At 65.6% G+C, this 53,852-nt stretch carries 56 protein-coding genes (2 of these 56 cut by a window edge); 23 read left to right on the top strand and 33 right to left on the bottom strand.

Annotated features, from left to right (window positions below; translation table 11 throughout):
* Together ACO06X_RS11650 and ACO06X_RS11655 are read left to right on the top strand one after the other, a co-directional pair.
* Positions 1–1,041, top strand: the 3' portion of a protein-coding gene (locus tag ACO06X_RS11650; RefSeq protein WP_421836439.1) for an amidohydrolase family protein. The gene continues 294 nt to the left of window position 1, outside the view; the window shows 1,041 of its 1,335 coding nt (coding positions 295–1,335); its start codon lies off the left edge, out of view; it ends in the stop codon at positions 1,039–1,041.
* A 74-nt stretch (positions 1,042–1,115) separates the two neighbouring features.
* Entirely contained in the window at positions 1,116–1,784 is a 669-nt protein-coding gene (locus ACO06X_RS11655) for an NnrU family protein (protein WP_421839894.1), read from the top strand.
* Between the two features lie 22 nt (positions 1,785–1,806).
* Here ACO06X_RS11655 and dxs read toward each other — a convergent pair whose 3' ends face one another.
* The 4 genes from dxs to ACO06X_RS11675 all read right to left on the bottom strand — a co-directional run bounded on the left by dxs (position 1,807) and on the right by ACO06X_RS11675 (position 5,151).
* Positions 1,807–3,726 carry a 1-deoxy-D-xylulose-5-phosphate synthase gene (gene dxs, locus ACO06X_RS11660; RefSeq protein ID WP_421836440.1) on the bottom strand — a complete coding sequence of 640 codons (1,920 nt, stop codon included), beginning with the start codon at positions 3,724–3,726 and terminating at the stop codon, positions 1,807–1,809.
* A gap of 68 nt (positions 3,727–3,794) precedes the next feature.
* Positions 3,795–4,274, bottom strand: coding sequence for a Fur family transcriptional regulator (locus tag ACO06X_RS11665; RefSeq protein ID WP_421836441.1), 480 nt, complete (start codon positions 4,272–4,274; stop codon positions 3,795–3,797).
* Positions 4,275–4,327: 53 nt separating this feature from the next.
* Positions 4,328–5,017 carry a peptide-methionine (S)-S-oxide reductase MsrA gene (gene msrA / locus ACO06X_RS11670; RefSeq protein WP_421836442.1) on the bottom strand — a complete coding sequence of 230 codons (690 nt, stop codon included), beginning with the start codon at positions 5,015–5,017 and terminating at the stop codon, positions 4,328–4,330.
* Entirely contained in the window at positions 5,014–5,151 is a 138-nt protein-coding gene (locus ACO06X_RS11675; protein WP_421836443.1) for a hypothetical protein, read from the bottom strand. The genes msrA and ACO06X_RS11675 overlap by 4 nt, the downstream gene beginning before the upstream one ends.
* Positions 5,152–5,421: 270 nt before the next feature.
* Between ACO06X_RS11675 and ACO06X_RS11680 the strand changes: the two genes are divergently transcribed.
* Positions 5,422–5,961, top strand: a complete 540-nt coding sequence (locus tag ACO06X_RS11680) for a hypothetical protein (RefSeq protein WP_421836444.1) — start codon at positions 5,422–5,424, stop codon at positions 5,959–5,961.
* A 38-nt stretch (positions 5,962–5,999) separates the two neighbouring features.
* Here ACO06X_RS11680 and ACO06X_RS11685 read toward each other — a convergent pair whose 3' ends face one another.
* Complete coding sequence (locus ACO06X_RS11685) at positions 6,000–6,314, bottom strand: hypothetical protein (protein ID WP_298174330.1); 315 nt, start codon at positions 6,312–6,314, stop codon at positions 6,000–6,002.
* Between the two features lie 76 nt (positions 6,315–6,390).
* On the bottom strand, positions 6,391–7,566 hold the full coding sequence (locus ACO06X_RS11690) for an aspartyl/asparaginyl beta-hydroxylase domain-containing protein (RefSeq protein ID WP_421836445.1): 1,176 nt from the start codon (positions 7,564–7,566) through the stop codon (positions 6,391–6,393).
* Positions 7,567–7,645: 79 nt separating this feature from the next.
* Here ACO06X_RS11690 and ACO06X_RS11695 point away from each other — a divergent pair, with 79 nt between their 5' ends.
* Positions 7,646–8,680, top strand: a complete 1,035-nt coding sequence (locus ACO06X_RS11695; protein WP_421836446.1) for a hypothetical protein — start codon at positions 7,646–7,648, stop codon at positions 8,678–8,680.
* Positions 8,681–8,691: 11 nt separating this feature from the next.
* On the opposite strand, the gene ACO06X_RS11700 is transcribed toward ACO06X_RS11695, so the two are convergent.
* The 5 genes from ACO06X_RS11700 to xseA form a co-directional block, all read right to left on the bottom strand.
* Positions 8,692–10,263, bottom strand: coding sequence for a tetratricopeptide repeat-containing sulfotransferase family protein (locus ACO06X_RS11700; RefSeq protein WP_421836447.1), 1,572 nt, complete (start codon positions 10,261–10,263; stop codon positions 8,692–8,694).
* Between the two features lie 111 nt (positions 10,264–10,374).
* Positions 10,375–13,320 (bottom strand): TonB-dependent receptor domain-containing protein, encoded by a 2,946-nt coding sequence (locus ACO06X_RS11705; protein WP_421836448.1) that lies wholly within the window; start codon positions 13,318–13,320, stop codon positions 10,375–10,377.
* A 368-nt stretch (positions 13,321–13,688) separates the two neighbouring features.
* On the bottom strand, positions 13,689–14,375 hold the full coding sequence (locus ACO06X_RS11710; RefSeq protein ID WP_421836449.1) for a M23 family metallopeptidase: 687 nt from the start codon (positions 14,373–14,375) through the stop codon (positions 13,689–13,691).
* A 257-nt stretch (positions 14,376–14,632) separates the two neighbouring features.
* The gene (locus tag ACO06X_RS11715) at positions 14,633–14,836 is read right to left on the bottom strand and encodes a DUF2093 domain-containing protein (protein WP_298174342.1); all 204 of its coding nucleotides are present in this window, start codon (positions 14,834–14,836) and stop codon (positions 14,633–14,635) included.
* 43 nt (positions 14,837–14,879) lie between these two features.
* On the bottom strand, positions 14,880–16,349 hold the full coding sequence (xseA, locus tag ACO06X_RS11720) for an exodeoxyribonuclease VII large subunit (protein ID WP_421839895.1): 1,470 nt from the start codon (positions 16,347–16,349) through the stop codon (positions 14,880–14,882).
* Between xseA and purD the strand changes: the two genes are divergently transcribed.
* Positions 16,348–17,646, top strand: coding sequence for a phosphoribosylamine--glycine ligase (gene purD, locus ACO06X_RS11725; RefSeq protein WP_421836450.1), 1,299 nt, complete (start codon positions 16,348–16,350; stop codon positions 17,644–17,646). The genes xseA and purD overlap by 2 nt on opposite strands.
* Before the next feature lie 3 nt (positions 17,647–17,649).
* On the opposite strand, the gene ACO06X_RS11730 is transcribed toward purD, so the two are convergent.
* Complete coding sequence (locus ACO06X_RS11730; protein WP_421836451.1) at positions 17,650–18,651, bottom strand: adenosine kinase; 1,002 nt, start codon at positions 18,649–18,651, stop codon at positions 17,650–17,652.
* A 151-nt stretch (positions 18,652–18,802) separates the two neighbouring features.
* On the opposite strand from ACO06X_RS11730, the gene ACO06X_RS11735 reads away from it, so the two are divergent.
* Complete coding sequence (locus ACO06X_RS11735; RefSeq protein WP_421836452.1) at positions 18,803–19,228, top strand: hypothetical protein; 426 nt, start codon at positions 18,803–18,805, stop codon at positions 19,226–19,228.
* On the opposite strand, the gene ACO06X_RS11740 is transcribed toward ACO06X_RS11735, so the two are convergent.
* Entirely contained in the window at positions 19,212–19,664 is a 453-nt protein-coding gene (locus ACO06X_RS11740; RefSeq protein ID WP_421836453.1) for an RrF2 family transcriptional regulator, read from the bottom strand. The genes ACO06X_RS11735 and ACO06X_RS11740 overlap by 17 nt on opposite strands.
* 84 nt (positions 19,665–19,748) lie before the next feature.
* On the opposite strand from ACO06X_RS11740, the gene ACO06X_RS11745 reads away from it, so the two are divergent.
* Positions 19,749–20,192, top strand: a complete 444-nt coding sequence (locus ACO06X_RS11745; protein ID WP_421836454.1) for a globin domain-containing protein — start codon at positions 19,749–19,751, stop codon at positions 20,190–20,192.
* Between the two features lie 75 nt (positions 20,193–20,267).
* On the opposite strand, the gene ACO06X_RS11750 is transcribed toward ACO06X_RS11745, so the two are convergent.
* Genes ACO06X_RS11750 through ACO06X_RS11770 form a run of 5 tightly spaced genes read right to left on the bottom strand, consistent with a single transcriptional unit; the run spans position 20,268 to position 23,718 of the window.
* Entirely contained in the window at positions 20,268–21,443 is a 1,176-nt protein-coding gene (locus ACO06X_RS11750) for a saccharopine dehydrogenase family protein (RefSeq protein WP_421836455.1), read from the bottom strand.
* Between the two features lie 26 nt (positions 21,444–21,469).
* Entirely contained in the window at positions 21,470–22,024 is a 555-nt protein-coding gene (gene dcd, locus ACO06X_RS11755; protein WP_421836456.1) for a dCTP deaminase, read from the bottom strand.
* 38 nt (positions 22,025–22,062) lie between these two features.
* The gene (locus tag ACO06X_RS11760; protein ID WP_421836457.1) at positions 22,063–22,503 is read right to left on the bottom strand and encodes a cytidine deaminase; all 441 of its coding nucleotides are present in this window, start codon (positions 22,501–22,503) and stop codon (positions 22,063–22,065) included.
* Positions 22,500–23,198: a glycoside hydrolase family 25 protein gene (locus ACO06X_RS11765; protein ID WP_421836458.1), complete on the bottom strand. Its 699-nt coding sequence runs from the start codon at positions 23,196–23,198 to the stop codon at positions 22,500–22,502. The genes ACO06X_RS11760 and ACO06X_RS11765 overlap by 4 nt, the downstream gene beginning before the upstream one ends.
* A gap of 37 nt (positions 23,199–23,235) precedes the next feature.
* The gene (locus ACO06X_RS11770; RefSeq protein ID WP_421836459.1) at positions 23,236–23,718 is read right to left on the bottom strand and encodes a UPF0262 family protein; all 483 of its coding nucleotides are present in this window, start codon (positions 23,716–23,718) and stop codon (positions 23,236–23,238) included.
* Between the two features lie 148 nt (positions 23,719–23,866).
* Between ACO06X_RS11770 and ACO06X_RS11775 the strand changes: the two genes are divergently transcribed.
* The 8 genes from ACO06X_RS11775 to ACO06X_RS11810 all read left to right on the top strand — a co-directional run bounded on the left by ACO06X_RS11775 (position 23,867) and on the right by ACO06X_RS11810 (position 31,335).
* The gene (locus ACO06X_RS11775) at positions 23,867–25,390 is read left to right on the top strand and encodes a replicative DNA helicase (protein ID WP_421836460.1); all 1,524 of its coding nucleotides are present in this window, start codon (positions 23,867–23,869) and stop codon (positions 25,388–25,390) included.
* 90 nt (positions 25,391–25,480) lie between these two features.
* Positions 25,481–25,825 (top strand): DNA-directed RNA polymerase subunit omega, encoded by a 345-nt coding sequence (gene rpoZ / locus ACO06X_RS11780; RefSeq protein ID WP_298174367.1) that lies wholly within the window; start codon positions 25,481–25,483, stop codon positions 25,823–25,825.
* Between the two features lie 126 nt (positions 25,826–25,951).
* Positions 25,952–28,501: a helicase-related protein gene (locus ACO06X_RS11785; RefSeq protein ID WP_421836461.1), complete on the top strand. Its 2,550-nt coding sequence runs from the start codon at positions 25,952–25,954 to the stop codon at positions 28,499–28,501.
* Positions 28,501–28,824, top strand: coding sequence for an RNA-binding S4 domain-containing protein (locus tag ACO06X_RS11790; protein WP_421836462.1), 324 nt, complete (start codon positions 28,501–28,503; stop codon positions 28,822–28,824). Before ACO06X_RS11785 ends, ACO06X_RS11790 begins: the two co-directional genes overlap by 1 nt.
* A gap of 21 nt (positions 28,825–28,845) precedes the next feature.
* Positions 28,846–29,184 carry a ferredoxin FdxA gene (fdxA, locus tag ACO06X_RS11795; protein WP_147159436.1) on the top strand — a complete coding sequence of 113 codons (339 nt, stop codon included), beginning with the start codon at positions 28,846–28,848 and terminating at the stop codon, positions 29,182–29,184.
* 307 nt (positions 29,185–29,491) lie between these two features.
* The gene (locus tag ACO06X_RS11800) at positions 29,492–30,016 is read left to right on the top strand and encodes a CarD family transcriptional regulator (protein WP_067906430.1); all 525 of its coding nucleotides are present in this window, start codon (positions 29,492–29,494) and stop codon (positions 30,014–30,016) included.
* 205 nt (positions 30,017–30,221) lie between these two features.
* Positions 30,222–30,962 (top strand): head GIN domain-containing protein, encoded by a 741-nt coding sequence (locus tag ACO06X_RS11805; RefSeq protein WP_421836463.1) that lies wholly within the window; start codon positions 30,222–30,224, stop codon positions 30,960–30,962.
* A gap of 109 nt (positions 30,963–31,071) precedes the next feature.
* Complete coding sequence (locus tag ACO06X_RS11810) at positions 31,072–31,335, top strand: hypothetical protein (RefSeq protein ID WP_421836464.1); 264 nt, start codon at positions 31,072–31,074, stop codon at positions 31,333–31,335.
* On the opposite strand, the gene ACO06X_RS11815 is transcribed toward ACO06X_RS11810, so the two are convergent.
* Positions 31,332–32,285, bottom strand: coding sequence for an L-threonylcarbamoyladenylate synthase (locus ACO06X_RS11815; RefSeq protein WP_421836465.1), 954 nt, complete (start codon positions 32,283–32,285; stop codon positions 31,332–31,334). The two genes, ACO06X_RS11810 and ACO06X_RS11815, sit on opposite strands and share 4 nt — an antisense overlap.
* A 47-nt stretch (positions 32,286–32,332) precedes the next feature.
* Between ACO06X_RS11815 and ACO06X_RS11820 the strand changes: the two genes are divergently transcribed.
* Positions 32,333–34,054, top strand: coding sequence for an acyl-CoA dehydrogenase (locus ACO06X_RS11820; RefSeq protein WP_421836466.1), 1,722 nt, complete (start codon positions 32,333–32,335; stop codon positions 34,052–34,054).
* Complete coding sequence (locus tag ACO06X_RS11825; protein ID WP_421836467.1) at positions 34,051–34,887, top strand: ATP-binding protein; 837 nt, start codon at positions 34,051–34,053, stop codon at positions 34,885–34,887. The genes ACO06X_RS11820 and ACO06X_RS11825 overlap by 4 nt, the downstream gene beginning before the upstream one ends.
* Here ACO06X_RS11825 and ACO06X_RS11830 read toward each other — a convergent pair.
* Positions 34,884–36,347, bottom strand: coding sequence for a PQQ-dependent sugar dehydrogenase (locus tag ACO06X_RS11830; protein ID WP_421836468.1), 1,464 nt, complete (start codon positions 36,345–36,347; stop codon positions 34,884–34,886). The genes ACO06X_RS11825 and ACO06X_RS11830 overlap by 4 nt on opposite strands.
* Before the next feature lie 77 nt (positions 36,348–36,424).
* Here ACO06X_RS11830 and ACO06X_RS11835 point away from each other — a divergent pair, with 77 nt between their 5' ends.
* Positions 36,425–36,907 carry a GAF domain-containing protein gene (locus tag ACO06X_RS11835; RefSeq protein WP_421836469.1) on the top strand — a complete coding sequence of 161 codons (483 nt, stop codon included), beginning with the start codon at positions 36,425–36,427 and terminating at the stop codon, positions 36,905–36,907.
* Between the two features lie 144 nt (positions 36,908–37,051).
* On the top strand, positions 37,052–37,891 hold the full coding sequence (locus ACO06X_RS11840) for a glycine zipper 2TM domain-containing protein (RefSeq protein WP_421836470.1): 840 nt from the start codon (positions 37,052–37,054) through the stop codon (positions 37,889–37,891).
* Between the two features lie 74 nt (positions 37,892–37,965).
* Here the strand turns inward: ACO06X_RS11840 and ACO06X_RS11845 are convergent, their stop codons facing one another.
* A complete protein-coding gene (locus tag ACO06X_RS11845; RefSeq protein ID WP_421836471.1) occupies positions 37,966–38,985 on the bottom strand; it encodes a hypothetical protein in 1,020 nt (339 codons plus the stop codon).
* Here ACO06X_RS11845 and ACO06X_RS11850 point away from each other — a divergent pair.
* On the top strand, positions 38,984–39,175 hold the full coding sequence (locus ACO06X_RS11850) for a hypothetical protein (RefSeq protein WP_421836472.1): 192 nt from the start codon (positions 38,984–38,986) through the stop codon (positions 39,173–39,175). The genes ACO06X_RS11845 and ACO06X_RS11850 overlap by 2 nt on opposite strands.
* Before the next feature lie 78 nt (positions 39,176–39,253).
* Here the strand turns inward: ACO06X_RS11850 and ACO06X_RS11855 are convergent, their stop codons facing one another.
* From ACO06X_RS11855 to ACO06X_RS11890, 8 genes are all read right to left on the bottom strand, one after another.
* Positions 39,254–40,312: a CAP domain-containing protein gene (locus tag ACO06X_RS11855; RefSeq protein ID WP_421836473.1), complete on the bottom strand. Its 1,059-nt coding sequence runs from the start codon at positions 40,310–40,312 to the stop codon at positions 39,254–39,256.
* Positions 40,313–40,355: 43 nt separating this feature from the next.
* The gene (locus ACO06X_RS11860) at positions 40,356–41,510 is read right to left on the bottom strand and encodes an acyl-CoA dehydrogenase family protein (RefSeq protein ID WP_421836474.1); all 1,155 of its coding nucleotides are present in this window, start codon (positions 41,508–41,510) and stop codon (positions 40,356–40,358) included.
* Between the two features lie 118 nt (positions 41,511–41,628).
* Positions 41,629–42,573, bottom strand: a complete 945-nt coding sequence (locus ACO06X_RS11865; RefSeq protein ID WP_421836475.1) for a ParB/RepB/Spo0J family partition protein — start codon at positions 42,571–42,573, stop codon at positions 41,629–41,631.
* Positions 42,570–43,346: a ParA family protein gene (locus ACO06X_RS11870; protein WP_421836476.1), complete on the bottom strand. Its 777-nt coding sequence runs from the start codon at positions 43,344–43,346 to the stop codon at positions 42,570–42,572. Before ACO06X_RS11870 ends, ACO06X_RS11865 begins: the two co-directional genes overlap by 4 nt.
* Entirely contained in the window at positions 43,343–44,032 is a 690-nt protein-coding gene (rsmG, locus tag ACO06X_RS11875; RefSeq protein ID WP_421836477.1) for a 16S rRNA (guanine(527)-N(7))-methyltransferase RsmG, read from the bottom strand. Before rsmG ends, ACO06X_RS11870 begins: the two co-directional genes overlap by 4 nt.
* Complete coding sequence (mnmG, locus tag ACO06X_RS11880) at positions 44,029–45,876, bottom strand: tRNA uridine-5-carboxymethylaminomethyl(34) synthesis enzyme MnmG (RefSeq protein ID WP_421836478.1); 1,848 nt, start codon at positions 45,874–45,876, stop codon at positions 44,029–44,031. Before mnmG ends, rsmG begins: the two co-directional genes overlap by 4 nt.
* 76 nt (positions 45,877–45,952) lie before the next feature.
* Positions 45,953–47,248, bottom strand: a complete 1,296-nt coding sequence (mnmE, locus tag ACO06X_RS11885) for a tRNA uridine-5-carboxymethylaminomethyl(34) synthesis GTPase MnmE (RefSeq protein ID WP_421836479.1) — start codon at positions 47,246–47,248, stop codon at positions 45,953–45,955.
* A 13-nt stretch (positions 47,249–47,261) separates the two neighbouring features.
* A complete protein-coding gene (locus ACO06X_RS11890; RefSeq protein ID WP_421836480.1) occupies positions 47,262–47,537 on the bottom strand; it encodes a DUF6489 family protein in 276 nt (91 codons plus the stop codon).
* Between the two features lie 123 nt (positions 47,538–47,660).
* Here ACO06X_RS11890 and ACO06X_RS11895 point away from each other — a divergent pair, with 123 nt between their 5' ends.
* Complete coding sequence (locus ACO06X_RS11895) at positions 47,661–48,359, top strand: dienelactone hydrolase family protein (RefSeq protein ID WP_421836481.1); 699 nt, start codon at positions 47,661–47,663, stop codon at positions 48,357–48,359.
* 7 nt (positions 48,360–48,366) lie between these two features.
* Here ACO06X_RS11895 and ACO06X_RS11900 read toward each other — a convergent pair whose 3' ends face one another.
* Positions 48,367–49,509, bottom strand: coding sequence for an aspartyl/asparaginyl beta-hydroxylase domain-containing protein (locus ACO06X_RS11900; RefSeq protein ID WP_421836482.1), 1,143 nt, complete (start codon positions 49,507–49,509; stop codon positions 48,367–48,369).
* A 101-nt stretch (positions 49,510–49,610) separates the two neighbouring features.
* On the opposite strand from ACO06X_RS11900, the gene ACO06X_RS11905 reads away from it, so the two are divergent.
* Positions 49,611–49,994, top strand: a complete 384-nt coding sequence (locus tag ACO06X_RS11905; RefSeq protein WP_421836483.1) for a nuclear transport factor 2 family protein — start codon at positions 49,611–49,613, stop codon at positions 49,992–49,994.
* 16 nt (positions 49,995–50,010) lie between these two features.
* Here ACO06X_RS11905 and rho read toward each other — a convergent pair whose 3' ends face one another.
* The 3 genes from rho to hemE form a co-directional block, all read right to left on the bottom strand.
* A complete protein-coding gene (gene rho / locus ACO06X_RS11910; protein WP_292939583.1) occupies positions 50,011–51,267 on the bottom strand; it encodes a transcription termination factor Rho in 1,257 nt (418 codons plus the stop codon).
* 174 nt (positions 51,268–51,441) lie between these two features.
* Positions 51,442–51,885: a CopD family protein gene (locus ACO06X_RS11915; protein WP_421836484.1), complete on the bottom strand. Its 444-nt coding sequence runs from the start codon at positions 51,883–51,885 to the stop codon at positions 51,442–51,444.
* A 75-nt stretch (positions 51,886–51,960) separates the two neighbouring features.
* The gene (gene hemE / locus ACO06X_RS11920; RefSeq protein ID WP_421836485.1) at positions 51,961–52,998 is read right to left on the bottom strand and encodes a uroporphyrinogen decarboxylase; all 1,038 of its coding nucleotides are present in this window, start codon (positions 52,996–52,998) and stop codon (positions 51,961–51,963) included.
* A gap of 335 nt (positions 52,999–53,333) precedes the next feature.
* Between hemE and ACO06X_RS11925 the strand changes: the two genes are divergently transcribed.
* Positions 53,334–53,852, top strand: partial view of a pyruvate, water dikinase regulatory protein gene (locus ACO06X_RS11925; protein WP_421836486.1) — the 5' portion only. The gene runs 324 nt beyond the window's last position; 519 of the gene's 843 nt are visible here — the first part of the coding sequence; it begins with the start codon at positions 53,334–53,336; its stop codon lies off the right edge, out of view.

Raw genomic sequence — 53,852 nt, forward strand, 5'->3', positions numbered from 1 at the left:
GTCGATGTCGGCGCGGTCGATGAAAGCAACGACAGCTATGCCGGCACGGCGCGCTTTTCGGCCGGGCTCGATGTTTCGGTCGCGATCGATCCCGATGCGCCGCCGGTCGCCATCAGCCGTGCCAGCGGGATTACCCGCGCGGGCGTGGCTCCGGTGGCCGCAAACGCAATCTTTGCAGGGCAGGGCGCGGTGATCGATCTGGCGCAGAACGGCCCGGGCGCGGTCGAGCCACGGGTGTTCCAGCTCGTCGAACTGGGCGAGCGCGGTGCCGACCTTGCCGGCGGCAGCCGGGTCGCGGCGCAAGCGCTGCTGCGCAATGCGCTGCGTGAAGCACGCGATCTTGCGCAGGCCAAGCCGGGCAAGGATTCTGCTGCGCAACCGGCCGACGCGCTGCTGACCCGCGTGGATGCGGCCGCGCTGATCCCGGTGGTGACTGGCAAGCAACCGCTTTTCGTCCATGTCGAGCGGGCAGCGGACATTCGCAGCGTAATCGCGCTGGGCCGCGAGTTCCCCGCGCTCCGGCTGGTGATTGTCGGTGCTGGCGAGGGGTGGCGGGTTGCCAGCGAGCTCGCTGCAGCCAAGGTGCCGGTGCTGGCCAGCGCGCTGGCGGACCTGCCGAACACGTTCGAAACGCTTGCCGCCACCCAGTCCAATGTCGGCAGGATGACTGCTGCGGGCGTGAAAGTAGCGCTGGGCGGCTTCTATGACAACGACCAGCCGCGCTATGCGCCGCAGTTTGCGGGCAATCTTGTCGGCCTTTCGCGTGTGCCCGGAGCGACCGGGCTGAGCTGGGGGCAAGCGCTTGCGGCGATTACCTCGATCCCCGCCGACATCCTTGGCGAAAGTACCGCGTTCGGCAGCCTGAAGCCCGGCCTGGCGGCAGATGTCGTAATTTGGGACGGTGATCCGCTTGAGGTATCATCCATTCCGGTTACAATATACATAAGTGGCAGGCCGCAGCCACTGGTCAACCACCAGTCAAGGTTGCGTGAGAGATACCGCCACTCCAGTGAAGGGGCGTTGCCCAAGGCATACGAATGACCATGCGAAGCTCTCGCATGGTTTGATAATAACAATAAGCACGGAAGGACCGAACCGTGGATACAGCAACCGTGATGCTCGCTGTAGGCATGTCCGCATTTGTCGGGACACACCTCCTTATGTCTCATCCCTTGCGCGCCGGAATGGTTCGCCAGTTTGGACAGGGCGGTTTTCTGGGGATCTATTCCCTCATTTCACTGGTCGCGTTCAGCGGCGCAGTCATTGCTTTCGGCAAGGCATCATCCTCTCCGCAATTGTGGGACGGACAAGCCGTGGTGCCATGGGTCCTTGCCTCGGTGCTCACCCTGGTGGCCTCCGCTCTGTTCCTTGCCTCGCTTGCCGGCAATCCGGCTCTGGCCGGAACCGATGTGGCGGGCCTCTCGACCAGACTGCCGCATGGCGCCTTCAAGGTCACCCGCCATCCGATGATGTCGGCCTTCACGCTCTGGGGGGTGGCCCATATCCTGGTGGCCCCCAATGCGCGCACCCTGATCCTTGCCGGGGGCATGATCGCTCTCGCGGTGATCGGCTCGCGAGGGCAGGATGCCAAGAAAGTGGCGCTGCACGGGCAGGATTGGCGCGTCTGGATGAAGCGCACGACTTTCCTGCCAAACCCGGCTGCCCTTGGCCATCTCGGGCTCTACTGGTTGGGCGCAGTTCCGGTCTGGCTGCTGCTAACGTGGCTGCACCTCAAGATGGCGCTGATCCCCGCTGGCATCTGGGTGTGGTTCGAACCGTACTGAAGACGTAGAGCGCGCGCGCCGATCAGGCGCGCGCTTCCTGCACCCCGGCACTGTTGTGGCGCAGCGCCTTGAGCACCGTATCGACAATCTGCGGGGCATTCAGCCCGGCCGTGTCATACTGCTTCTCCGGCGAATCCTGATCCTGGAACACGTCGGGCAGACGCATGGTGCGAATGCGCAGACCGGCATCGGTCAGCCCTTCGTCGCTCGCCATGGTCAGCACATGAGCGCCGAGGCCGCCGATCGAGCCTTCTTCCACTGTCACGATGACCTCGTGCGAGGCCATCAGTCGGCGGATCAGCGCCTCGTCGAGCGGCTTGGCAAAGCGCATATCAGCCACCGTGGTCGGCAGGCCCTTGGCATCGAGCAAGTCCGCAGCCTTGAGCGCTTCGGCCAGACGTGTGCCGAGCGAGAGGATCGCGACCTTGCTGCCCTCGCGCACCAAACGGCCCTTGCCGATTTCGAGCCGCTCGGGAACTTCCGGCAACGCAATGCCCACGCCGTTGCCGCGCGGATAGCGGAACGCGATCGGCCCGCTGTCATGCAGGGCGGCGGTGTGGACCATGTGAACCAGCTCGACCTCGTCGGCCGCCGCCATCACCACCATGTTGGGCAGCGTGGCGAGATAGGTTACGTCGAACGAACCGGCATGGGTTGCGCCATCGGCGCCCACGAGGCCCGCGCGGTCGATTGCGAAGCGCACCGGCAGATTCTGGATCGCCACATCGTGCACGACCTGATCGTAGGCGCGCTGCAGGAAGGTCGAATAGATCGCGCAGAACGGGCGCATGCCCTGTGCGGCGAGGCCTGCGGCAAAGGTCACCGCGTGCTGCTCGGCAATGCCGACATCGAACAGACGGTCGGGGTAGGCCTTGGCGAACTTGTCGAGCCCGGTGCCCGAGGGCATCGCCGCAGTGATCGCACAGACAGTGCTGTCGCGCGCGGCCTCCGCCAGCAGGGCCTGGGCGAAAACGTTGGTATAGCTCGGCGGGCCAGCAGCGCTCTTGGCCTGCTCGCCGGTGATCACATCGAACTTCTGCACGCCGTGATACTTGTCGGCCGCGTTCTCGGCTGGGGCATAGCCCTTGCCCTTCTGCGTGACGACATGGACGAGGCACGGGCCCTCCGCCGCATCGCGGACGTTTTCGAGCACGGGGATCAGCTGATCGAGATTGTGCCCGTCGATCGGGCCGACGTAATAGAAGCCCAGCTCCTCGAACAAGGTGCCGCCCATCGCCATGCCGCGCGCGAACTCGTCGGTCTTGCGCGCCGCCTTGTGCAGCGGTTCAGGCAGGCGGCGCGAGATCGCCTTGAACATTTCGCGCAGTTCGAGAAACGGCCGCGAGGAAACGAGCCGCGCGAGATAGGCCGAAAGCCCACCGACCGGCGGCGCAATCGACATGTCGTTGTCGTTGAGGATGACGACGAGGCGGTTGCCCGCTGCGGCCGCGTTGTTCATCGCCTCATAGGCCATGCCCGCGCTCATCGCGCCGTCGCCGATCACCGCAATCGCCTTGCCCGGCTGGTTCGCCAGCTTGTTGGCCACGGCAAAGCCCAGCGCCGCCGAAATCGACGTGGACGAATGCGCTGTGCCGAACGGATCGTATTCGCTCTCGCTGCGCTTGGTGAAGCCCGAAAGCCCGCCGCCCTGGCGCAAGGTGCGCATGCGGCTGCGGCGGCCGGTGAGTATCTTGTGCGGATAGGCCTGGTGACCAACGTCCCAGATCAGCCGGTCGCGCGGTGTCTCAAACACATAGTGGATCGCGGTGGTCAGTTCGACCACCCCGAGGCCAGAGCCGAGATGCCCCCCGGTCTGGCCGACCGTGGCGATCATCTCATCGCGCAATTCATCGGCGAGTTGGCGCAATTGCGAAGGTTGAAGCTTGCGAAGGTCGTCAGGCGTATCGACCGTATCGAGCAGCGGCGTAACCGGATTAGACATTAAGGTGTCTTACACCCTTGCATCGGCTCTGTCGAACCCGTCTTGCAGGTAAACTGACTGATTGCCGATCAGCCCTCGCCCGCATCCGCACCGCATGCCCCGCAGCGGCCGCGGATCTCGACGACCGGGCGTACAGCAGCAAAACCGGCGCGGTGTGCCGCATCACGCAATGCCCCCGTCAGCCTGTCATCATCGATGTGCGTCGCTTCGCCGCAGGCATCGCAGATCAGGAAGATGCAATCGTGGTGGCAGCCGGGGTGGCTGTTCGCCACATAGGCATTCGCGCTTTCCACCCGGCGCGCGAGATTGGTGCGAACAAACAGGTCGAGAATGCGATAGACGCTGTTCGCCGCGACCCGCTTGCCGCGCCGCGTGCCGACGCTTTCGGCAATATCGTAAGCCGATGCCGGCTTTTCGTGGGCCGCCAGCGCCTCGAACACGTCGTTGCGCATATCCGTCCACTGCTCGCCAGCCGCCTGTAGCGTTCCGCGCGCTGCATCGACCAGCTTGTCACCGGCAAAATCGTGATGGTTGTGTTGGCCCGCCATGACAGGGAAATAAACCGCCTTGCGGCTAAGCGCAAATCCGGCGTGCTGCCGGTTCAGCCGCGCGTGAAATCGGGCTTCCACAACCCGGGGAAAGCGCGCTTGAGGGCGGCGACCTTGGGCACGTCCCACATGCGGATATAGCCGTGATCCGGGTTCTTCAGCGCGAAGTCCTGATGATAGTCCTCAGCGGCGAAAAAGCCGCGATTGGGCTCGATTGCCGTCACGATCGGCCGCTTCCACAGGCCCGCCTTCCTGAGCTGAGCAAGGTAGGCGGCGGTGACCCGCGCCTGTTCGGGATTCTGCGGCACGACCGCGTTGCGATACTGGGTGCCGGTATCAGGGTACTGGCGGTTGAGCTGGGTGGGATCGCTCGCCACCGAGAAGAACACCTGCAGCAGCTGATCGTAGCGCACCACTGCCGGATCATAAGTGATCCGCACGGCTTCGGCATGACCGGTCGTGCCGGAACTGACGATCTCGTAATGCGCGTCGGTGCGCTTGCCGCCCTCGAAGCCGGACACCACGCTGCTTACGCCCTTCACATGGCTGAACACCGCTTCCATGCCCCAGAAGCAACCGCCGGCGAACACGGCGGTCTTGAGGCCCTTGGCCTCCTTCGCCTGAGCCACCGATGCCGGCGCGGAAACCCCCGCCTCGGCCTGCGCGGGCTGGAGACAGGCAGCCGCCAGCGAAGCGGCGAGCGCGCCGCCAAGGATGCGGAGCGGCAATCGCATGCGGCTCATCGCGGCACCTGCATTGTAGCAGCGGGTGTCGCGGCCTGCGCCTGCGGCACGCCGAAAGTAAACACCATCGCGACCGAGCCAAGCGCGAAGCCCAGTACCAGAGAGCGAACGAGATCCTTGCTGAAAAGCGTCATTCCATTTCATCCAACCTGGCATGCGCGGATGGCCGCACCGCTCTGGCACAGGCTCTGCCGCATTGGTCCCGGCCCGGGTGTGAACCGGGACACAGTGGTGCCGCAGTACCATTCGCTTGTTCCGGCCAGATGGTTACGGGCTCGCCGATTACAAGGTGCGCCGTGCCGCGAAACGGCCTGCACCTTACCGGGCCGCGAGGGTTCGATTGACCTTCGCTGCGACGCGCGCGAAGAAGGCGTCCCGCAAGCCCCCCGTGGAAAGGAAAGACCATGCTTCGCCCTATGCCGAGCTGCATTGCCCTTGGGGCGATCGCGCTTGCCGCCGCACCGCTTGTCGCGAGGGACAAGCCCGCGCTGCCGAAGGAGCTGCCGCAGGTGTTCGAAGCGGTGGTCAACTGCCGGGCGCTGACGACCGACAGCGAACGCCTCGCGTGCTATGACCGGAGCGTCGCCGCGCTCGCCGCAGCGCGCGACAAGGAAGACATCGTCGTCGCTGACCGTGCCACGATCCGCGAGACCAAGAAGGGTCTGTTCGGCTTCACCTTGCCCAAGCTCAAGCTGTTCGGCGGGGCCGAAAAGGACGGCGACGAGGTCAAGGAAATCGAGAGCACAATCTCGGCGGTGCGCGATACCGGCGATGGCCTCGCGATCTTCACGCTGGCCGATGGCGCGCGCTGGAAGCAGACCGACGGCGGCAATGCCTTCGCACGGCCAGGCGTGGGCATCCGCATCAGGCGCGGCACGCTGGGCAGCTACCTCGCCTCCATCGACAAGGGCGCCTATGTGCGCGTGGTGCGCCTTGCGCAGTAGTGCTGGCCCTGCCGGTTAGCCGGGCCAGCACTACGCCGTCAGTTCGCCTGATTGATCGACTTGCTGGTCATCGCCTCATAAGTATCGCGCGCGGTCTGGTTGCCCTGCCGTTCCATGGCCGCCCACTGCGACATGGTGTGGCACGTGAAGGTCTTGTGGACGAGCGAGCCGGTTTCCTCACTGCGGCGGCAACGGATGAAATCGGGATCGTTGACCGAACGGCCCTTGTTGAAGGCGCGGATTTCCGATTGCGACATCGCAGTCGGGTCCTTCTCGAGCGCCGGAAGCTCTGTGGCGGAAACCGCCGTGGTCGCCGCAGCAGCGGCAAGAGCGAACAGAAATGACGCAGGCATGCGTGATGGTCCTCTGAATTCGGGGAATGCGCATTTGTACCGTGACGCCGCGGCGCGGGCAAGGCAGCGCGCGGTGTTAACCTAGCGCCGCATCATTCGCCGCGAAGTATGCGGTTATTGCAGCACACTCCCGTTCGGAGAGATGCGGATTCCATGCATCGATGATCAGCACAGCGCGCCGTGCATCGCTGTCGTTCCATGCTTCATGCTCGATGGTGTCGTCGAAGGCGAAGGCCTGGCCTTCGACCCATTGGCGCGTTTCACCGCCAACCCGGAAACCACAGCCCGGCGGGACATCGAGCGCGAGATGGACGATCGCCCGCGTGTTGGTGACGCCGGTGTGTGCGGGAATACGGCTGCGCGGGCGCAGCATCGAGAAGAAGGCATTCGGAGCGCGCCCGGGAATCCGCGCCAGTGGCAAGCTATCCAGTACCCGCGCCGTGTGGGGGCAACGCTCGATCGCGGCCGCATTCGGAACCCCGTATTCCCACAGGAAGCAGGCGGACCAATCGAGCGAGCCATCGAGAGCGGTCCACTTGTTCTCGGGGCTGCCCGGCTCCATGCGAACATAAGGCCGGATGGCTTCGCCCGGTTCCGCCAGCAAGGCGTCCAGTTCGGCTCGGATCGCGCCGGCCTCGGCTTCCAGCACCGCGAACCAAGGAAAATGGCGCCGATCGAAGAACTCGTCGGCAGGCAGGAACGGGTAGTGGAGCCCGGCGCATTCATTGACATAGATACGCCGCTGGCCGAGCGCGGCTGCTGCAAAGGCGTCGATCCGCCGGCGTTCGGTTTCATCGCGTGCTTCGGCATCGAAGGACAGCGCGGCATTCGTGGCTTCCGCGATGCGAGAGCGCAGATTGGCGCAGAAAACCTCACCCGCTGCCAGCTCGGCGCGCACCGGTTCCGGCAGGCCCGGGAAGTGCTGGGCCAGCTGCTGCACGCCGTCCCACGCGATCAGCGCCTTGGTCTCTTCACCTTCGCGCTGGAGAAGTTGCGCCATGCGGAGCTGCGCAGTGAAATCGAGCCGATCAAGGTCGAGCGCGCGTTCCAGCGCGAACCGCTCGCCGGCAAGATCGCTACCCATGCGGCAGGCCAGCGCCAGATTGATCCACAACGAAAGCGCCCCGGGATCAGCCTCGGCAGCTTCGCGCGCGGCAAGGATCGCGCCCGGTGCATCACCGGCGCGCAGCGCGGCCATGGCGCGGGCGTTGGCGGCCTGAGCCCTGGCCCGATCGATAGTTTGCGATTTCATCGGCGAAAGTGTCTACAGCCCCGCGCCTGTCAGGCAAGCGGCGTTGCAGCAGCGCGCCGTGCGCCGTAAGGCTTGGCGCATGGCATCCGCTCCGTTCGATCCTTCCGATGCCGAATGGCTCGCGCACCGGTTGGTCGAAGGGACCGATGCGGTCCGTTTTGCCCGCGTGCCGCGCGCGGCCCATGCCGCCATGGCCTTTCTGACCGACGATGGCTTTACCGCGCATTTCGGCGCAATGCCGCCGCAGGTCGATGTGCCCGCCACCCAGCTTCTGGCGCGCTTTCCCGGCAAGCCCCGGCTTGGCCTGCTGTTCCACTCCGCCTTCTGCGGCTCGACTCTCCTTGCGCGGGCCCTTGCCGAACCCGGCGTGGCGATGGGCCTTTCCGAACCGGTGATTCTCAACGATGTGGTTGGCATGCGCAGGCGCGGAGCGCCGCCCGCTGCGGTTGCCAGGAGCGCAGATCTCGCCCTGCGTCTGCTCGCACGGCCATTCGCAGCGGGGGAGAGCGTGGTGGTCAAACCATCGAACCTGCTCAATCCCTTTGCCGAACTGCTGCTGGCGCTGGCGCCGGATGCGCGCGCCCTGTTCCTTCATGCCCCGCTCGAAACCTTCCTTGTTTCGGTAGTGCGCAAAGGCCTGCCTTGCCGCCTCTGGGTTCGCGAGCTGATGGAGGGTTACCTGCAGGCCGGCATCGTCGCCCCGCTCGGCATCACGCCGGAAGACGTGTTCCGGCAGAGCGACCTGCAGGTTGCCGCCACGGGCTGGCTCGCGCAGCACCGGCTGTTCGCCGCGCTGGCGGCAAGGATTGGTCCGGCGCGGCTGCGCACCTTGACCTCGGAACAGCTGACCGGCGATCCGGCGCGCGCGATTGCCGCAGCCGCCGCGCACTATGGTCTGGCGCTGGACGCAGCGGCGATCGCGCGGATCGCGGCGGGGCCTGCATTTACCCGGCATTCCAAATCCGGCGCGGCCTTCACGCCCGATCAGCGTCGCGGCGAATATGCTGCTGCCCGCGCAGCGCATGCGGACGAAATCGATATGGTGCATGGCTGGGCGGTCGAGGTCGCGCGCGGGGCCGGCATCGCAATGGATGCGCCCCTGCCATTGCTATAAGTCCCGCTTCTTCACGTCGCGTAACCCAGCTTCTCGATCCACGGCTGCAGGATCGGCATGACCGGCGCGAGGTACTCGCCATAGGGTTCCCACTGCCGCGTGCCATCGAACAGGCCGCGCCGGACCTGCCGCGCGCTGGCGGTGGAAACGCCGCGCGCGCGGGCGGTGCGATCGAAGCGCCTGAGATCGTCGGTCCATGCGAGGCCGACGAACTGGCAAATCTCGCGCGTCATCACGTCAAAGTCCTGCACCATGCGGTGATAAGGCACCTCGAGAACGGAGAGCGGTAATCGGGCGAGGGCCAGTTCAGTCAGCCGCATCAGGGCATCATAATGCCGCGCCGCCCCTTCCAGCGTGGTGAAATCCATCGCCGCATTGCTGAGCGCGAAACTGGTGCGGAAGCAGCTCCACACCACATCGCGCGGATCGCGGCGAACGAGCAGCACTTTTGCGGCAGGAAACAGCCGCGCAATCAGCGGCAGGCGGATCGATTTGAGCGGGTCCATGTCGACGAGCGTGGTGCCCGCCGGATCGCGGCCGAGCGCTTGCCCCGCACGCTGCCAATAGGCGGAGCGATAAGGGGCAAGTGCCGCCTCATCCAGTGCAGCGAATCGGGGCAGGCCGTCGGGTTCGGCAAGGAAAGCCAGGTCCGCCTCCCGCAGCGTCGGCATTTCCTCGATCGCCGCCGTACCGGGTAGCGAGGCCAGCACGTTTTCGAGCAGCGTGTTGCCGCTGCGCGGGTAACCGAGCACGAAGATATGCGGATTTGGCGGGGGCGGCGCCCCTACAGGCCTGCCCGAGAGATCCATCGCGGCCAGCCCCGCAGCAACACCCTCGATGAATTCGCGGTGGGGCGGCCGCCCAGCGAACGTGGCAGCATGGATGACCGCGAAGTCCTGCTTGGCGCGGGCATAGGCGGCAAACGCGGCGGCAGGATCGCGCAGGCGATTGCAGGCATCGCCCAGCGCGTGGAGCAATTCCATCCGCTCTGGCGAAGGCTCCGGCATCCGCGCCAGCGCAGGTTCGACGAGGCGGCGCGCAGCCTGCGCCTCGCCTGCTTCGAGTTCGATCGTGGCCAGCGCGGTAATCGCGGCTGTATTGGCGGGATCGTCCGTCAGCGCCGCGCGGGCATGGTGGCGGCCCGCCTCGGCCTCACCGTCGCGCGCGGCGATCGCGGCGAGCCCGGCATGCGCCGCCGCGCGCTGCCCGGCGTGGGTGGGCGCAAGGGCAATTACCTCGACATAGCAGCGCTTGGCCTCATCCATCACCCCGCCAGCGGCCATCACAAAAGCGCGTTCCAGCCAGGCCTCGGCATAGCCCGGCGCGATGGCGAGGGCAGCATCGCAGCGGAGCGCGGCGTCACGCAGGCGGCCGGCGGCGCGGTGAAGCCCGGCAAGGCCGACCATGGCTTCCACTTCGCGCGGGTTCATCTGCAGCGCGCGTTCGAACAGCGCCAAGGCGCCGGCCTGATCGCCCGAGACCGCGCGATACCACCCGAGCGTGGTGCAATCCGCCGCCGTACCTCGGCCTGCGCCCAGCGCAGCGGCAGCGGCCCGTGCGGCGGTTTCCAGATCTTCGGACATCGCCCAGCCATCAACCGTGCCCGGCGGAAGGTCAACTCCTGCTGCCGGCGCACACAAAAAAGGGGCGGGCATTGCTGCCCGCCCCCTGTTTGGCATTCTGATCGGTGAGGATCAGAACTTGACGCGAGCGCCGACCGCGAAGCGGCGACCCAGAGCGTCGTACGACGACGGATAGGTGTTGCCGCTGTTGTACGAGGTCGAACCGATCGTGTTGCCGACGATCGGCGGCTTCGTGTTGAACAGGTTCTGCACCGTGAAGGTGAAGGTGAACTGCTCGACATTGAAGCGCGTCGTCACGTCGAGGTAGTCGAACGCGTCGATCTTGTTGAAGTCGACCTTCTGACCGCTGAGCGCACCGCTGTCAGCCGGGATCGTCCCGTTGAAAGCGTTGCCATCTTCATAGCGCGCGCTCGACTGGTGACGCCACAGCAGCGACAGGTCCATGCCACGGAGGCTGAACGTGTTCTGGACGGACCAGGTGTGGCGCGGCTGGATCGAACCGGTGAACGAGCAGTTCACCGAGTAGAGGCCAACGCATTCACGATCGATGCTCGTCGGGGTCGCCTTGAACTTCGAGTGGAAGGTCACGTTCGCCACGGCGTTGAGCGTCCACTTCACCGCACCGATCGGGCGCGAGTAGTTGAGGATCACGTCAAGACCGTCGGTGAACAGCTTGCCCTGGTTGGTGAGACCACCGAACAGGCCCTTCGTCGTCGCCGGGCTGCCGTCGAGACCGCCGGTCGCCGGATCGCGGCGAATGATGGTGCAAGCCGGGTCCGTCGCGCTGGAGGCGGTAACGTTGCCGAAGCAGGCAGAGACAAGGTCACCCGGAAGCGGCGTACCGATCTGATCGGTGACCTTGATGTTGTAGTAGTCGACCGAAACCGAGAAGCCCGGCAGGAACGACAGGTTCTGAAGCACGGCGCCGAGCGTGTAGGTCGTGGCCTTTTCCGGCTTCAGGTTGATGTTGCCGCCCGAAGTGATGTTGGCCTGTGCCGCAGTCGGGTTGAGGATCTGACCGATCGAGTTTGCCGGAGCGCCCTGCGCAAGGCAGATCGACCGGAGGTTCGCATTGGTCAGCGGAGCCGCACCGGCGCAAGGATCAGCCGCGAGGTTGGTCAGGCCAACGGTGTTCGGCGTGAACAGTTCGGCGATGTTCGGCGCACGAACGGCGCGCGAGTAGTTACCGCGGAACTTGAGCTGCTCAACCGGTTCCCAGCTGCCGCCGAACTTGTAGGTCCAGGCTTCGGTCTTCCCGCCGCCACGGACGCTGTACTTCGAGTAGCGCACGCCGCCTTCGGCGGTCAGGCTCTTGAAGAACGGCTTGTCGGAAATCAGCGGCGCCACGAGTTCGCCGTAGCCTTCCCACACGCTGTAGGCACCGTCGATGTCCGGAGCAGCACCGCCCGCACCGCCGAGTTCACCCGGGGTCTTCGACAGGGTGTCGGAGATCTGGGCTGCGTGATACTTGCGGTACTCGGCACCAGCCGCGAAGCCGACCGGCTCGCTGGCAGTCGGAACGGTGAAGCCGAAGTCACCCGAAAGCAGGCCGCGGACCTGGAGCAGCGAGGTGTTGTTCGCCGTAGTCGAGGGCGACAGCGTGTAAGCAGCCTGCTCCGGCGAGATCGAGCCGGCAGCGCCGAACAGGTTGATCGGAACGCAGCCGTCGTTGCCGCTGAGGCACGAGTTCGGGTTGGTCGCCAGCAGGGCATCCTGCACGCGCGACTTCAGCACGTAACCGGTGATGGTCTGCAGACGGTCGCTCTCGCCGTAGCTGGCGCGAACGTCCCAGTTCACCGTCTTCGTCAGCGCGCCGCGGAAACCGAGCGAGTAGTCGAAGATGTTGGTGGTGTACTGCGAGTTGCGGGTGCCGGTTTCGACGAAGCGGCGACGCACCACGGTGTTGAAGGTGCGGTAGTTCGGATCCGTCGGATCGGTCGCGGCGCGGGCAGCAACGCATTCCGCATCGGTCAGGCCGTTGGCGGCGCAGAACTGGCCGGCAGCGCCCGCGGGCAAATACGGGTTGCTGAAGGGGATCTTCATGCTCTCGGCGAAGAGACCCGAAGGCGCGATGATCGTCTTGACGGTGTTTTTCGAGAACAGGCCGCGCGTGTAGACTTCAACAGCGTCGGAGAGCTGGTAGTTCGCCTGGGCGAAGATGTTGAAGCGCTGGAACGGCGTCTGGAAGATGTTGTACGGGTTGAAGTTGAAGGCGTTGAACCCGCCAGTGGTCTTCAGGAAGCCGGTTTCAGGGTTGATCTGGCGATTGGTGCCGTTGATCGAGAACCGCGACGGGGCCGTGGTGCCCGAACCGCCTGCCGTACCCGAGAAGCTGTCGAGCTGGACGTTCGAGAAGTCGCGTGCGCCCTGATAGACGGGGTTCGACTTCTGGTAGCCGATGCTCAGCACCGCGTTGCCGCGGCCGTCGTCGAAGTTGACGCCGGTGGTCACGTCGGCACGGAAGTAGTTGCCGTCACCCTGCTCGGTGATCTGGTCCGACACCGCGATATCGACGCCCGCGAAATCCTTCTTGGTGACGAAGTTCACCACGCCGGTGATCGCGTCCGCACCATAGGTGGTCACGGCCGCACCGGTCAGGGCATCCACGCGGCTGACGAGCGCCAGCGGAATGTTGTTAAGGTCGACGCGGCCCTGAAGGTCGGCCGGGACGATGCGCTGGCCGTCGAGCAGCACGATGTTGCGGTTCGAACCGAGGCCGCGAAGGTCGACGTAGTTCGAGCCGGTCGCGCCGTTGTTCACTGCCGAACCGATGTTCGGAACGATACCGGGAACCTGACGCAGAACTTCTTCCGCGGTGTTCGACTGCTTGAGGGCAATCTGGTCGGCCGTGGTCACGTTGACCGGGGTGGCCTGGACGAGGTTCGGGTTGCGGATAAGGCTGCCGGTGACGACGATGGCGGTGGGTTCGTTGGTCTCGGTAGCAGTGTCAGCCTGCGGAGCGGCTTCCTGCGCGAAAACAGGAGCCGAAACGAGCGCGAGCGCGAGGGCGAAAGGCGCGGCACCCGCCCTCAAGGCGGCGTTGTTGTTGGTCTTCACGTGTCCAGTCCCTTCAAAGGGCGGCCCCAACCCCTGATGGGATCCCCAAGGCCGCCGGAAGAAGTCCCTCGACCGACATTGCCTCTGGTCCGGTCTGCGCCGGGCATGACAGATGGCATTCGATCTCTGAGGAACGGTGGGGCTTACTGGTGGATTTTACGGGGGTCATGGAAGGATGTTCTGCAACGCATCTGCAAAACGTCCCTGCTATGTGGCGAGAGTGCAACACACTGTCAGCACTTCGCAACGTGTCGGCAATCGTCCCGGACTGGCTATCACGCTCGGAAATTACATCCGGATCGGTTTGGTGATAATTTTTTGCGCGAACCGGGTGTTCTCAGGAAAGAAACGTGCGCAGCCCAGCAAATTCAGCGTGATGGCGCGGCAAACAGCCGGGGATCGAGCCGACGCCCCCGCCACGTAAGCGCCCAGTGCAGATGCGGCCCTGTCGCGCGGCCTGTCATGCCGACGTGTCCAATCAGCTGGCCCTGCATCACAGTGTCACCCTCCTGCACCACCAGATCGGAGCAATGCAGAAACGCTGACGTCAGGCCCATGCCGTGGTCGAGGATCAGCAGGTGCCCCTCGAGCGTGAACGGTGCGGCGCTGGCCGCGAGCGTCACGACGCCGTCTGCGGGGGCCCGGATCTCGGCCCCCTGCGGCGCCGCGAGATCGATGCCGGCATGATAGGCCCCCGGTTCGCCGCGGTAGATTCGCTGTGCGCCGAATTCGCCGGAGATGCGGCCCGCCGCCGGCCAGAGCATCGTCTGTCGCCAACCCTCGGCATCGCTTCCCCTGGCGCGGGCCGCACCGATTCGGGCAAGCTCCGCTACGCGCCGGGCCTTGAATTCGGCATCGGGCAACTTGCCGGGGCGCTTGGCCACATTGACCGATTCGATCCGCCAGCTGCGCGGCGCAACAGCCAGCTCGGTCGAGAGGGAAAAGCCGCTGGCCGCTGTCACTGCCAGAACAAGGCTGGCCGGTGCGTCCCGGTCGAACGCGGCGAAGAACGTGCCGTCAGGCGCCAGAGGAAGCGTGGTGCCGCCAAGTGACATGCGCTGCGTGCCCTTCGGAGCGGTCCCGCGAATCCATCCGCCTTGGGTAAGCCGCCCGCGATATTGCATGCCCCCGATCGCGCCAACGGCCGGTTCGGCTGGAGGCAACGGGGCTGGCTGCGCGGTCTGCACAGCTCCTGAAACAGCCGGCGGCGATCCGGCAGAGCCCTGACTCGCGCCGCACGCGCCAAGCATTGCGATGGCTGATAACGCAGCGCGCGTGAACCGCGCGCCAGCCGGAAACGGCTTTGGCCCGATCATTCCTCGCCGAGCAGGCGGCGCGTCGCGATTTCGGCGCTGGCGTAGGCTTCCTGTCGCTCCACGCTCCAATAGCGCAGCATGTCGAGCCCGATGCGCGCGCCGCTCACCGCGCAAAGCACGTGATCGCCCGCACCGATCTGGCGGAAATGGCTAGGCAAGTAGTGCAGGCGCGCGAGGCGATTGGCAGGATTCATCAACATGAGCGGCAACCTAGTGCGTCATGGCGCTCAAAGCAATTTCGACTCATAGCAATTTCGGTTGGGCATCGCCCGGTGCAGCCCCGCGTGGCTTCGGAGCGGCACGAGGCGCAGGGCTGGCTGGCGAGGCTGCGGGCACCACATCAAGTACGCCGTCGCCGAACTCGAGATGGAGCAGGCTTGCCGCTTCAGCGACCGTGCGCGAACGGACCAGCTGCCCGTTCGCATCGGTCACCAGCACATAACCGCGCCGCAGCGGCGCCTTGGGATCGAGCGAACGGCGCACCCGGTCCAGTGCGAGGAGGGCGGTTTGCCCCGCTTCGATCCGCTGCTGCACGAGCGCTGGCCGCAGCCGCTGCGCGGCGAGCCGCTCCCGCCCCTGCCGCAGCCGCGCTTCGAGCACCGCAGGCCGCAAGCCCGCCGAACGCTGCGCAAGCTGTGCTGCAGCGAGGCCGGTGCGGTGCACCAATGCGCGGCGCAGCCTGTCTCCCAGATCGTCGAGTCGCTGCGCCTGTCCGTCGAGCAAGGCCTGTGGTTCGGGCAACCGCCGCGCCCGCTGCTCCAGCCGCTCGCGCGAGAGGGCCAGCAGCCGCACCACCGCGCGGCTCTTGCGGGCGTGCAGGTCTGCGAGCCCTGCGATCAGCTCGCCGCGCACCGGCACCGCGATCTCGGCCGCAGCGGTCGGCGTGGGCGCGCGCACGTCGGCTGCGAAGTCAGCAAGCGTTGTATCGGTTTCGTGCCCCACCGCACTGATCGTCGGGATCGTGCTGGCGGCGATGGCGCGCACCACATCCTCGTCGTTGAAGCACCACAGGTCTTCGATCGAGCCGCCCCCGCGTGCGACGATCACCAGATCAGGCCGTGGGACCGGTCCGCCCGGCGCCAATGCGGAGAATCCGCGCACTGCGGCTGCAATCTGCGCCGCCGCGCCCGGTCCCTGCACCAGCACCGGCCAAACGACAACATGGGTGGGGAACCGATCGCGCAGGCGGTGCAGGATATCGCGAATCACCGCGCCCGTGGGCGAGGTGACAACGCCGATCACGCGCGGCAGGTAGGGCAGGGGCCGCTTGCGCGCGGGCGCAAAAAGCCCTTCCGCTTCCAGCCTCGCCTTGGTCTTGGCAAGTAGCGCGAGCAGCGCGCCTTCGCCGGCAATCTCCATCCGCTCGATCACGATCTGGTAGTTGGAGCGCCCCGGATAGGTCGTCAGCTTGCCCGTCGCGATCACTTCAACGCCATCTTCCGGCACGAAGCCCAGCCGCTGCGCGCCGCCGCGCCACATCACACCGTCGAGCCGCGCGTTCTCGTCCTTGAGGCTGAGATAAAGGTGCCCCGACGCGGCCCGCTTCACACCCGAAAGCTCCCCGCGCACGCGCACGAAGCCGAAACGGTCCTCCACCGTGCGCTTCAGCAACTGGGAAATCTCGCTGATCGACAGCGCCGGGGCGTTGTCGCCCGCAGTCTGGGCGGCTAACAGCCCGGCATTCTCTTCACGGTAAGGCGGCATGTCTGGCATGAATATCCTGCTCATCGGCTCGGGCGGCCGCGAACATGCGCTGGCGTGGAAGCTGGCGCAATCGCCGCGTTGCACCACGTTGTGGGCTTCGCCGGGGAACCCCGGCATCGCCGAGGTGATTGCCGCGCACGGACATGGCGGCTGCGTGGCGCTGCCGCTCACCGACCATGCGGCGGTTGCCGCGTTTTGCGCTGAGCACGGGGTCGCGCTCGTGATCGTCGGCCCGGAAGCGCCACTGGTCGATGGCCTCGGCGATTCGCTGCGCGCCGCCGGGATTGCAGTGTTCGGACCCGGCAAAGCGGCAGCGCAGCTCGAGGGCTCCAAGGGTTTCACCAAGGACATGTGCACGCGCGCAGGCATCCCGACAGCGGGCTATGTGCGCGCGAAGAGCGCCGCTGAGGCCCACGCCGCGCTGGCCGGGTTCTCGCTGCCGGTGGTGATCAAGGCCGATGGACTTGCGGCGGGCAAGGGCGTGGTCATCGCCCAGACCGCCGAGGAAGCTGCAGCCACGATCGACGACATGTTCGGCGGCGCGTTCGGCGGCGCGGGGGCCGAAGTGGTGATCGAGGAATTCCTCGAAGGCGAGGAAGTGAGCCTTTTCGCGATCACCGACGGCAGCGCCATTGTCGCGTTCGGCTCCGCGCAGGATCACAAACGGGTGGGGGAGGGCGATACCGGCCCCAACACCGGCGGCATGGGCGCCTACAGCCCGGCGCCGGTGCTCACCGCAGAACTGGAAGCACGCGCGATGGCCGAGATCATCGCGCCGACCGTCAAGGCGATGGCCGAGGCGGGGATGCCCTATTCGGGTGTGCTGTTTGCCGGGCTCATGCTGACGGCGGACGGCCCGAAGCTCATCGAATACAATTGCCGCTTCGGCGATCCCGAATGCCAGGTGCTGATGATGCGGCTGGAGAGCGATCTCGTGACGCTGCTGGATGCCTGCGCGCGCGGCGAATTGGCCAGTGCCGCTGCACCCGCGCTGTCCGCCGCGCACGCCATGGCAGTTGTCGTGGCCGCAAAGGGCTACCCGGTGACGCCCGCCAGCGGCGGCCTGATCGAGAACCTCTCCGCCGCCGAAGCCCATGGCGCAAAGGTGTTCCACGCCGGCACCGCTGCCACGGCAGAGGGCGCGCTCGTCGCCAAAGGTGGCCGGGTGCTCAATGTCACGGCCACGGGCGCGAACCTCCAGCAGGCGCGGGACCGCGCTTTTGCCGCGCTAGTGGAAATCCGCTTCGACGACGGCTTCTGGCGCAGCGATATCGGCTGGCGCGAACTAGCGCGCCAGCCGACCTGAATTTCAGCCCAGCCGCTCGGCCACCAGCGCGGCGAGGTCCGCCTCCGGCCGCGCGCCATAGTGCGAGATCACTTCCGCCGCGCAGATCGCACCAAGCTTCAGGCAATCGGCCAGACCCCGCCCGCGCACGTGGCCGAAGAGGAACCCGGCCGCGAAGAGATCGCCCGCACCGGTGGTGTCGATCACACGCTCGACCGGCTCGGCAGGCACATGAACATGTTCCCCGTGCGCGACAGCATGCGCGCCGTTTTCGCTGCGGGTGACGACCAGCACCGGCACCTTGGGCGCCAGCTGCGCGATTCCAGCGTGGAAGTCATCTTCACCGGTCAGCGCCGCCAGTTCGTGCTCGTTGGCGAACAGGATGTCGATCTCGCCTGCCGCGATCAGCGCGCGGAAGTCATCGCCGTGGCGCGCGATCACGAAGCCGTCGGACAGCGTGAAGGCAACCTGCCGCCCGGCTTCGCGTGCCGCCGCGATGGCGCGGCGCATGGCACGGCGGGGCTCTTCCGGATCCCACAGATAGCCTTCGAGATAGAGCACGGACGAATCGGCGATCACGCTTTCGTCGAGCGCGGAGGCGGGCAGGTACTGCGAAGCGCCGAGATAGGTGTTCATTGTGCGCTGGCCGTCCGGCGTCACGAAGATCAGGCAGCGCGCGGTTGCCGGATCATCCCCGCGCGCGGGCGTCTCGAACGCGATCCCGCCGGCGCGGATGTCATGGGCAAAGACTTCGCCCAGCTGATCATCGGCAACCTGGCCGATGAACGCGCACTGCGCGCCCAGCGCCGCGAGGCCCGCGAGCGTGTTTGCCGCCGAGCCGCCGGAAATCTCGCGCGCGGGGCCCATCGCTTCATAAAGTTCGTGCGCGCGGGCGGTATCGATCAGCGTCATGCCACCCTTGGCAAGGCCCAGCCGGGTGATGTCATCCTCCGCCGCCGGAGCCATGACATCGACGATGGCATTGCCGATGGCGATCACATCGAAACGGGCGGGGGCAGGGCTCATCCGGTTACTCCAGGCTGGCGACAAAATGGCAGGACTCTTGGAGTGAGGCCGTAGCGGGCGGGGCGAGGCGGTGCAATGCTGCGCTGCGAAGAGCGGCCCTGCCAGCCGGATGCGTTGACACAAGGCAGCGCAGCGGCGATTGGCCGACGTCATGAAAGCATACCAGTGGCTTGCGCTTCCGGCGCTGCTCGCGCTCGCCGCATGTGGCGGCAGCACAGACGCGGTGCGCCCCCTGCCGGCTCCACCGCCGCCGCCCAAGGCTATCCGCCCAGCACCGCCCGCCGCGATCCAGACGCAGCGTCCCCGCCCGCACATTCAGGTCCTGCCCGGGCTCGAAGGGGTGATCGGGGCCGACGCCGATGCGCTCACCCGCCAGTTCGGCGCGCCCCGGCTCGACGTGCGCGAGGGCGACGCGCGCAAGCTGCAATGGAGCGGCACGCCCTGCGTGCTCGATGCCTACCTCTACCCGCCTGATGGAGGCGGCCGCCCCATCGCCACGTTTGTCGATGCGCGGCGCGGTGACGGGCGTGATGTGGATCGTGCTGCCTGCGTGGCGGCGCTCAGGAAGCCTCGCTGATCGCGCAGGAAATCGGCTGCGGAAGCATGGCCCACGGCGCGAACGCCGGCACGCCTTCACGGGAAACAGCAGCCAGCGTGTAGCGATCAAGCACGGCGAGGAAGGCCTCAAGCGCCTCGGCCAGGACGCCGCTGAGCGCGCAATCCGTGCGCAAGGCGCAAGTCGCGCAGTCCGCGAGCCGCATGCCCTTTTCGAGCGTGCGCACCACTTCGCCGACGGTGATCTGCGCCGCCGGCCGCGCCAGCGCGATTCCGCCGCTACGCCCGCGACGTGAAACAGCAAACCCCGCCGAAACCAGCGCCTGCGCCACTTTGGCGACATGGTGATAGCTCAGCCCCTGCTGCGCGGAAAACGTGGGCAAGCTGATCGAGCCCCCATCACGGGCAAGCACGACTAGCAGACGCAAGCCGAAATCGGTGTGCTGGGTGAGCTGCATGGCGCTGTCCTGATTCCATTTTTCGCTTGCCTAAATCAAGCAGATTAAATACCAGTATTTTAAATACTGGATTGGAGAGAACCCATGCGCACCGCTTCCGAACATGCCCGCACCATCGTCAAGGCCACCGCTCCGCTCATCGAGCAGCACGGGCTCGCCATCACCACCGCGATGTACAAGCGCCTGTTCGTGAACGCGGATGTGAAGGACATGTTCGATGCTGCCGCGCAGGAAAGCGGCGAGCAGCCGCGCCGTCTGGCAAACGCGATCCTCGCCTATGCGAAGAACATCGATCACCTCGAAAAGCTTGGCTCGGCAGTCACCAGGATGGTGCGTCGCCATGTCGAAACCGGGGTGCGCGCAGAGCACTATCCCTATGTCGCCGAAGCGCTGCTGCCAGCGATTCGCGATGTCGTCGGCGCCGAAATCGCCACCGACGAAGTGCTCGCCGCCTGGGGCGAGGCGTACTGGATGCTCGCCGATATCCTGATTGCCGCCGAAGCCGAGGCTTACGCCGAAGCTGCCTGAACGGGCCGACTCGGCGGTTCGGATCGCCTGCTGCGCGCCCCCCCCCCTCTGGCGCAGCAGGCGGTCCGTCAGGCCTTACTCGGGCGCGAAGGTGATTTCGGCATGGGCGCGCAGGCGCTCTACCAGCGCTTCACCCAGCAGAGCCCCCGGCGTGGCGATCGCGCCTTCCGCCTCACACGAAAGCAATGCGATGCCTGTTTCGGCCAGCATGCGGCTGGTCGAGCCGTAGCCCGGATCATAGCGGCCCTTGACGCCATAGCGGATCTCGCGGCCATCGGGCATTTCGCCGACGAACAGCACATCGTAGTGGCCGTTAAGCCGCTCTTCCGCAGTGGGGCCTTCGCCGGGCTTGGGATCGTTCGGACCACCGATCATCGGCGTCTTCGCGATATGGTCGGCAATCGCCTGGCCTTGTTCGCCCGGGCCGGTAAGCATCATCTCGTCATAGACGAAATCTGCGCCATAAGGATGTCCGCGCAGGAAGTTCGTGCGGTGGACGTTCTTGGTGTTGATCACCGCCATGATGAAAGGCGCAGCCCAACTGCCGGTCGCATCATCGAGGAACGGCTTGTCGCCCGTCGGCTGCTCCGGCCCTTCGAAACCGGGGGTGAGGCCGAAGGGGCTCGTCATGATCGGGATCAGCGAAGGGTTCGCACCGAGCGCCTTGAGCGTTGCGCCGAGGCTCGCCGCCGTGCCGCCAGAGAAACCGCCCTGCATCGCCCGCACGCGGCACTTCACGCGCGGCGCCGGCGCTCCGAAGCGCGCCTTGGCTTCGTGCTGCAGCATGAAGACGCCAAGATCGAAGGGAATCGAATCGAAACCCGAGGAGAACGCCACCCGCGCGCCCGTTTCCTTCGCCTGATCGTGCAGCGCATCGACCATCTGGCGCATCCACACCGGCTCGCCGCAGAGGTCGGCATAGTCCGTGCCAGCCGCGACACAGGCACGCAGCACCGGTTCGCCATAGAGCTGATACGGGCCAACCGTGGTCACCACCACGCGGGTCTGCTCCGCCATGGCGGCAAGGCTTGCCGGATCATTCGAATCGGCCACGACCAGCGGCGTATCCGCCGGCGCACCGATCAGATCACGCACTTCGGCGAGTTTCTCCGCGCTGCGCCCGGCCATCGCCCAGCGCGGGCCATCCTTGCCATAGTGACGCGCGAGGTACTCTGCCACCAGTCGCCCGGTATAGCCGGTCGCGCCATAGACGATAATGTCGAAGGGCCGTTCGGCCTTGCTCGTTGCCATTTCTCTCTCCCGTTTTTCTCGTGATTTCAAAGCTTCGGCAAAGTCACCCCGCGCTGCCCCATGTATTTGCCCGCGCGGTCGGCGTAACTCACCTCGCACGGCTCGTTCCCCTGCAGGAACAGGAACTGGCATGCGCCTTCATTGGCATAGATCTTCGCAGGCAGCGGCGTGGTGTTGGAAAACTCCAGCGTCACGTGGCCTTCCCAGCCCGGCTCCAATGGCGTCACGTTCACGATGATCCCGCAGCGGGCATAGGTCGATTTGCCAAGGCAGATCACCAGCACGTCGCGCGGCACGCGGAAGTATTCGACCGTGCGGGCGAGCGCGAAGGAATTGGGCGGGATCACGCAGACGTCCGTCTTGCGGTCCACGAACGAGTTCGAATCGAAATCCTTGGGATCGACCACCGACGAATCGATGTTGGTGAAGATCTTGAACTCGTCCGCCACCCGCGCATCATAGCCATAGGAGGAGAGGCCGTAGGAAATGCAGCCATCGCGGCGCTGGCTCTCCACGAACGGCTCGATCATGCCGTGTGCCAAGGCCTGCGTGCGGATCCACTTGTCGGAAAGAATGGCCAATGCGGCGCTCCGGTATGCTGGGAAGGGAAGAAAGACGTTCAGGCCAGATTGGCCGGTCCGAAGGCATGGGGCAAGAGGGCCGAGAGCGGCAACCGCGTCAGCGACCCGTCGGCCGTGCCGATGACTTCGGGATCGGTCTCGCCCAATGCCGCAAGTTCGTGCAGCATTTGCCGGCAGCGCCCGCAGGGCATGACCGGCTCAGGCCCGAGCACAATCGCCCCTGCCGCGTCTGCCTTGCCGCCGGCGATGGCAACCGCGACCAGCCCGCCGCGCCGTCCTTCGGTCATTGCGCGGGCCACGGCATTGGCTTCGGCGCAGAGCGAGAGGCCGTAGCTTGCGTTCTCGACATTGGCGGCCTGCACCACCGCGCCATCATCGAACAGCAGTGCCGCGCCGACGTGGAAGCCCGAATAAGGCGCATAGGCATTGCGCGCAGCTTCGATGGCGGCGGCAACAAGATCGGTGATCGGTTCGCTCATCGGTGTACCGCCACCCACCGCAAGGGGCCGGCCACGCCGGCGACGCGCAGCCGCGTCGTTGCGGTCCACATCACCCAAGGACGCCCGGCATACGTCGGTTCGAGAAAATCGCCCGCCACCCACAGGTTGCGATCCAGCCGCGCGGCGAGATGGTAGCGCGCCTCGAACGTGCGGGAGATCATCAGGATCGCCGGGCGTTCGGTATGCTTCTCGATCTGGTTGAGGAACGTCGTCAATTCGCTCTGCATCGCCGCTTCGCCCGGCGGCTGCGGGCAGGATCGCGAATCGAGATCGAGCATGACCGCGGGGGGCAGCAAGGCATCATCACGCGGCACAACGATCACGAAACTGCCAGCCTGCGCATCCGCCGGAGCGCAAAGATCATAGACATGAACCGCGCCTACCTGCAGCCCGGCCTTGCGTGCAGCGTCGAGCCCTGCGGTGAACGTCTCGTCGCGCCGGCCCGCGCCCTCACTGGCGGTGAGGTAGACGAAATCTGCCCCATGCGCCTTGAGCGAGGGCCATTCGACGGCACCGTCATGCGCATCGAGCCAGGCGCCCTGCACGGGAAACCGCGCACGGTCAGGCTCCCAGCGTCGCGCGTCCCACCAGCCAGCCAGCGCGGCACCGGCCAGCAGCACCACGGCCAGCAGGATCCACACGCGCCAACGCGCTGGTTTTCCGGGGTTGTTCACGCTGAATCGCCTCGCAGGGTCTAGTCTTGGGGGCTGTTCATCCCCTGATATGCAGGACGCAGATCAGGGTGAATAGCCGCCGTGCGGTGGCAAAATCGGTCTCGATCTTGCCCTCCAACCGTTCGAGCAGCAGTTCAGCCGCTTCGTTGTGGACCCCGCGGCGGGCCATGTCGATGGTCTCGATCTCCTGCGCGGTCGCGCGGCGGATCGCCTGATAGTACGAATCGCAGATCGCGAAGTAATCACGGATCGGACGGCGGAAACGCCCGAGCCCGAGCACGATGGTTTCGAGCGGATTGCCGTCGTCCGCCGCAATCGCCAGCGCGAGCCGGCCGTCGTCCACCGAAAGGCGCAGGCGATAGGGGCCTTCATAGCCCGCTGCAGCCGCGCGCACGGGGCGGAAGGTGTTCTCCTCGATCAGATCGAAGATCGCGATCCGGCGTTCCTGCTCGATATCGGCATTGCGCCACACGATCGTCGCTTCGTCGAGCTCGATATGCGAAATGCGCGGGTCGGCCATGGCGGCCAGTGTCTTGCAGACGCGTCCCGCGCGGGCAAGCCATTTGCGGAAGGAAACCGCGCTCTTTCGCGATCCCTCCCCGCTATCCACAGGCGGTGTGGCCTCCGCGCCGCTTGCCGCGGAGGCGGCGCTCCTTCACAAGGCTCGCATGTCCAACGTCCAGCCGATCCCCCTGCGTGAGCCCGATCAATCCGGTTCCCCCGCCGCCTCGCTTCCTGCCAACGTGGAGGCGGAGGCCGCGTTTCTCGGCGCGGTGCTGATCGACAACCGCATTCTGGAGGAACTGCCCACCCCGCTGCGCGCGGAGCACTTTTTCGCGCCGGTCCACGGCCGGGTCTACGAACGAATCCAGGCGCTGATCGACCGCAAGGCGGTGGTCACCCCGGTCACGCTCAAGCCCTATTTCGAGGCGGACGAGGGCCTCAAGGAACTCGGCGGCACCGCCTATCTCGCGCGGCTGACGGCCGACGGGCAGGGCCTGCTTGCCCCGAAGGAGCTGGCCGAACAGATCTATGATCTGGCCCTCCTGCGCGAGCTGATCACGGTCGGGCGCAACCTCGTGACCGGCGCGATGGACACGAGCGAGACGGTCGCGCCGCTCAAGCAGATCGAGCAGGCCGAAGCCGCGCTCTATGCCGTGGCGGAAGGCGCGCAGTCCGGAAACGAGGCGCAGAGCTTCGGCATTGCCACGCGCGCCTCGCTCGAAATGATCGAGAAAGCGCTGCTTTCGGGCGGCCATATCTCGGGCAAGACGACAGGCCTCACCTCGGTCAACGAGAAGATCGGCGGGTTGCATGACAGCGACCTGATCATCCTTGCCGGACGTCCGGGCATGGGCAAGACCTCGCTCGTCACCAACATCGCCTACAACTGCGCCGCACGGTGGATGGAAGAGGAGCAGTCCGGAACCCCCGCGAACAAGCGCGTCGGCGCGAGTGTCGCCTTCTTCAGCCTCGAAATGAGCGCGGATCAGCTCGCCACGCGTATTCTGGCCGAGCAATCGGGCATCAGTTCCGAAGCGCTGCGCATGGGCCGCATCAGCCGCGAGGATTTCCAGCAGCTCTCCTTCGCGAGCCAGAGGCTGGCTGAACTGCCGCTCTACATCGACGATACGCCGGCGCTCACCATCGGCGCGCTGCGCACCCGCGCCCGCCGGCTGAAGCGCCGCCACGACATCGGCCTCATCGTGGTCGATTACCTGCAGTTGCTGCAAGGCTCGGGCCGCGCCAACGACAACCGCGTCAACGAAATCTCCGAGATCAGCCGCGGCCTCAAGACGCTGGCCAAGGAACTCGGCGTGCCGGTCATCGCGCTCTCGCAGCTCAGCCGCGCGGTCGAGCAGCGCGACGACAAGCGCCCGATGCTTTCGGACCTGCGCGAATCGGGCTCGATCGAGCAGGACGCGGATATGGTCTGGTTCGTGTTCCGCGAAGACTACTACGTCGCATCGCGCGAACCCAAGGTGCCGCAAGGCACTGACGACGCCAAGGTGCAGGAAGCCCATGCCGCCTGGCAGGCTGAGATGGAACGCGTTTTCGGCCTTGCCGAACTGATCGTCGCCAAGCAGCGCCACGGCTCCACCGGCAAGGTGCGCCTCAAGTTCGAGGCGCGGATCACCCGCTTCAGCGACCTTGCGCCCGATCACATGGCCTACGACTACGGGGATGATTGATTCGCTGAACCCGCATTTTCTTGACTTTCGGGCAGGCGCGGCCTAGCTCGCCGCTCTTCCATCCATTCCTGTTTTTACGGAGTGCCCTGCATGGCGCGCGTTACCGTCGAAGATTGCGTCGACAAGATCCCCAACCGCTTCGATCTCGTGCTGCTGGCTGCCGAGCGCGCCCGTGCCATCTCGGGCGGCGCGGAACTGACCGTCGATCGCGACCGTGACAAGAACCCGGTCGTCGCGCTGCGTGAAATCGCGGAATCGACCGTACGCCCGACCGTGCTCAAGGAAAACCTGATCCAGTCGATGCAGCGCGTGCTGCCGGACGACGACGATCAGGTCGACGAAATCGGCTCGCTCTCGCAGTCGGCCGAAGCGCTGCGCATCACGGCGGCTGCTCCGGTGCGCAACACCTCGCTCGGCGCCGATTACGACGGCTGATAGCGGGGGCTGAGAGCGGGGGCCTGATACCGGAACCTGACGACTCGCCCCCTCCTCAAGTCGGTAGGGGGATAAAACCCCAAAGGCCGCTTGCACCGCGCAGGCGGCCTTGCCACATTCGAAGGCATGGCCAGCCCCTTGCCTTCGCGCGCTGACCGCGACCGAGCTCCGGTAAAAGCCGTGCTTGGCCCGACCAACACGGGCAAGACTCACCTCGCGATCGAGCGCCTCTGCGCCCACTCCTCCGGCGCCATCGGCTTCCCGCTGCGTCTGCTGGCGCGTGAGGTCTACGACCGCGTCTGCAAGATCAAGGGCGAGGCCAACGTTGCGCTGATCACCGGCGAGGAGCGGATCGAACCGCCGAACGCGCGCTGGCACCTCTGCACCGTCGAGGCCATGCCGAGCAGGCCCGACTTCGCCTTCGTCGCGCTCGATGAAGCACAACTCGCCGCCGATCCCGAGCGCGGCCATGTCTTTACCGATCGCCTGCTCCATACGCGTGGGCGCGAGGAAACCATGCTGCTCGGTTCGGCCACGCTCGAACCGATGGTCAAGGCGCTGGTGCCGAATGTCGAAGTCGTCAGCCGCCCGCGCTTTTCCACGCTGAGCCATGTCGGCGCGAAAAAGCTCAGCCGCATACCCCCGAGAAGCGCGATCGTCGCCTTCTCTGCCGAACAGGTCTACGCCATGGCCGAGATGTTGCGGCGTTTTCGCGGCGGCGCGGCGGTCGTCATGGGCGCGCTCAGCCCGCAGACCCGCAATGCGCAGGTTGCGATGTACCAGGCGGGCGAGGTCGATTACCTCGTCGCGACCGACGCCATCGGCATGGGTCTCAACCTCGATGTCAGCCACGTCGCCTTTGCCGGCCTCTCCAAGTACGACGGCCACCGCCACCGCCGCCTGACTACCGCCGAGATGGCGCAAATCGCAGGCCGCGCCGGACGCCATCACAAGGATGGCACATTCGGCACGCTTGCGGGAATGGGCGGCCGAGCTTCAGACTCTGGCCCGGAATTCGCCGACGAGGAAGTCTACGCGATCGAGGAGCACCGCTTCCCTCCCCTCACCCGCCTGTTCTGGCGCGAGGCCGAGCCGCGCTTCGACAGCCTGACGACCTTGATCGATGACCTCGAAAGCCCGCCGCCGCAGCCCGAGCTTTCCTCTGCGCCGCCGGCCATCGATCTCGCCGTGCTGAAGCGCCTGGCCGATGAGGCGGACGTTGCAGGCACAGTGCGCGGCCGCGGCTCGGTTCAGCGCTTCTGGCAGGTCTGCTCGCTCCCCGATTTCCGCCAGCAGGGCGTGGAGACTCATTCCCGCTTTGTTGCGCGCCTCTGGCAGGATCTCCGCCACGGCTATCTCGGTTCGGACTATGTCGCGCAGGCCATCGCGCAGCAGGATAATCCTTCGGGCGATATCGACACGCTGCAGGGCCGGATCGCCGCCGTGCGCAGCTGGGCCTATATCACCCAGCGCCCGGACTGGGTGCTGGCGCGCGAGGAAATGGCAGCGCGCGCCCGCGCGGTTGAGACGCGCCTGTCCGATGCGCTCCACGCCCGGCTTACCGAACGCTTTGTCAACCGCCGCACCACGGTGCTCATGCGCAAGGCCGGCGGTGATGCCTCGCTGCTGCCAGTGCGGATCAGCGAGGCGGGCGCGGTGCTCGTCGACGACGAGCCCATCGGCCACCTCGAAGGCTTCCGCTTCGTGGTCGATCCGTTGGCGCGTGCGGCCGACCGCAAGCTGCTGCTTGCCGCTGCCGAGCGCCATTTGCCCGGCCTGCTCGCCGCCCGCGCCGATGCCTTGATTGTTGCGGCCAGTGAACCGGACGGCCTCGTGCTTGAAGATGGCGCGCTTGCCTGGAACGGTCTGGTTGTCGGGCGGCTTGAGCCGGGTAAATCAGTGCTCGAACCGCGCCTTCGACTCGATGCTGCGCTCGGTTTGCTGTCGGCGCGCCAGCGGCCACAATTGATCACCGCGCTGGAAGGCTGGCTTTCCCGCCAGATTGCCGCCGATCTCACCCCGCTGGTTCGCCTTGCCGAGGCCGCGCGTGCACCGGAATCGGGGCCTGACCTGCGGGCGCTGCTGCTGCTCCTCGTTGCAGGAGGCGGCGTGCTGGCGCGCGAGGATGCTGCGCTCGAGCGGCTCGATCCTCGCCAGCGTGAAGCGCTGCGCCGACTTGGGGTGCGCATCGGGGCGCTGGATCTGTTTATCCCCGCGGTGCTCAAGCCAGGCCCGCTCGCACTCTGGTGCCGGCTTGCCGCGCTGCGCGTCGAAGCACGGCTGTTGCCGCCGGCCAATCTACCGGCGGTGGTCACCGCCAGGATACCACCTGCCGGCTATCGCCGCGCGGGCGGACAGGCGATCCGCATCGACCTCGCCGAAAAGCTGCTGCAGGCCGCGCACCGTTGCCGGATCGGCGCGTCCGCGAAGCGGTATCCGCTCGATCCCGCACTCGCCCGTTCGATGGGCCTTGCCACGGCGGGCTATGCTGCACTGCTGCGCGCTGCAGGCTTTCGCGTGCATATGCCGCGTCTGCTTGATGAAGCAGCGCATGGCCCTCCCGCCCCCCCGATGTGGGACTGGCGCCCGCCGCGCAGCGCGCCGGTGCGCGGCCCTGCGGCCCCGATGGCGCCTCCGACCGGCGCATTCGCCGCGCTGGCGGAACTCATCCGCTGATGGTGGGCGAAGGCTCCCTGCGTATCGACAAGTTGCTGTGGTTCCTGCGTTTTGCGGGGTCCCGCAGCCTTGCGCAGGAGTGGGTCGCAGAGGGGCATATCCGCCTCAATGGCCGCCGCATCGAACGGGCAAGCACCCCGGTTCGTTGCGGCGACGTGCTGGTCCTGCCGCTTCGCAGCGGGGTCAGGGTGATCACGGTGGAGCAGCTTCCCCGGCGGCGCGGCCCTGTCGAAGAAGCCAGGGGTTGCTATGAGGTGCTTGACGCGGCGGGCTCACCACCTCTAGCAAGCCAATCGGATTTACCTGAACCCGCCCAAACCTGAAGCCGAGGGATTGCCACTGCCATGACCTATGTCGTTACCGAAGCCTGCATTCGCTGCAAGTTCATGGATTGCGTCGAGGTTTGCCCGGTGGATTGCTTCTACGAGGGCGATAACATGCTGGTGATCAACCCCAGCGAGTGCATCGACTGCGGAGTGTGCGAGCCCGAGTGCCCGGCCGAGGCCATCCTGCCGGACACCGAAAGCGGTCTCGAACAGTGGCTTGAGCTCAATGCCAAGTATTCGGCGGAGTGGCCCAACATCACCACCAAGAAGGACGCGCCGGCCGACGCCGACGACCACAAGGGCGAAGACGGCAAGTTCGAAAAGTACTTCTCGGCCGAACCGGGCGAGGGCGACTGATCGGTATTGACGGGGGCGCTCGCTCGCGCCTCCGCAAGTGCTGCGAATGTGGCGCACTATCCGCGCCCTTGCCTCTGGCAATTTTATGACAGAGCTGCTATATACGCCCGCAAGCGCTGGGCGGAACGATCCTCCCGGTCGCCAACAACACGCTAAGGCAGGACAAACGGCAAACGGATCGCAGTGCTTGTAGACCGCGTTAAAGACGGTCGTTTGCCGGACCTCTCCCCCAAAGGGCCCGGACTGCTGTCCGGGGGCGTGTCTGCCCCACCTTGCCATCGTACCTGCTGCGCCGAAAGGATAAGCAATGGCAACCAAGGCACTTGCCTTCGATGTTGGGGATTACGTCGTCTATCCCAAGCACGGCGTCGGCCGTGTGGTGGAACTTCAGAACGAGGAAATCGCAGGCATGAAGCTGCAGCTCTATGTGCTGCGCTTCGAAAAGGAACGCATGACCCTGCGCGTGCCCGTGAACAAGGTTGAAGCAATCGGCATGCGCAAGCTGTCTTCGGACAAGACGCTGCGTGAGGCGCTCGATACCCTTAAGGGCAAGCCCAAGGTTAAGCGTACGATGTGGTCGCGCCGGGCGCAGGAATACGAAGCCAAGATCAATTCGGGCGATCTCGTTTCGATCGCCGAAGTGACACGCGATCTGTTCCGCGCCGATGACCAGCCGGAGCAGAGCTACTCGGAGCGTCAGATCTTCGAAGCCGCTTCTTCGCGTCTGGCACGCGAGCTTGCCGCCATGGAAAAGACGGACGAGCCCGCCGCGCTCAAGAAGATCCTCGCGATCCTCAACGAGCATGCGCCGAAGTACTACGAAACGGCCTGACGGCCAGCCGCGCCTCCCGCTTCTTTGGGGAGAGGTAGAGGTGCTGACAAAAAGGGCCGCCGGATCGCTCCGGCGGCCCTTTTTTCGTGTCCTGCTCTTCGGGCCGGCGCCATCCGGCAAACCGCCGACAGGGATCGGCGGATGACTTGGCGGTTGGCGTCTCAGTGCGTTATATCGATAACACACCAGGCTCAAGGAGAGCGCCATGATCAAGGATATTGCCCGCACGCTCGGCGGGATCGCCGTTGCCGCCATTGCCCTTTCGCTCAGCGCCTGTGACGGCGCGACGGTCGAGATGGGCGGCATGAAGGGCGTGCGGCTCGCCGAACTCGATCTTTCGGCCAAGGCGCCCGAGGAAATCACCCTGCTGGGCCCCGACACGGTGCGTGTGGTGCAGGGCGACAAGCTCGCCATCACGGTGGAAGGCAAGGAGGATGCCAAGGACCGGCTCCGCTTCGTGCTCAAGGATGGCAAGCTTGCGATCGGGCGCGAAGGCTGGAAGATCGGCGGCAGCGACGATCTCGCGACGGTCCAGGTGACAGTCCCCGCCGCTAAACGGCTGGTCATGGCCGGTTCGGGCACGATGCACGCCGATGCACTGCGCGGCGATGCCACAAGCGTCAGCATTGCCGGTTCCGGCGATATCGATGTCCCTGCGATCGACACGAACGAACTCAAGATCGAAGTGATCGGTTCGGGCGATCTGAAGGCCGGCGGCAAGGCGAAGTCGCTCAAGGTCTCGGTTGCCGGTTCCGGTTCGGCCGATATGGCCAGCCTCACCGCCGAGCAGGCCAGTATCGAGATTGCAGGATCGGGTGACGTGCGCTTCGCGTCGGACGGCACGGTCAAGGCCGATATCATGGGCTCCGGCTCGGTAACGGTCAAAGGCCGCGCACAGTGCAAGGTCAATTCGATGGGTTCGGGCACGCTGACCTGCGAGCCTTGATCGCCACACCGGTCATGGTGCGGCAAGGATCGTTGGGCTAGGCGGGATATCCCTGCCCTGAAAGGCCCAGCCCGTGTTCCGATCCCTGCCCCTTGCCGCATCTTGCGCCATGGCCCTTTGCTGCGGCGTCGCCGCAGCGGCGAGCGAGGCAAGGGCGGTGGAAACAAGGGCGGTGGAAGCAAGGGCGGAGGATTCTGCCGATCCGCGCCAATCCGATGGCAGCCGGACGATCCACAAGCGCGCGGCAGCCCTCGCCAAGCTGGAAAAGAGATACAACCGCCGGCTCGAGGCCTGCAACCGCGGTGAGACGGCCGCCTGCGCCGAGGCCAATCAGATCAGCGGGCTGATCATGGCGCTGCGCGTTCAGCGCTAGACCGCTGCGCGGCGGAGCCGGTCATTGATCGCGGCGCCAATGCCGTCCTCCGGGATCGGTGCAACCGCAATTCGCGGCTCAGGTGCCGCAGCCGCTTGGTGCAAGCAGGCATAGAGCCGTGCCGCAGCCTCGACGAGATCGCCCGCCTCTGACAGCGATATGGACCCGTCCACGTCGCCATAGCCGATCAGGAACTCATCGGCCTGTGCGGCCATGGCGCCGAGCCGCACCGGCTTGCCCGGTGCATAGTGGCTGGCAAGCTGGCCCGGTGCTTCGATGCGCGCGTCACCTGACGTCATGGCTTCGGGATACGCCCCGAGAACGGCGGCAAGATCGGCCTCGGTAACCGGCCCCGGTCGCAGCACCTGCCAGCCCCCGGCGGGGCGCAGTGCAACGATGGTCGATTCCAGCCCCTGCGGCGTCACGCCCCCGTCGAGGATAAGGTCGGCCCTGAGACCCAGCGAGGCTGCGACATGGGCTGCGCTGGTCGGGCTGACACCGCCGCTGCGGTTGGCCGAGGGCGCTGCCAGCGGCAATCCAGCCGCGACAAGCAAGGTCCGCATCACGGGATGGGCCGGAACCCGCAGCGCAACAGTGGGAAGCCCTGCGGTCACGGCGGCAGCGAGCGGCGCATCGCCCCGGCGCGGCAGGACCATGGTCAGCGGACCCGGCCAGAATGCTGCCGCCAAAGCCCTGGCACGCGCATCCAGCACCGCGAGCCCCTCTGCCGCCGCCACATCGGGCACGTGGACGATCAGCGGATTGAAATCGGGCCGCCCCTTGGCGCGGTAGATCGCTGCCACGGCTGCATCGCTGTCCGCGCGGGCGGCCAGACCATAGACCGTCTCGGTGGGCACCGCCACGGTCCCGCCCGCCCTCAGCAGGCGCACGGCCTCGGCAATCCCGGCGCTATCCGCGAGCAGCACGTTTGGAGACGTTTGCGTGGTCATGGCTTGCCGCTATAGGCCTGCGCAGAGGCTGCCAAGGAAAAGAGCGCATGAGCTTTATCGCCCCCACCGAAGACCAGGTCGTTGCCATGCGCATCTGCGCCGGAATCGACGAACTGGCGGCCCATGAACGCTACGGCGCGGCCACGCCCGATGTGGTCGAGGCAATTGCCGAGGGCATCGGTGCATTTGCGGCCGGTGAATGGGCTCCGCTCAACCGAATCGGCGATACCGAAGGCGCGAAGTGCAAGGACGGCGTGGTTTCCTCGCCCGCCGGCTACGCCGAGGCTTACAAGGCTTTCGTCGAGCAGGGCTGGGGCTCGATCGCCGGGCCGGCCGAATTCGGCGGCCAAGGCCTGCCCTTCACGCTCGCGACCTGCGTGCTCGAAACGCTGGGCGCGGCCAACATGGGCTTCACGCTGCTGCCCATGCTCACCGTCGGCGCGATCGAGGCGCTCGATCACCACGGCAGCGAAGCGCAGAAGGCGATGTACCTGCCGAACCTGATCTCCGGCGCATGGTCGGGCACGATGAACCTGACCGAGCCGCAGGCCGGCTCTGATGTCGGCGCGCTGCGCAGCACCGCAACGCCGATCGAGGAAGGCCCACATGCGGGCAAGTACCGCATCGCCGGCACCAAAATCTACATCACCTGGGGCGAGCACGAACTGGCCGAGAACGTGATTCACCTCGTCCTCGCCCGCACCCCCGGAGCGCCCGCGGGCTCGCGCGGTATCTCGCTGTTCATCGTGCCCAAGTACCACGTGAATGCCGATGGCTCGCTCGGCGAACGCAATGACCTGCGCGCTGTCTCCATCGAGCACAAGCTGGGCATCAACGTCTCGCCCACTTGCGTCATGTCGTATGGTGACAACGGTGAGTGCATCGGCGAACTGGTTGGTCACGAGAACGAAGGCCTCAAGGCCATGTTCACGATGATGAACTCGGCGCGCATCAATGTCGGCAGCCAGGGTGTGCAGATCGCCGAGCGCGCGCTCCAGCAGGCCCGGATGTATGCGCGCGATCGGGTGCAGTCTGCCCGTGCCGGTTCGCCCGACAAGAACCCTGTTGCGATCATCGAGCACCCCGATGTGCGCCGCATGATCCTGCGCATGCGTGCCCTCACCGAAGGCTCACGCGCGCTGCTCTACTACACCGCCGGGCAAGTCGACCGCGGCCTGCTGGGCGACAAGGCCGCGCAGCAGCGCGCCGAACTGCTTGTGCCGCTGCTCAAGGCATGGGGCACCGATATCGGCTGCGAAGTCACCAGCATCGGCATCCAGATCCACGGCGGCATGGGCTTCGTCGAGGAAACCGGCGCTGCGCAGCACTATCGCGACGCACGCATCGCGCCGATTTATGAAGGCACCAACGGCATCCAGGCCGCCGATCTCGTCACCCGCAAGCTCGGCATGGAGCAAGGCGGTGTGTTGCAGGCACTGATGGCCGATATCTCGGCCGAGATGCAGGACGTTCCCGAGGTCGCCTCGCTCGCCAAGGACGCCGCCGCCATCGGCACATGGATGGCGAGCGGCGACGCCAGCCTTGATGACAAGCTGGCCGGCAGCGTGCCGTTCCTCACCATGTGCGCCGTGGCGGTCGCCGGGTGGCAGCTCGCCCGTCAGGCCCGCGCAACCGGCAGCCACGAGAAGACCGCCGTCACCAAGGTGTTCAACCGCACGATCGTCCCCGAAGCGCGCGGACTGGGCGCGGCCGCCATGGCCGGTGCGGCGCTCTATTACGAGCTCGGCAGCGAGGCGCTGACCGGATGAGCGCCGGCGAGCCCCAACTCGAACTTTCTGGGCTCGAACGGATCGCTGCCGCGCTCGAGCGCCTTTCGCCGCCCGCCCAGGTGGCGCCGGATTGGCTTGCGCATCCTGCCTATGTCTGGACGGGGACCAGTGCGCGCCCGGTCGATCCGCTTGAGGCCCCGCCGCTGGCCCTTATCAAGGGCGTCGATGCGCAGAAAGCAGCGGTCGCGGAGAACGTCCTGCGCCTCGCCTCCGGTGCGGCGGCGCACGACATGCTGCTGTGGGGCTCACGCGGCATGGGCAAGTCCGCGCTAATCCGCGCCGCCGTCCGCTCGGCGCAGGACGCCTATTCGGGCCGGATCGCGCTGATCCAGGCCGCGCCGGACGAGGGTCTTGCCACGTTGCTTTCCGAGCTGCGCGCCACGGACCGCCAGTTCCTGATCCTGCTCGATGATCTGGGCTTCGATGCGGGCGACGCAGGTTCAGCCCGGCGTCTGCGTTCGTGGCTTGAAGGCGGCGTCGAAGCGCGGCCCGCCAACGTCCGCCTCGCCGTCACCTCGAACCGCCGCGCGATTGTCGAGCGGCATATGGCCGAGCAGGACGACCCGATCAATCCGCGCGACGTCGTCGACGACCGCCTCGCCCTGGCCGACCGGTTCGGCCTTTCGCTCGGCTTCCACGCCTGCTCGCAGGACGATTACCTCGCGATCATCGCGGGGTACGCCGCGCACTACGGACTCGCATTTGCCGAGGACGATGCACTCACATGGTCCAAGCAACGCGGAAGCCGGTCGGGCCGCGTCGCCTGGCAATATGTCAATGAACTCGCGGGGCGGGCAGGCCGCAGCCTTTAGTTCTGCGGCTTGGTGAGGTCCGAATCCATCGTCGGCTTGACGATGAACTTCGTGCCCTGCTTGGGTGCGGGCGGCATCGGCGTCGCCGGAATCGGAGTGATCGCGGCGGCCGGCTTTGCGCCCGGCGCCACCACGCGCCAGATCACGCCGCCCGTATCATCGCTGACCAGCAGCGCGCCATCCTTGGCGAAAGCGACCCAAGTGGGCCGTCCGTGCGTCGTATTGTCCTTGGTCAGGAACCCGGTCAGCACCGGAACCGGCGGCTTGGGCAGCGCATTGCCGTTGTTGTCGAAGGCCACAAACACGACATCGTAACCCGAAAGCGGCTTGCGGTTCCACGAACCGTGCCGCGCCACGAAGGCGCCGCTGGCAAAACGCTCGCCCATGAGGTTGCCTCCGCGCGCAAAGGCGAGGCCGAGCGGCGCGACGTGTGAGCCGAGGCCATATTCAGGCTTGCGCACGTAAAAGAACATGTCGCGCGGCATCGGATCGGTCACGCGCCAGTCGATGTTTTTCTTCCAGTAGACCCAGGGCCAGCCATACTGCGCGCCCAGCGGCACGTTGGTGAGATAGTCGGGCACGAGATCGGAACCGAGCATGTCGCGCTCGTTGACCGTGGTCCACAGCTCGCCGCTGCGGGGGTTCCAGTCGAGCCCGTTAGGATTGCGCAGGCCCTCGGCATATTCGCGCGAGGTCTTGCGGTCGAAATCGTACTCATGGATCGCCGCGCGGCCCTTTTCCTTGTCGAGCCCGTTCTCACCGATGTTCGAGGAGGAACCGACCGTGACATAGAGCAGCTTGCCGTCCGGGCTCAGCGAGAGGTTGCGCGCCCAGTGATTGCCGCCGCCAGGGAGGTCCATCAGCTTTTCCGGCTTGCCGCTCAGCGTGGTCTGCCCGGGCGTAAACGGCCAGGACACCACGGCGTTGTGGTTGCCGACGTAGAGCCGGCCTTCGCGCAGAACCATGCCGAAGGGCGAATCGAGCCCGGGGTTGCTCATCTCGAAGCGCTGATCGGCGACTCCATCGCCATTGCTGTCACGCAGCACCACGATCTTGTTCGGCGAAGCCTCGCCAGCGCCGGCGGACGAGAGCAGATAGCCCATGACGAGGCCCGTGATCCCGCCCGGCCCGCGCTGCGCAGGGCCGTTGGTCTCGGCGGCCAGCACATCGCCGTTTGGCAGCACGGTCATCGTTCGCGGGTGATCGAGCTTGTCGGCAAAGCGGGTTACGGTGAGCCCCTCCGCCGCTACCGGTGCCTCTCCGGCCGCCCAACCCACGGGCTTGGCGATACCGATCGTGGGAAACCACTGCGGCGCCGCTTCCGCCAGTTCGGGCTTCGGCCCGGTGGTCTTGTCGAGCGTGAGCTGCGCCGAATCGCCTCGCATGAGCCACACGGCTGCGAGGCCGAGCACAACAAGGACGATGATGAGCCCGGTCAGGGTCTTGCGGATGGTGAACATGATCCCTTGTCTAGAAGCCGCATTGCTGTCTCGCAATGGTCCTCGCGATACGCGCCGCACCCTGCTAAGTTCCCGCGATGTACGAATTTGCTCCTACACCGGGCCAGTCCAAGGCTGCGCTTTACGGCGACCTGATCGATGCGGCCCGCGCGATCACCCACGATGAACCCGATGCGGTTGCCAATATGGCCAATTGCGCCGCGCTCCTCGCCCAGTTTCTGCCCGATCTCAATTGGGCGGGCTTCTACCGGATGGTCGGTGGCGAGCTCGTGCTGGGGCCCTTTGCAGGCAAACCCGCCTGTATCCGCATCGCACTCGGCCAGGGTGTGTGCGGCAGCGCGGCTGCCACGGGTGAGACTCAGCTGGTGCCCGATGTCCACGCCTTCCCCGGCCACATCGCCTGCGATGCGGCCAGTCGCTCCGAACTGGTCGTTCCGGTGAAGCGTGATGGCACCGTCATTGCGGTTATCGATCTCGACAGCCCACTCATCGATCGCTTCGATGCCGAGGATGCGGCCGGGATCGAAGCCCTCGCCCGCGTGCTGGCTGATCGACTCTAGCCCCTCCCTGCCCCGTTTCGGCACAGCGATGCCGCACCCTGTGGTCCAGCACGGAGCGGGATGCTAAACAGCGTGTTAACGCTGAATGCCGCCTGCGCATCGTGCGCATGAAACGGGTTCGGCTTACGCTGACAGGGGAACAAGATGGCCAGACTACTCCAGGCCCTCGTGGTAGCCGCGATGACCTCCAGCCTTGCCGTGCCGGCGCTTGCGCGCGGGCATCAGACGCAGGTTGCACAAGGCAGCTGGCAGTCGGGCTACCCCGGCGCCTATCAAGGCTCATGGCAGGGCCAGTACCCGGTTCAGTACCCTGTTCCGCCGATGGTTTATGGCGCCCCCGTCTACGCGCCGCCAGTCTACAGCGCTCCGGTATACAGCCCCCCGGTCTACAGCGCCCCAGCCTACAACGGCCAGGTCGCCCCGCCGCAGGGCTATGTGCCCGCTCCGCAGGCTGCGCCTGACGCCGATCCGCGCTACCGCGAAATGGTCGAGAAGTGCCAGGGCGTGACGACGCGCCACAGCGGTACGACCGGCGCGGTCATCGGCGGCGTTGTCGGCGGAGTCGTCGGCAACCGGGTCGCCTCGGGCAATCGCACCATCGGCACAGTTGCCGGTGCCGCCGTCGGTGCTGTTGCCGGCGGCGCGATCGGCAAGTCGGTCGACAAGAGCCGCGAGCGGGAATGCGAAGAATTCTTCAGCAGCTATGCCCCGCCGGCTCCGGCCTACTATGGCTATGGCGCGCCGGCTGGCGGCTATGCCTACGGCTATCCGCCGTATGGCTATGCTCCGATGACGGGTGCACCGATGGGTTATGTCATGGTGCCGGCGAACGCGCCGCAGGCCGCTGTGCAGGGTCAGGGCGCCTGCACCGAAACGCGCACTGTGTCTTACGAATACGTCCCGGTGAAGAAGCGCTACATCGGTGCGCCGCCGCGCCGTCCGGTGGTACACGACAAGCGCGTCAAGGTGCCGTCCGGCAGCTGAACTGGGGCGGATTCCCGCCCCTTGCCCGAGGCATCGTGATACGGTGACCATGCCTCACCGTGCGGCGCAGGGTTCTAGTTTCCGCTCGGCGCGTTCGGGAGGAGCGCCACCACGACGCCTACTTCATGCATGCCCCCGGACGGCAGACGCATCAGCACGTGGCCGCCATAATCAACGTCGAACCGGGCTGAATCCGTCTGGAAGGTCCAGGCAAAGTCCGCCGAGCTCGGCACGGCCTTTCGGCCCACCGGGCGCCGCGTCCCGTCATAGGCATCGATACGCCCGCTCTTGGTGATGTAGAAGTCGTTGGGATCATCATAGAGGATGATCCGCGCTGCCAGCCCCAGGTCGGAAGCGCCATCGCCTTCGCCATCCGGATCAAACCGGACCTGTTTCATCGGCACCAGACCACGGTTGTGGCGCGCCTGGGTAAGCGCGGCAGCGACGAGAGCCTCGGCATTCTGCCAACCGTGGACGATCGCCGCGATGCGATCCTTGCGACCGGGGTGAGTCGGGGTCGCCTGCTCCGGGAGAATCCGGGCCGCTGCCGAGGTCGTCTCGGCAAGAGACGCGCCGAGACGGGCGAGCACGAAGCCCGAGAATTCGTCCGCCTCAAGCTCGTCACGCCAAGGCTCGGCCGATTGGCGCAGGGTGTGGCCAGCCAGATGATGGCCGACCTCATGCGCCAGAATGCTCATGGCGCCCCAGTCCGGGCAGATGCGATCAGCCACTTGCGCCATGAAACGGGGGTCGAACAGAATCACGCGGCGGCCGTTGATGATCTCGGCTGCGGCAGGGGTGGAGGGATCGACGATCATCTCGAAATTCATCTCGAGCCCGCTGACGCGGACCACGCGCTCCACTTGGGTCCGGGCCTCCGCCAGATCAGCCTGCTTCGAGGCGTTCTGCTGGCCCATGTAGCCAAGCGCGCCAAGGCCTTGCACCCGGCCCTCGGTGGGCCAGTACTCGTGCAGCCGGGCATCGGACCATTCCTTGCCCAGTTCGCACTGCCCTTTTTCATGATCGCTGGCGGGTCGCCCTTGCTGATCGCGCGCAGCCTGCGCGAAAAGATGATGCGGCAATGCCGCGCTCATGGCCACGGCAACGGCCAAGCAGAAGGTCCGCAGCCTCATGTGCGATCAAATGCTGGATGGGCTGGCGCCGCATCGCGGCGGTACGCAGGGAGACCTTGCGGCGATACGCATGCGGCCGACGGCAATCGCGCCGACCCTCTGTGCACGCGGCTACTCCCACTTCAATTATTTCCTGACCTGTATCGGCTAAAGATCAAAGACAAAATACTTATATCTACTGATCTTGTGTGTGCTGAATTTTTGGTAAGGAACGAAAATACGACCAATTTTAATTCAGGATTCCAAACGTGTAACTGTAGTGATCGCGCGGTGCATCCCGGATGCCGCTGATTGTCACGGTGTAAGTCCGGCCTGATACAAGACCGTCGACTCGCCAGGAGAGGCAATTGGCAACGCCGTAGCCCTCATTGTCCCAGAGCTGATCGCGGACGGGCAGGTTCCGTTCGCCATCGCGTATCGAAACCCTGGCCTCGGAGAAATCAACCTTGGCAAATGCGTCAGGGTTCTGGCTGACCGAGAACGAGAGGCGCGCGCGGGGTGAGAAAAACACGGCCGGATACTCGCCCTGAGGCCACGCGACGAATTCCGGAGCATTCGGAAGGTGGGCGTGACCGGGCGACATTCCCGGGAAATCGAACACCTTCATGACCACCGAATCAACCCGCGTGCCCCCGGGCAGGACCGCGATGACCCGGCCGAGCGCCGTCTGATCGAGGTAGGGATCAAGCATCCAGCGGCGATGGCCGATCTCGTCGCCATCGCCTTCGATGAGCCATTCGGCGAGGATGGCGTTATCATCCTCGTACGTGAGGTAAGGCGAAGAAACACCCCCCAGCAGATTCGAGCTTCCTGCAGCGGAAGCGCCCGCAGCCGTCCAGCACGTCCAGTTTGGCGGGGGGTCATGGCTCAGCGCGTTGTTGGTGGCCATGATCAGCGCGGCTTCACCGGCTGAAAGGTCGGCAGCTTCATTGTAACGCACTGGCGCAAGTCCATGGCGAGCCCGCAGTGCATTGAAGGCATCAAGAAAGCGGAACTTCGTCTCCGGCCGGAGAACGCCGGCGATGCAGTGAGCCGGATCGGGCGGCTGTGCATAGAGCGACGCCGTGTTGGACCACGCATGTTCGTCAATCGGCGCGATCCCGCCGTGGTAGGGAACGGACGAAGCAGGAGAGGACGTATCGCTGTCCTCAATGATCACTTCGTCCGGCTCGGGATCATATTGCGCGGTGGCAGGCACGGTACCACCTGCCACCAACAAGGCAAAAGCTGCCGCCGAGGCGCGACAAAACGCACGCAGTTTCAAGGAGTTCCCTGTCCGCGTGCGCATTGTCTACGGAGTCAGCTGCACTGGCTGATCACAAGTGTTCCCATCAGAGCTTGCGACCGATCAGTTCCTTCATGATCTCGTTGGTGCCACCGAAGATGCGCGTGACGCGCGCGCCCCGCCATGCACGGGCAATCGCGTATTCGTTCATGTAGCCGGCGCCGCCATGCAGCTGGAGGCACTTGTCCATGATTTCCCACTGCAGTTCGGTGTGCCACAGCTTGGCCGCAGCACCTTCTTCGGCGGTCAGCTCGCGCTTGAGGTGGCGGGCCAGCGCCCAATCGAGGTGCGCCCAGCCCACTTGGAGCTTGGACTTGAGATCGGCAAGCGTGAAACGGGTGTTCTGGAAGTCGAGAATCGGCTTGCCGAACGCCTTGCGCTCGCGCGTGAAGGCGACCGTATCGTCGAAGGCCTTCTGCGCCGAGGCCTGTGCGCTGACGGCGATCGAGAGGCGCTCCTGCGGCAGCTCACTCATCAGATAGATGAAGCCCTTGCCTTCCTCACCCAGGCAATTGGTGATCGGCACACGCACGTCCTCGAAGAACAATTCCGAGGTGTCGGCTTCATCCTGCCCGATCTTGTCGAGGTTGCGGCCGCGCTTGAAGCCTTCGCGGTCCGCCTCGACCAGCACGATCGAGACACCCTTCCATGCTGGCTGGACTTCGGTGTCGGTCTTGCAGCAGACCAGGATCAGGTCGGCGTTCTGGCCATTGGTGATGTAGGTCTTCGACCCGTTGATCACGTAGTGATTGCCGTCCTTCTTGGCGCTGGTGCGCATGCCCTGAAGGTCGGAGCCGGTGCCGGGCTCGGTCATCGCGATGGCAGTGACCACTTCGCCCGAGACCATCTTGGGCAGCCACTTGCGCTTCTGCTCTTCCGAACCATACGAAACGAGGTAGTTCACCACGATGTCGGACTGCAGCGAGAAGCCGGTGGCGACACGGCCGTAGTAGGCGCTCTCTTCATCGACGATCGCGTTGTAGCCGAAGTCGAGGCCGAGGCCGCCGTATTCCTCCGGCACGGTCGGGCAGAGCATGCCGAGCTCGCCTGCCTTGGGCCAGATCGACTTGGGCACGATGCCCGCCTCGGCCCATTCATTGGCGTGCGGCGCGATCTCGGTTTCAAGGTAGCGCCGCACCGTCTGGCGAAACGCCTCATGGTCCGCGTTATAGGCAGAGCGGGGGATCAGATCGAGCGACATGGCAGGCTCTCCGGTTTCAGGTCTCTTATTGCCCTGAAAGATAGGCAAACCCGTCCGGTTCGGTCAATCGAAATTAATCGACCGATTAACTAGTCCTTGGGGGCAGAATCCTGAGGACTTAGATCGCCCCGCCGGTGAGCCGCTGGCAGATCAGATCGAGCTGATCGAGCGTCTTGTAACGGATCGTCACCGATCCCGTGCGCGGATCGGCATCGGCCTGGATCGTGACCTTGAGGCCGAGGAATTCCTCGAGATGCGCCTGCACTGCGGCGATATCTGCCGAGCTTGCCGGATCGCGCTCAGCCCGCGCCCGCCGCGGTGCCGATTCGGGGCGCATGACGCGCTTCGCCAGCCGCTCGACGTCGCGTACCGAATGCCCCTTCGCAACAGTCTCGCGCGCCAAGGGAACGGGATCGGGAAGCACTGCCAGTGCGCGGGCGTGACCCATCGAAAGCTGCGCGCGCTCGACCATGTCGAGCACTTCGCCCGGCAGAACGAGCAGCCGCATCAGGTTTGCGACATGGCTGCGCGACTTGTCGACGAAGGTGGCGATCTCCTGCTGCGTCAGGCCGTCCTGCTCGGACAGGCGTTGATAGGCGCGCGCTTCCTCGATGGGATTCAAGTCCTCGCGCTGCAGGTTCTCGATCAGCGCCAGCGCGGTCACTTCGCGGTCATCCAACTGGCGGACAATCGCCGGGATCTCGTGCAGCCGCGCCCGCTGTGCCGCCCGCCAGCGCCGCTCGCCCGCGACCAGCTGATAGCGCCCGCCGCCCAAGGGGCGCACCACCACCGGCTGGATCACCCCGCGCGCGGCAATCGAGCGCGCCAGTTCTTCCAGCGCATCCTCATCGAAATGCCGCCGCGGCTGCTCAGGATGCGGTTCAATAGAAGCGACCGCAAGCGACGCGAGGCCGCTGACCACCTGCTCGCCCGGCGCTGAAACCGAGATCCGCGAAACCGCTTCCTCGCGCCGCGTCTCACCCAGCAGCGCGCCGAGCCCGCGACCCAGCGCCGGCCGCTTCATCGCCTTGACCGCTGCGCTGCCGTCCGCTTCCCCGCTCATGCTGCAATCCTCCGCTCCGGCAGGCGGCCGATCAGCTCGCGCGCCAGCTTCATGTAGGCCTGCGATCCGGCGCAGGCATGGTCGTAGATCAGCGCCGGCAGCCCATGGCTCGGCGCCTCCGAGAGGCGCACGTTGCGCGGAATGACGGACTCGAAGACGAGCCCATGCAGGCACGACCGCACGTCATCAGCTACCTGATCCGTCAGCCGATTGCGCCGATCGTACATGGTCAGCACGATGCCGAGGATGCCGAGGTCCGGGTTGAACCGATCCTGCACCCGCTCCACAGTCTGCAGAAGCTGGCTCAACCCCTCGAGCGCGAAGAACTCGCACTGCAGCGGCACCAGCAGCGAGTTGGCTGCCGTCATCGCATTCAAGGTGAGCAAACCCAGCGAAGGCGGGCAATCGATCAGGCAGATCTCATGTCCGGCATCCTCGGCCAGAGCCGCACGCAGCTTGCCCGTCCGGTCCGTCTCGCTGACAAGCTCCACCTCTGCACCGGACAAGTCGACGGTCGCCGGGATGAGGTCCAGCCCCGGAATCCGTGTGGGGATCATGCAGGAAGCCACACTCGCCTGCTCGATCAGCAGATCATAGGAAGAGCGCTCACGTTCCGCAGCCGAAACGCCGATCCCGGTCGAGGCATTGCCCTGCGGATCGAGGTCGATCAGCAGAACCTTCCACCCAGTCGCCGCCAGCGCCGTGGCAATGTTGATCGCCGTGGTGGTCTTGCCCACCCCGCCCTTCTGATTCGCGACGGCTATCGTGATCATCGACCTGAACCTCGTTTGCGAGTCTGTGAAGCGAGTGTGCCAGTGCGTACAATTTCGGCGCGCCTGTGCAGATAGCCGACGATGATGCCAGCCGAAGGATCGGTCAACGACTGTTCCACGTGAAACACGCGATTCCATTCCGCGCCGAGCGCTTCCAGTTCATGCTGTGCCTTGGCCCCCTTCGGCAACAGCCACAGCGACTCCGGTGTGGAAAAGCGCCAAGCCACCTCCAGCAACCGGTCCAGCGGCGCAAAGGCCCGTGCAGAGATCACCTGCCATTTGCGGTCCGGCACGTCCTCGACACGGGACAGGATAACCTCGACATTTGAAAGGCCCATCAGCGCAGCGGCACGAGCTAGCCACTCGGTGCGCAATCGCCGCGAATCGACCAATGTCACCGGTCGCTCAGGCTGCAGCGCCGCGATGACCAGCCCGGGGAACCCTGCCCCGCTGCCGAGATCCAGCCATGGCCCCGCCGGCACTGTTTCACGTGAAACATGGAGAAGCTGCGCGCTATCCACGATATGACGCTGCCACACCGACTCCAGCGACGGCCGCGAAACGAGGTTCTGCCGCCCATTCTCCTCAATCAGTGCGTCAACAAGCTGCGTGAGCCGCGCCATGGCATCGGCATCATGTCGCGCTTCCAACCAAGCGCGTGCGTCTGCCTCGCCCTCCACGCTCATGCTGCCACCCGTCGCCGCGCGGCGACGAGCAGGCTCGCCAGCGCTGCCGGCGTGATCCCAGGCACCCGCCCGGCAGCAGCCAGAGTGTCGGGCCGCGCCTGCTCCAGCCGCTCGACCATCTCCCGCGACAGTCCGGGCACGTCGCCATAAGGGAAGTGATCGCCCAGCGGCACGCCATCGCTGGCGCGCAACTGCTTCAGTTCCGCCTCCTGGCGCGCCAGATAAGGTGCATAGGCCGCATCCTCAGCCATCTCCTCGGCAAGATCTGCGCCCGGCATCGCCTCACCCAGCCATGGTGCTAGCGACCCGAAATCCACCTCCGGGAAGCGCAACCACTCCTTCAAGGAGCGACGCACACCGTCCCCGCGCACCGTGACGCCATGATCATTGAGCGCACCCGGCAGCACATCCTGAGCAAGCGCCGCCTCGGCTCGCTCACGAGCTTCCTCACGCGCAGCAAACCAGGCTGCCCGCTCAGGACCGATGCAGCCAGCGGCCAGCCCAAGCGGCGTCAATCGGGTGGAGGCGTTATTCGCCCGCAGCCTCAGCCGATACTCGGCCCGTGCGGTCAGCATCCGATAGGGCTCCGAAACGCCGTGCAAGGTCAAGTCATCGACCATCACCGCCATATAGCTCGAAGCACGGTCGAGCGGCGGCGCCTCCCGCTCCAGCACAGAAGCTGCGGCATGCATGCCCGCGACAAGCCCCTGCGCCGCCGCCTCCTCATAACCCGTCGTGCCATTGATCTGGCCCGCGCAATACAGGCCGGGCATGTCACGCAGCTCCAGACTCCGGCGCAGCGCACGCGGATCGATATGGTCATACTCCACCGCGTAGCCGGGCACGAGAAGCTCGACGGCCTCAAGCCCCTCCATCGAACGCATCATCGCCACCTGCACATCGGTCGGCAACGACGTCGAAACGCCATTCGGATAGATGATATGGTCATCGAGACCTTCGGGCTCGAGAAACACCTGATGCCCATCCCGATCGCCGAAGCGGTGGATCTTGTCCTCGATCGAGGGGCAGTAGCGCGGCCCTTGCGCATCAATCGCCCCGCTGAACAGAGGTGAGCGATCAAGGCCGGCGCGAATGGTGTCATGGGTTCGCGCGTTGGTGCGGGCAATCGCGCAAAAGACCTGCGGCTGCGGCCTGGTGCCCGTAAGTGCAGACATCGTCCAATGCGCGGCATCACTCGGCTGGACTGGCAGTCGCGACCAGTCGATCGTCCGCCCGTCAAGCCGCGGCGGCGTACCGGTCTTGAGCCGCGCCATCGGCAGCCCCGCCCCGCGCAGCTGCTGGGCAAGCCGGTGCGCGGCAGGTTCGCCGATCCGGCCGCCTTCCATCCGTTCTTCCCCGCGGAACAGCCGCCCGCCGAGGAACGTGCCGGTGCACAGCACCACTGCCCGCGCGGCCAGCGCCGTTCCATCGGCAAGATCGACACCGCAGACCGCCCCACCTGCCATGCGCAGCGCTGACGCCTCTCCGGCCACAACCGTAAGCCCACCCTGCGCCGCCACCATCCGCTGGATCGCGGCGCGAAAAAGCCGCCTGTCCGCTTGCACGCGCGGACCCTGCACGGCGCTGCCCTTGCTGCGGTTGAGCATACGGTAGTGGATCCCCGCCTCGTCAGCAGCGCGGGCGATCAACCCATCGAAGGCATCGACCTCGCGCACGAGGTGTCCCTTGCCAAGCCCACCGATCGCGGGATTGCACGACATCGCGCCGATCATCGCGGGATCAAAGCTGACCAAAGCCGTACGCGCACCCATGCGCGCGGCGACCGCAGCCGCCTCAACGCCGGCGTGTCCGCCCCCCACCACAATGATGTCGAACTGGTGCATGCACGCGCGCGATATGCGATTCGCGCTTCCGCGTCAAAGCTGGCAGAGCCCGTCGGTTAGTGTTTCACGTGAAACATCACTTCCCGATGCAGAACCGCCCGAACAGCGCATCGAGCATGTCTTCGGTCCCGGCACGCCCGACGAGCCGATCGAGCGCGACGCGCGCGACCCGCAGCGATTCGGCCGCAAGGAGTGGATCGATCTGGAATGCCGCCTCGCTGAGAGCCGTCGCCACCTCACCCAGCAACCCATGCTGCCGCGCGTTGAGCGCTACGTCGCCCGGCGCAGGCAGAGCCGAACGCGCATGCTCAATCAGAGCTTCGCGCAAACGGTCAACACCCTCACCAGTCCGTGCAGACAGGCGGAACGTTGCGGACGCTTTCGCGAGGGCATCCGGTCTGTCGCATTGCGCTGCGATTTCCCAAAGCGCGGCACCCGGCGGACCCGCGCCTTCCGGTCCGAGCCACAGCACAAGATCGGCACGACCTGCCTCATTCCGCGCTCTTTCGATGCCGATCTGCTCAATCGCGCCGGCCCCATCATCCCGCAGCCCGGCCGTGTCGACGAAGGTGAATGGAACACCGCCCAGCGCAACACTGCGCAGCAGGACATCACGCGTCGTCCCCGGTTCGGCTGCCGTAATGGCTGCTTCATCTTCAACCAAAGCATTGAACAACGTTGACTTTCCCGCATTAGGCTGCCCTGCCAGCACCACCCGGAAACCCTCGCGGAGGGGTTCGGCCCGAGGGCGGCTCAGCCATGCGGTCAGTTCCTCCGCCAGTGCAGCGATGGCCGGTGCAACGCCATCCGGAAGACCACCGCCCACCTCGTCGATATCGTCGTCCCCGGCAAAATCGAGCGAAGCCTCCAGCGCCGCCGATAGCGTCAGAACTTGGGTGCGCCACCTGCCCACCTGCTGCGAAAGTACGCCTCCCGCCATCGCCATTGCCGCGCGGCGCTGCAATTCCGTCTCTGCGGCTAGCAGGTCTGCCAACCCCTCAGCCTCGGCCAGATCAATCCGCCCTTGGGCAAAAGCCCGCCGCGTGAACTCTCCAGGCTCAGCTCGGCGCAGTCCGGGCAGCGCTGCGAGCGCGGCCTCGACCGCCGCGACGACAGCGCGCCCGCCGTGCAGATGCAGCTCCGCACAATCTTCGCCCGTTGCCGTGCCCGGTCCCGGGAGCCACAGCGCCATGGCCCTGTCGAGCGTGAGTCCATCTGCATCCCGCAGCACAGCCAGCACGGCTCGGCGCGGTGCCGGCAGCTTGCCCGCCAGTCGCCGCAGAGCCGGTCCAGCCTCAGGCCCGCTAACCCGAATAACGGCAATACCCGCCGGCGGCGCGCCGGAACTCAGCGCGAATATCGTCTGGGTCACACTGGCAGTTCGCTCAGGTCTTGGGCTTGTCGCCGGAAGCACCTGCCTTGAAGCCGGCCATCGCCGCACCCGCGCCATGCTCTACAAACTGCTGAAACAGCTTGAGGCCCATCTCGCCCATCGGCGCGATCTGCTTGGCAAAACCCTGGAGCTGGTCAACGCTGTTCATGCCTTGCATCGCTTTGGCGATCGCATCGACATAGACATCGTTGGCGCGCGTCACATCCGGCAAACCCAGAAAGCGGCGCGCCTCCTCCGGCGAGCATTCCACCTCGACATTGACTTTCATGGACGCACCTCTCGCTCTAGCGCAGCAACACTGTCATGTGCTCTTGGCAAAGTCCATGGACAGCGCCAATCAGAGCCCAGAAGAACAGTTTCCGCGAACAACCATCCGAAAAGGACCAGCACCATGGGCGAGATGACGACGATCCCCACCCTCAATGGCGATAGCGAGATTCCGGTCTATATCGCCACGCCCGAGAACCAGACCGAGGCTTCGATCATCGTCATCCCGGAGATCTTCGGCGTGAACGCCGGCATCCGCAAGAAGTGCGACGATTGGGCAGCACTGGGCTATGTCGCGCTTGCTCCGGATATCTTCTGGCGCTTTGCCCCTGGGGCGGAGCTCGATCCCGATGTGCCCGAGCAGTTCCAGACCGCGCTGGGCTATTTCGGGCAGTACGATCCGAATCTGGGCGTGCAGGATATCGAAGCGGCGATCCACTGGCTCCGGCACGAACAAGCGGTGGACAAGGTTGGTCTGGTCGGTTTCTGCCTCGGCGGGCGCATGGCCTACATGGCAGCTGCGCGCACGGATATCGATGCCTCGGTCGGCTACTACGGCGTGATGATTGACCAGATGCTGGGTGAGGCGCATGCGATCGCCAATCCGCTGATGCTGCACATCCCTACGGCTGACCACTTCGTCGGGCCGGAAGCGCAGGCCGCTATTCACGGCGCGCTGGATGCGCACGCCAAGGTCGTGCTCCACGACTACGTCGGGCTCGATCACGGCTTCGCGGCGGAAATGGGCTCACGCCGTGATGAATCAGGCGCGCAGCTGGCGGATGAACGCACCCGCGACTTCTTCAAGGCACACCTGACCTGAAGGGCAATCAGGCCGCGCCGTCGTAACCCGCAATGCCTTCGAGCAGGCGGGCAATCGCGGCGCGGTCATCCTCGGGCACTTCGGGCCGCCAGATCTCGAACAACAGCACCGTGCGGGTTTCAGCACCCGCATTGCGCGCCTCGTGCTCCATGGAATCGTCGAAGATGAGCGGCAGGCCCGGTTCCCAGGTGCGTGTCTCGCTACCCACTCGCAGCGTGCAATTCGGTGCGGTGCGGATCGGGACGTGGCAGATCAGGCGCGTGTTGAGCATGCCGGTATGCGGCGCGATATGCGTGCCGGGCTTCAGCCGTGACCAAAGTGCATTGGGCGCTCGCCCCGGAATCATCGGCATCGGCGCGTGAGCCAGCGCGGCCATCGTCGCCGGGCAGCGCGCAGCGTTGGCCGCCGCCGGGGCGCCATCCTTCCAGAAGTAGAATGCACCCCACGCCGGATCACCCAGCAAGGGATTGTTCGGTGCAGGCCGGTCATCCGTCGCCGTGACATAGGGCGCGAAGCTATCCGCCGCTTCCTCAGCCGTGACAGCCGCAAGCTCGGCCTGCATTTGGGGCAACAGAGCCAGCACGGCCTCCATCCAGCCGAATTCTGCCGGATCATAGAACCGCCGCTGCGGCAGGCCGGGATAGTAGAACAGCGAGGGTCGCTGCAGATCAATCTCGCGTGCGCCACGCAGCAATCCCAGCGCTTCCTCCATCGCCGGTGACAGGCCTCCTGCCATCACCGTGTCGAGGTGCTGCCGGAAGGCGCCTTGCGCCTCACCGATGAATGCCTGTGCGGCTGCCGCCATGCCTTCCATGCCGCGCGGAATCCCGCTGACTGCCGCCTGCGCCAGTGCCGTGGTGTAGAAACTCACAGCCGCACGGTCATCGCGTGCATGCTGCCGGAGCTGCCCCTTGGCCAGAAGCGCGCCAACATCGCGGGGAGCAAGCGACAGCTGCCGATCAAGCGCCATTTCAGCGGCAGCGTGGTTGCCCAGCGCAAGCTCCGCCTGTGCCAGCGCGGGCCAGGGCATGCGCTCCGGGGCGATTCCGCCGCTAGCATTGCGCAGCAGATCTGCCGCACGCATCGGGTTGCGCGCCCTCAACGCAGCGAGCCCTTCGCTGATCAGGTTTTCCGGCGAAGCGGTTGTCATGACGCCACGACTAGCGCAAACCTGCGCTGGATCAATGGCAGGCGCGCGCCGGCGTGCCACAAGGCCTCACAACAACAGGCCCATGATAGGAGAGACACCCCATGCACACCGGCCTCGCCGCCTGGCACCGCTACATGCACACCGGCGACACCGACCTGCTGGCCGAGCTGATCGCGCCCGATGCGGTGTTCCATTCACCGGTCGTCCACACCCCGCAGGAGGGCCATGCCAAGGTCCTGATGTACCTTACAGCCGCCGGCCAGGTCTTCGCCGATACCGGCTTCACTTATGTCCGCGAACTGGTCGACGGTCCCGAGGCACTGCTCGAGTTCACCGCAACGGTGGACGGCATCCACGTCAATGGCATCGATCTCATCCGCTTTGACCTTGAAGGAAAGATCATCGATTTCAAAGTGATGGTGCGGCCGCTGAAGGCCATGAACAAGCTCTGGGAAATGATGGCGGCGGCGCTGCAAAACACCTGAGCGCCGCCGGTTTTCCCTACTGATTCATCGTTGCGAAGAAGTCCTCGTTGGTCTTCGAGTTCTTCATCTTGTCGAGCAGGAATTCCATCGCATCGATGGTGCCCATCTGCATGAGGATGCGGCGCAGCACCCACATCTTGCTGAGCTGATCCTGCGGTACGAGCAGTTCTTCCTTGCGGGTGCCGCTCTTGCCCACATCCAGCGCCGGGAAGATGCGCTTGTCCGCCACCTTGCGGTCGAGCACGATTTCCGAGTTGCCGGTGCCCTTGAACTCTTCGAAGATCACTTCGTCCATGCGGCTGCCGGTATCGATCAGCGCGGTGGCGATGATGGAGAGCGAGCCGCCTTCCTCGATGTTGCGCGCGGCGCCGAAGAAGCGCTTCGGCCGCTGCAGCGCGTTCGCGTCCACACCGCCGGTCAGCACCTTGCCCGAGCTTGGCACCACGGTGTTGTAGGCGCGGCCGAGGCGGGTGATCGAATCGAGCAGGATCACGACATCGCGCTTGTGCTCGACGAGGCGCTTGGCCTTCTCGATGACCATTTCGGCGACCTGAACGTGGCGGCTGGCAGGCTCGTCGAAGGTCGAGGAAATCACCTCGCCCTTCACGCTGCGCTGCATGTCGGTCACTTCTTCGGGGCGTTCATCGACCAGTAGAACCAGCAGGAACACTTCCGGATGGTTGTCGGTGATCGCCTTGGCCATGTTCTGCAGCAGCACGGTCTTGCCGGTACGCGGCGGCGCCACGATCAGCGCGCGCTGGCCCTTGCCCTGCGGGCTGACGAGGTCGATCACGCGGGCCGACTTGTCCTTGACGGTCGGGTCCAGCGTATCGAGCCGCAGGCGCTCGTTGGGATAGAGCGGGGTGAGGTTGTCGAAGTTGACGCGGTGGCGCACCGCATCGGGCTCATCGAAGTTGACCTTGATCAGGCGCGTGATCGCGAAATAGCGCTCGCCGTCCTTGGGAGCGCGGATCTCGCCTTCCACGGTATCACCCGTGCGCAGGCCCCATTTGCGGACCTGGTTGGGCGAAACATAGATATCGTCCGGCCCGGCAAGGTAGTTCGCCTCGGGGCTACGCAGGAAGCCGAAGCCATCGGGCAGCACTTCAATCGTGCCAATGCCGAGGATTTCCTCGCCGTCTTCCGCCACTTCCTTGAGAATGGCGAACATGAGGTCCTGCCGACGCAGCGTGCTTGCGCCCTCGACATCGAGCTCCTCGGCCATCTGGACGAGCTCGGCGGGCGTCTTCTTCTTCAGTTCCTTGAGATGCATCTTTTCTTTATCCGAATAGGGGCAATCGAGCGCGCCGGATGGTCGTTGGGCTTGGGGAAAGCGGACCAATGGGGGGCAGGGCGTCATCGCGCTGCCAAACCGGTATGCTCAGCGCGTTTAGGCTCCGCCACCGAGTGCGTCAATCAAAGAACGGCCCAGCTCCGAACAGCCTGATCAGAACGGCTTGACGATCACCAGCACCACGATGAGCGCTGCCGTCACGCCCGGAATCTCGTTGAGCAGGCGCAGTTGCCGTCCGGTCAGTTGCCGCTCGCCTCGCGCCAGCTTGGCGGCATAGCTCGCCAGCCAGAGGTGATAAGCACTGAGTATCAGAACAAGCGCGAGCTTCGCGTGAAACCAGCCTTGCGTGAACCATTCCCCGCTCACCGCAAGCGCGAGCCCGAAGCCCCAGACAACGAACAGCGAAGGCCACATGATGATCTTCATCAGCTTGCGCTCGCGGTCGATCCACACCGCGTTTTCTGGTGAGCCTTCGGGCGCTTCCTGATGATAGACGAAGAAGCGCGGCAGCATGAACAGCCCCGCCATCCAGAAGATCACGAAAATGACATGGCCGGCCTTGAGCCAGAGATAGAGCATCGCGATCACCTGCATCATTCTGCGAAGATTAGCGCTTTCGCAGCCCGTCCGGAACTTGAGATTTGGGGCGGTTCACCCCGCCGCCAGCACGCTTCAGTGCGACCACCCGCGCACTACTTCGAGCAAGCGCTCGACATGCGGGATCGGCGTGAATTGCCCTATGCCGTGGCCCAGATTGAACACATGCGGACGGTCTGCGAACACGTCGAGCACGCGCCGTGCGCCGTCTTCCAGCGCCGGTCCGCCTGCCAGCAGCAGCAACGGATCGAGATTGCCCTGCACCGGAAGCCCGGCGGGGAGGGTCTTCGCCGCCCATACCGGGTCAATCGTTTCGTCGACGCCGATGGCATCGACGCCGGTGCCCTCGGCATAAGCCGCCAGCTTCTCGCCCGCGCCCTTCGGAAAACCGATGATCGGAACTTCGGGGTGCAGCTTGTGCATCGCCTCGGTGATCCGTGCATTGGGGCCGATAACCCAACGCTCGAATTCGGCGGGGGCAAGGCTGCCGGCCCAGCTGTCGAACAGCTGCAGACCTTCCGCGCCGGCCTTCACCTGGCCGCTGAGGTATTCGACGGTCACATCGACGATCGCATCGATGATCGCCTGGAACGCGCCCGGATCGCGATAAGCAAGCGCGCGCGTCTCGTGCTGGTCGCGGCTGCCTTCGCCCGCCACCATGTAGGTCGCGATGGTCCAGGGGCTGCCCGCAAAGCCCAGCATGGTCGCCTCAGGCGGCAGGGCGGCGCTGACCAGGCCCACGGTGTCATAGATCGGCGCAAGGCGCTCAGGGACGCTCCTGAGCGTCTCCAGACCCGCATCGAGCAGGCGGGGGGAAAGCGCCGGACCTTCGCCGGCGAGGAACTGGAGATCCTGACCCATCGCATAAGGCACGATCAGGATATCCGAGAACAGGATCGCCCCGTCGAAACCGAACCGGCGCAGCGGCTGGAGTGTGATTTCCGCAGCAGCCTCGGAATCGTAGACCAGTGCGAGGAAACCGCCCTTTTCGGCCCGCAGTTCGCGGTACTCGGGAAGGTAGCGCCCTGCCTGGCGCATAAGCCAGATGGGTCGGCGGGAAAGGTTGGCCCCCTTGAGGGTGGCGAGAAGCGGCTTTTCGGCAGGGCTAGGCATCAGTGCATCGGTCCAAATCTAATCTATAGATTCTTTTGAATCAGATTGAGGTAGTTAGTTGGCCCTGTGGATAGCGGGGACGACATGCATCTGCCCGAATTGTCCTGCTGTCTCCACAAAAAAGCGTGTCAGCGACTCTGAACGGTTCCGGGGGCAAGCGAAACTTGTCCCTGTTGTCCCCACCCTGTGGGTAACCTTGTCAGGCTGTTCGCAATGTGGCCGCTCACAGACCGAAGCCGGGGGCAGATTGGCACCGCAAACTTGTCCCCGGTTTCATGCCGTGGTTTATCCTAGTGCTATCCACAGCCCTTTCCCGGGGCGGACCAGGAACCTCGATGGCGCGCCTGCACCTGCACCTCCTGTCGGACTCGACCGGCGAAACACTCGAAATGATCGCCAAGGCTGCGCTCGCTCAGTTCGATGACGCCGACGTCGTGCGCCATTTCTGGCCGATGGTCCGCTCGCAGCAGCATCTCGACCGGATCATGGGGGAGATCACCGCGAATCCCGGCCTCGTGCTGTTCACCATGGTCAATGCCGAAACGCGCGAACTTCTGCAAAGCCGCTGCGCTGCGCTGGGGCTCCCCAGTGTCGCCGCGCTCGACGCGGTGACCCTCGCACTTGAAACACAGTTGGGCCAGGCAGCCAAAGGTCGCCCGGGACGCCAGCACGCGATGGACGAGGCCTATTTTCGCCGCGTCGAGGCAATCCAGTTCACCATTGCACATGACGACGGGATCGCGTGGGAGGACTGGGAAGCGGCGGATATCCTGCTTGCCGGGGTCTCGCGCTCGTCAAAGACTCCGACCGCCATCTATCTCGCCAACCGCGGCTACCGGGTGGCGAACATTCCC

It is taken from the genome of Novosphingobium sp., assembly GCF_965229225.1.
Taxonomy (GTDB): Bacteria; Pseudomonadota; Alphaproteobacteria; order Sphingomonadales; family Sphingomonadaceae; genus Novosphingobium.

Excerpts from the sequence above, each read along its gene's own strand:
- ACO06X_RS11800 (WP_067906430.1), top strand. The coding sequence starts at position 29,492 with ATGGCAACCAAGGCACTTGCCTTCGATGTTGGGGATTACGTCGTCTAT.
- ACO06X_RS11730 (WP_421836451.1), bottom strand. The coding sequence starts at position 18,651 with ATGAGCCCTGCCCCCGCCCGTTTCGATGTGATCGCCATCGGCAATGCC.
- ACO06X_RS11820 (WP_421836466.1), top strand. The coding sequence starts at position 32,333 with ATGAGCTTTATCGCCCCCACCGAAGACCAGGTCGTTGCCATGCGCATC.
- ACO06X_RS11745 (WP_421836454.1), top strand. The coding sequence starts at position 19,749 with ATGCGCACCGCTTCCGAACATGCCCGCACCATCGTCAAGGCCACCGCT.
- fdxA (WP_147159436.1), top strand. The coding sequence starts at position 28,846 with ATGACCTATGTCGTTACCGAAGCCTGCATTCGCTGCAAGTTCATGGAT.
- ACO06X_RS11690 (WP_421836445.1), bottom strand. The coding sequence starts at position 7,566 with ATGAAATCGCAAACTATCGATCGGGCCAGGGCTCAGGCCGCCAACGCC.
- ACO06X_RS11865 (WP_421836475.1), bottom strand. The coding sequence starts at position 42,573 with ATGAGCGGGGAAGCGGACGGCAGCGCAGCGGTCAAGGCGATGAAGCGG.
- ACO06X_RS11915 (WP_421836484.1), bottom strand. The coding sequence starts at position 51,885 with ATGATGCAGGTGATCGCGATGCTCTATCTCTGGCTCAAGGCCGGCCAT.
- ACO06X_RS11825 (WP_421836467.1), top strand. The coding sequence starts at position 34,051 with ATGAGCGCCGGCGAGCCCCAACTCGAACTTTCTGGGCTCGAACGGATC.
- ACO06X_RS11905 (WP_421836483.1), top strand. The coding sequence starts at position 49,611 with ATGCACACCGGCCTCGCCGCCTGGCACCGCTACATGCACACCGGCGAC.
- purD (WP_421836450.1), top strand. The coding sequence starts at position 16,348 with ATGAATATCCTGCTCATCGGCTCGGGCGGCCGCGAACATGCGCTGGCG.
- ACO06X_RS11895 (WP_421836481.1), top strand. The coding sequence starts at position 47,661 with ATGGGCGAGATGACGACGATCCCCACCCTCAATGGCGATAGCGAGATT.
- ACO06X_RS11815 (WP_421836465.1), bottom strand. The coding sequence starts at position 32,285 with ATGACCACGCAAACGTCTCCAAACGTGCTGCTCGCGGATAGCGCCGGG.
- hemE (WP_421836485.1), bottom strand. The coding sequence starts at position 52,998 with ATGCCTAGCCCTGCCGAAAAGCCGCTTCTCGCCACCCTCAAGGGGGCC.
- ACO06X_RS11750 (WP_421836455.1), bottom strand. The coding sequence starts at position 21,443 with ATGGCAACGAGCAAGGCCGAACGGCCCTTCGACATTATCGTCTATGGC.
- ACO06X_RS11710 (WP_421836449.1), bottom strand. The coding sequence starts at position 14,375 with ATGTCACTTGGCGGCACCACGCTTCCTCTGGCGCCTGACGGCACGTTC.
- ACO06X_RS11740 (WP_421836453.1), bottom strand. The coding sequence starts at position 19,664 with ATGCAGCTCACCCAGCACACCGATTTCGGCTTGCGTCTGCTAGTCGTG.
- rsmG (WP_421836477.1), bottom strand. The coding sequence starts at position 44,032 with ATGAGCGTGGAGGGCGAGGCAGACGCACGCGCTTGGTTGGAAGCGCGA.
- ACO06X_RS11655 (WP_421839894.1), top strand. The coding sequence starts at position 1,116 with ATGCTCGCTGTAGGCATGTCCGCATTTGTCGGGACACACCTCCTTATG.
- ACO06X_RS11760 (WP_421836457.1), bottom strand. The coding sequence starts at position 22,503 with ATGAGCGAACCGATCACCGATCTTGTTGCCGCCGCCATCGAAGCTGCG.
- ACO06X_RS11715 (WP_298174342.1), bottom strand. The coding sequence starts at position 14,836 with ATGTTGATGAATCCTGCCAATCGCCTCGCGCGCCTGCACTACTTGCCT.
- ACO06X_RS11685 (WP_298174330.1), bottom strand. The coding sequence starts at position 6,314 with ATGCCTGCGTCATTTCTGTTCGCTCTTGCCGCTGCTGCGGCGACCACG.
- rpoZ (WP_298174367.1), top strand. The coding sequence starts at position 25,481 with ATGGCGCGCGTTACCGTCGAAGATTGCGTCGACAAGATCCCCAACCGC.
- ACO06X_RS11870 (WP_421836476.1), bottom strand. The coding sequence starts at position 43,346 with ATGATCACGATAGCCGTCGCGAATCAGAAGGGCGGGGTGGGCAAGACC.
- ACO06X_RS11675 (WP_421836443.1), bottom strand. The coding sequence starts at position 5,151 with ATGACGCTTTTCAGCAAGGATCTCGTTCGCTCTCTGGTACTGGGCTTC.
- ACO06X_RS11890 (WP_421836480.1), bottom strand. The coding sequence starts at position 47,537 with ATGAAAGTCAATGTCGAGGTGGAATGCTCGCCGGAGGAGGCGCGCCGC.
- ACO06X_RS11850 (WP_421836472.1), top strand. The coding sequence starts at position 38,984 with ATGGCCACGGCAACGGCCAAGCAGAAGGTCCGCAGCCTCATGTGCGAT.
- ACO06X_RS11835 (WP_421836469.1), top strand. The coding sequence starts at position 36,425 with ATGTACGAATTTGCTCCTACACCGGGCCAGTCCAAGGCTGCGCTTTAC.
- ACO06X_RS11735 (WP_421836452.1), top strand. The coding sequence starts at position 18,803 with ATGAAAGCATACCAGTGGCTTGCGCTTCCGGCGCTGCTCGCGCTCGCC.
- ACO06X_RS11700 (WP_421836447.1), bottom strand. The coding sequence starts at position 10,263 with ATGTCCGAAGATCTGGAAACCGCCGCACGGGCCGCTGCCGCTGCGCTG.
- ACO06X_RS11855 (WP_421836473.1), bottom strand. The coding sequence starts at position 40,312 with ATGCGCACGCGGACAGGGAACTCCTTGAAACTGCGTGCGTTTTGTCGC.
- ACO06X_RS11775 (WP_421836460.1), top strand. The coding sequence starts at position 23,867 with ATGTCCAACGTCCAGCCGATCCCCCTGCGTGAGCCCGATCAATCCGGT.
- ACO06X_RS11860 (WP_421836474.1), bottom strand. The coding sequence starts at position 41,510 with ATGTCGCTCGATCTGATCCCCCGCTCTGCCTATAACGCGGACCATGAG.
- dxs (WP_421836440.1), bottom strand. The coding sequence starts at position 3,726 with ATGTCTAATCCGGTTACGCCGCTGCTCGATACGGTCGATACGCCTGAC.
- xseA (WP_421839895.1), bottom strand. The coding sequence starts at position 16,349 with ATGCCAGACATGCCGCCTTACCGTGAAGAGAATGCCGGGCTGTTAGCC.
- ACO06X_RS11790 (WP_421836462.1), top strand. The coding sequence starts at position 28,501 with ATGGTGGGCGAAGGCTCCCTGCGTATCGACAAGTTGCTGTGGTTCCTG.
- msrA (WP_421836442.1), bottom strand. The coding sequence starts at position 5,017 with ATGAGCCGCATGCGATTGCCGCTCCGCATCCTTGGCGGCGCGCTCGCC.
- ACO06X_RS11770 (WP_421836459.1), bottom strand. The coding sequence starts at position 23,718 with ATGGCCGACCCGCGCATTTCGCATATCGAGCTCGACGAAGCGACGATC.
- ACO06X_RS11840 (WP_421836470.1), top strand. The coding sequence starts at position 37,052 with ATGGCCAGACTACTCCAGGCCCTCGTGGTAGCCGCGATGACCTCCAGC.
- ACO06X_RS11830 (WP_421836468.1), bottom strand. The coding sequence starts at position 36,347 with ATGTTCACCATCCGCAAGACCCTGACCGGGCTCATCATCGTCCTTGTT.
- mnmG (WP_421836478.1), bottom strand. The coding sequence starts at position 45,876 with ATGCACCAGTTCGACATCATTGTGGTGGGGGGCGGACACGCCGGCGTT.
- ACO06X_RS11845 (WP_421836471.1), bottom strand. The coding sequence starts at position 38,985 with ATGAGCGCGGCATTGCCGCATCATCTTTTCGCGCAGGCTGCGCGCGAT.
- ACO06X_RS11900 (WP_421836482.1), bottom strand. The coding sequence starts at position 49,509 with ATGACAACCGCTTCGCCGGAAAACCTGATCAGCGAAGGGCTCGCTGCG.
- ACO06X_RS11680 (WP_421836444.1), top strand. The coding sequence starts at position 5,422 with ATGCTTCGCCCTATGCCGAGCTGCATTGCCCTTGGGGCGATCGCGCTT.
- ACO06X_RS11805 (WP_421836463.1), top strand. The coding sequence starts at position 30,222 with ATGATCAAGGATATTGCCCGCACGCTCGGCGGGATCGCCGTTGCCGCC.
- ACO06X_RS11785 (WP_421836461.1), top strand. The coding sequence starts at position 25,952 with ATGGCCAGCCCCTTGCCTTCGCGCGCTGACCGCGACCGAGCTCCGGTA.
- ACO06X_RS11665 (WP_421836441.1), bottom strand. The coding sequence starts at position 4,274 with ATGGCGGGCCAACACAACCATCACGATTTTGCCGGTGACAAGCTGGTC.
- ACO06X_RS11695 (WP_421836446.1), top strand. The coding sequence starts at position 7,646 with ATGGCATCCGCTCCGTTCGATCCTTCCGATGCCGAATGGCTCGCGCAC.
- rho (WP_292939583.1), bottom strand. The coding sequence starts at position 51,267 with ATGCATCTCAAGGAACTGAAGAAGAAGACGCCCGCCGAGCTCGTCCAG.
- ACO06X_RS11810 (WP_421836464.1), top strand. The coding sequence starts at position 31,072 with ATGGCCCTTTGCTGCGGCGTCGCCGCAGCGGCGAGCGAGGCAAGGGCG.